This is a genomic window from Streptomyces sp. NRRL F-2664 (assembly GCF_000719345.1).
Lineage (GTDB): Bacteria > Actinomycetota > Actinomycetes > Streptomycetales > Streptomycetaceae > Streptomyces.
In genome coordinates this window covers 170197-225659 of sequence record NZ_JOFX01000003.1, presented here as the reverse complement: position 1 = coordinate 225659, position 55463 = coordinate 170197, and the positions used below count along the sequence as shown (strand labels likewise).

Genomic DNA, 55463 nt, shown 5'->3' with positions numbered 1-55463 from the left:
GCTCGCGGACGCCCCGCCGGCGGACCCAGCGCCCGAGCAGGGACCGGCCGAGCCCGTGGCCGCGCCGACGGACCAGGAGGCGGTGTCCGGTGGGTCGGCGGAGTCGGCCGGGTCGAACGCGCCGGCCGGGTCGAACGAGTGGGCCGCGCCGGCCGACCCCGTCCCGACCGCGGCCCAGCTCGGCGCCGCGGCCGCGCTCTGGCAGGCCGCCGCCGAGGCCCTCGCGGCCGGTGTCACCGCCGGTGGAGCCGTCGTCCAGGCCGAACTGCTGCGCGCCGCGCACACCGCCCGCCTCGCCGGCCTGCCCCGCGCGGAGGCGGCCGCCCTCCGGGTCGTACGAGGCCTGCGCGCGGCCCGCGAACGCCGCACCGCACACCGCCTGGGCGACCTCACCGGGTCCTTCCGCGAACTCCTGCACACCGCAGGGATGCTGGCCGCCGGTACGGCAGACCCGGCACTGAGCGGTACCTCCCGCCGCGCCTACACACCGGGCGGCAGCCTCCAGGTGTACGGCCTGTGCCGGGAACCGGTGCTCTCGGCCACCGGATACGGCGGGGTCGTGACCCACCTCCTGGCCCCGGACGGCTCCCGCTACTCGATCTCGGACGTCCGTCCGGGCGGACTGGCCCGCGCCCGCGGGGCCGGGCGCGCCTCCGTCGCCCTCGGCGGTGCCACCCTCGACCACGCCGGACTCGCCCGGGGCGGCCTGCGCATCGTCGGCGCGACGGTCTCCGCGGAGGGCCGGCTCGGTGCCGGACGCGGGGTGAAGGCGACCCCGCTGCCCGGCGCCCCGTGGACGGACGGGCCCGGGGCCGCACTGTTCGCCCGCCCCGCGGCGGAGGCCGTCGCCGAGCTGCTGGCGCAGCCGGCCGGGACGGCCGAAATCGAAACCGCCCTGATCGGATGCGACGTCACGGTCGTCGGAGCGGCCGGCGACCACGTCCTCGTCCGCGAGGCCCGGCCGGACGGGCCCCTGCTGCGGCTCCTGCCGGCGCACCCGCACCCGGAGCTGCCGCACACCGAGAACCTGCGGCGCATCGCCTCGTACCCGGGACTGCGGATGCGCGTCCTGGGCCGTCCCGATCTCGGCCGGGCCGCCACCCTGCGCCCCGTCGCCGTCGGCCCGGTGCCCGGCGCGCCGTACACGCTGCGGCTGCCCGCGCAATGGACGGGCCGGGCCGATCTCGGCTACGACCGCCTCCAGGGCGAGCACTTCCCGCAGCCCGACGCGGCTCCCCCCGGCCCCGTGCCGGCCGGCGACGCTCCGGACCCCCTGGCCGACGCCCCGCTGTGGCGGGTGCGCCGCCTCCTCGAGACCGGCGTCGCCGGCGGCCGCCGCGCCGTCGCCGAGGCGGCGCGCGGTACGGCGCCCCTGGTCGCGTACGGCCCGCTGCGCCGGGCCGGGCTGACGGCCGCGGCGGACCTGGCCGCCGCCCTCGCCGCCGAGGCCGACCGGCGCCCGCGCGACCCCTTCGGCCGGCTCGCCGACCCCTCGCCCGATGGCTACGCCTGGGCCTGGCTGGCGGCCGCGACCCATCTGGCGGCGGCGGAACGCTCCCTGGTGGCCGCCTCGTGGACGGCTGCACCGATCGGAGCCCCGCCTGCGGTCCAGTGATCGCGTCGGCGGTCGGTCCGGCGCCCGGACCGACGCGGTGCGGCAGGGCCGGGCCCGAGTGGTCGTCGGCCACCCGGGCCCGGTCCGCGCCCCGGCCGGTGAACTGCGCACCGGCGGCGCACGACTCCTCGCACGGGGGGCACGGCCTTCCTCTCCTTCCGGCCCGGGAGGGGACCCCCGTTTGCCCGCCCCGAATGGCGCAGTGGGCGCCTATGCCACTAGATGTAACAAAGCGTGCGCTTCCCGTGACGCACGATGACCGGCGCGCGATTGCCTAGACCCGCGCGTCGGCGAACGGAGCTTTCGATGAATGACCCCACCACTCTCGCGGCGACGCAACATGGAAGCCGCCATGTGCCCCCCGACACCACCGCCCCCCGGCCCCCCGGCGTGCCCGACACCCCGGGAGCCCCGGAGGGCCCCGTACCGGCTGCGCCCGAGGCGCCCCCGGCCTCCGCACCCACCGACGTCTCCGCACCCACCGACGCCGCCGCCGCCGAAGGCTGCGAGGTCGCGGACGAGCAGACCACCCAGCGCATGCGGACCCTCCTGGAAACGGCCGCCACCTGCCGGCCGGTGGAGGAGGTGACCGCCCTGGTGGGTCTTCTCAAGGAGGACGGCCAGCTGCCCGACGCCGGACAGGACGCCCTGCGCACGGCCGCCGTGACCCGGCCCGTGCAGGACGTCCAGCGGATGGTCACCCTGCTGGGTGACGCCCCGCACGAGGTGGGCGAGGCGGACATCACGCTGCGCGCCGCCGCCGTCGGACGGTCCATCGAGGACGTCGCCCTGCTGGTGAACTTCCTCGGCAAGGACCCGACCGGCGAGCCGCAGCAGCCGCCGCAGTCCCACCGGGCCCGGCCCGCGGGAACCGCCCCGGCCCCCGGGGCGGACGCACGGGACGCGAAGCGTCGCCCGGAGCCGCGCGAGCAGGCGTACGGCCTCCCGTACGGGGGCCTGTACGAAGCGCCCCAGCCGGTGCAGCCCCGGCGGCCCGCTCCCGCCGGGCAAGCGGCCCGCACCCCGGCTCTGCGGCACGTCCTGCGCCGGCCGGCGGCGGTCGCCCTGCTGGTCAGCGGCGCCCTCCACCTGCCGCAGGACCTGGCGGCCCTGCCGCCCACGAGCCCGCGGGACCTGCTGCCCCTGCTGGTCACCCTGGTGTGCCTCGGCATCGGTGCGCTGGTGGCGCTGCGCGACACCACGGCGGTGTGGCGGGCCGGCGCGGCCGCGGCCCTCGGCGTGGTCGCCCTGCACGTGGTCGGCGGCTCCCTCGCCTTCGACCCGCTGGCCGGCACGGTGGGCGGCTCGCAGGCCTGGGCCGGAGCCGCCGTCATACTGTGCGCGGCGGCCGGCGCGGTGCTCGCCGGCGTGGCCCTGAGGGGTCGTCAGGACCGCTCGGCCTGACCGGCCGACGCGACCGCCGCGGCGGCACCCTGCGCACCCGCGCGGGGTGCCGCCGCGTTCGCACGGCGGCCTCAGGCGAGCAGGTTGACCGCTCCGGTGAACACGCGGGGCAGCCGCGCGGCGATCGGGACGATCCGGGGCGCGAGATGCTGCCGCCGACGGGCCCACAGCAGCGATTCGGTGAGGGCGCGGTAACTGCGCGACACGTCCCGCCAGGCCTGTTCGTAGGCCTGCGGCCGCCCTGCCCGTACGCAGCGCACCAGCTCGGCCGCGGCCGTCACGGCCAGGGTGAGGCCCTCGCCGGTCAGGGCGTCGACATAGCCGGCAGCGTCCCCCACGAACAGCACCCGCCCCGCGACGCGGACGCGCGCCCCCTGGCGCAGCGGCCCGGCGCCGCGCACCGGCGTGTCGGCGCGGCCGGTGAGCCGGGCCGCCAACCGGGGGAAGCGGGCGAGTTGTTCGTCGAAGGGCGCCTGGTCGGTGGTGAGCACCGCCACGCCGATCCGGTCGGGCGCCAGCGGGGTGACGTACGCCTCGCACCGCGCCGACCAGTGCACCTCGACGAGGTCGCTCCACGGTGCGACGGCGTAGTGGCGGCGCAGCCCGTAGCGGGCCGGCCGGCGGGACGCGGCCGGAGCCGACAGCCCCAGGCCCCGCCGGACGGGGGAGTGCAGGCCGTCCGCCGCGACGAGATAGCGGGCGGTGAGCCCGGCCGCGGTGACGTGGTCGGCGCCCTGCCGTACCTGGTCGACGCGTTGCGGCAGGACCCGTACGCCGAGCCGCGCGGCCCGGTCGGCGAGCGCGGCCTGGAGGTCCGTACGACGGGCGCCCAGCCCCGGCCCGGACCGGAAGAGGCCCTCCGCCTGCCGGCCGCTCGCCTCGTCGACGTAGCGGATGCCCCGGAAGGGCTGCCCCGCCACGGCCACGCCGAGCTCCTCCAGGCGGCGCACCCCGCCGGGCATCAGACCCTCCCCGCAGGCCTTGTCGATGGGGGTGGGCCGCGGTTCCACCACCACGGCCTCCAGGCCGGCCAGGGCGGCGTGGATGGCGGTCGCCAGCCCCGCCGGTCCGCCGCCCGCGATCAGCAGATCGATCATGACGGTGCGCCCGCCGACGGGACGGAGGCGGGCGCCCGCAGGCGTCCGCCGTCCGTCAGAGCCGCTTCCTCGCAGCCGATCCGCACGCGCAGCAGCGCCAGGTTGAGCACGGTGAAGCCGAGCGCGGTCGCCCAGGCGGAGTGCACCAGGGGCAGCGCGGCCCCTTCCGCGACCACCGCCACGTAGTTGGGGTGGCGCAGCAGCCGGTACGGTCCCCGGTCCACCAGCGGCAGGCCGGGAACGACGAGTACCCGGGTGTTCCAGCGCGGACCGAGCGTGGCGATGCACCACCAGCGCAGGCCCTGGGCGGCGACGACGACGGCCAGGGCCGCCCAGCCGAGCAGGGGCACGAACGGCCGCCCGGCCGCCCACGGTTCGACCAGGCAGCCCGCCAGCAGCGCGGTGTGCAGGGCGACCATGGCCGGGTAGTGGCCGCGGCCGTACTCGCGGCCGCCACGCGCCAGGCTCCAGGCGGTGTGGCGCCGGGCGGTGATCAGCTCGGCCAGCCGCTCGGCAGCGACGAGGCAGACGAGCAGCACGTACAGGCTCAGGGAGGTGCTGGAGGTCAGGGAGTGCATCGGGGCCATGGAGTTCACCGGGTCCATCGGGGTCACCAGCGCAGGAGGACGAGTTCGGAGGCGAAGCCGGGACCGAAGCCGAGCATCAGCCCTACGGACCCGGGCGGAGGTCCGGCGCTGCGGACAGCTTCCAGGATGTGCAGGACCGAGGCGGAGGAGAGGTTGCCCACGGCCGCGAGCGAACGCCGGCTCGCCGCGAACGCCGACTCCGGCAGACCCAGCGCGTCCGAGAGCGCGTCGAGGATCTTCGGGCCGCCGGGATGGCAGATCCAGGCGTCGACGTCCGCCGGTTTGAGGTCGTGGGCCGCGAGGAAGCTCTCCACCTCCTCGGCCACGTGCAGGCGGGCCAGGTCCGGAAGTTCCCGGCCGAGCACCATGCGCATGCCCCAGTGGCCGATGTCCCAGCCGAGGAGGTGCTCGGTGCCCGGGTAGAGGCGGCTGCGGCTGGCGACGACCTCGGGGCCGGCGCCCGTCGCGTGGAGGGGGTGGTCGCGGCCCACCGCCACCAGGGCCGCGGCCCCGTCGCCGAAGAGGGCGCCCGCCACCAGGTTCGCCATCGAGGCGTCCGTGGACTGGAGGGTGAGCGAGCACAGTTCCGTGGACAGCAGCACGGCGGCATGACCCGGACGGCCGGAGAGCAGGTCGTGGAGGTGGCCCGCCCCGGCGGCTCCGGCGGCGCACCCGAGGCCGAAGAGCGGTACGCGGCGCACATCGGGACGCAGCCCGGCGCGGGCGGCCAGACGGGCCTCCAGTGAGGGCGTCGCGACCCCGGTCACGGTGGTCGACATGACGAGGTCGACCTCGGAGGCGGTCAGGCCGGCGTCGGAGAGGGCCAGTTCCAGGACGCGGGCACCGAGTGCGAGGGCGCTCTCCACGAACAGGGCGTTCGTCGTGCCGAAGTCGTTCGCGGGCCCGTAGCGCTCCAGGGGCAGCGCGAGATGACGGCTGTCCACGCGCACCGAGGCGTGGACCCGGCGCAGCAGGGCGGTGTCGGAGCCGGGCGGCAGGAGACGGGCGAGCGCCTCCGTGATCTCGGACTGGGGATGGCGGTGGGGCGGGAACACGCTGCGCACTGCCAGAACACGTGTCATTGAGTCACCATAGAAAACAACTGACACTTCGTTACGAATCAGCCGATTCGGGCGCGGCGCCGCATAGCGTGTCGCCGTGCCCGTGCGAACGCAGACCACCGACGGCGGAGGCGGTCCCGCAAGCGGAGCCGCCGCCCGCACCCGACGTACCCTTTCCACCCTGGCCGGGCTGTCGGCGGCGTGTCACCCGCTCCCCGCCGTGGCGGTGACGGCCTTCACCGCCGTCCTGGCGGCCGCCGCGGGACACGGGCCGCCGGGAATCGCCCTCGCCGCGGGGGCCGTGGCCGCCGGACAGCTCTCGGTGGGCTGGTGCAACGACCGCGCCGACCTGCGGCGCGACCTGCTCGCGGGCCGACGGGACAAACCCCTGGTCGCCGGTACGGTCCCGGCCGCCGCCGTGGCCCGGGCGGCCGCGGTGGCCCTCCTGGTCTGCGTGCCGCTGTCCCTGTCGGCCGGCCTCCTCGCCGGCGTCGTACACCTGGCCTGCGTGGCGGCCGCCTGGGCGTACAACCTCCGGTTGAAGGGCACGGCCCTCTCCTGGGCCCCGTACGCCGTCGCCTTCGGCCTGCTGCCCGCCTTCGTCACCCTCGGCCTGCCCGGTGCGCCCTGGCCGCCGCCCTGGCTGATGGCGGCAGCGGCCCTGCTCGGCGCGGGCGCCCATTTCGCCAACGTGCTGCCCGACATCGACGACGACCTGGCCACCGGTGTGGCGGGGCTGCCCCAGCGGCTCGGTGCCCGCCGCTCGGCCGCCGTGGCCGGGGTGCTCGTCCTGGCCTCGGCCGCGGCCCTGGTGGCCGGACCGCCGGGCCGGGTGACGGCGTACGGATGGGCCCTGCTCGCCGCGACCTCCGCGGCCCTGCTGCTGGCGTCCCGCCGTCCCGCGGGCAGGCTCCCCTTCCGCACGGTGATGGCGGTGGCCGGGGCGGACGTGGTCCTCCTGGCCGTCGAACTGCGCCCCTGAGAAGTGCGCCGCGTTCGCGGTGGCGGACGGGGCTACGGTGCGCGGCGGGTGCGGGTCCAGGCGAGGAGGTCGTCGGCCGACCAGGTGTTGACGATCCGGCCGGTCGGGACGCCGCATGCGACGGCGCGTTCGCAGCCGAGGATCTGCCAGTCCAGCTGTCCCGGGGCGTGGGCGTCCGTGTCGATCGCGAAGAAGGTCCCGGCCGTCACGGCCAGCCGCAGCAGCCGCTTCGGCGGGTCCAGCCGCTCCGGCCGGCTGTTGATCTCCACCGCGGTACCGGCCTCCGCGCAGGCCGCGAACACGGCCTCCGCGTCGAACTGCGACTCGGGGCGGCCGCGGCCGGTCACCAGCCGGCCCGTGCAGTGGCCGAGGACGTCCATGAGCGGATTGCGTACGGCCGCCACCATGCGCCGCGTCATCGCGGGAGCGTCCATCCGCAATTTCGAGTGGACGGAGCCGACCACGAGATCGAGCCGTTCCAGCAGCTCCGGCTCCTGGTCGAGGGAGCCGTCGTCGAGGATGTCGCACTCGATCCCGGTGAGCAGCCGGAAGGGTGCCCAGGCGGCATTGAGCCCGGCCACCACGTCGAGCTGCTCGCGCAGCCGCTCGGGGGACAGTCCGCGCGCGACCGTCAGGCGCGGCGAGTGGTCGGTCAGTACCGCCCAGTCGTGGCCGAGATCGGCTGCCGCCCGGCCCATCGCCTCGATCGGGCTGCCGCCGTCCGACCAGTCCGAGTGCAGGTGGCAGTCCCCGCGCAGCGCCGCCCGCAGCGCGGTCGCGGCGGGGGAGGCCGGTGGGCCGTCCGGGTGCGCGGCGGCCTCGTCCTCCAGGGCCTGCAGATAGGACGGCACCGCGCCGGCGAGGGCCTCCTGCACGACCTTGGCCGTCTTGGGGCCGAGGCCCTTGACGGCCTCCAGCGAGCCGGCGGCGGCCCGCCGGGCCACCTCCTCGCCGCCCATGCGGGCGACGGCCGCGGATGCGGTGCGGAACGCCCGCACCCGGTAGGTGGGCGCCAGCGCGCGCTCCAGCAGGAACGCGATCCGGTCCAGCGCGGCGACCGGGTCCATCGGCGGCCTCCTGCCGTTCGGGTCGGTGGCCCCAGTGTCCGTCCCGGACGTCGGCTACGCCTCCCGCGCCGCGCGTGGCTCCTCGCGCGTCTCCCGCGCCTCCTCCACGGGCATGGCGGCGTCCAGTGCGGCGGTGAGCCGGCTCAGCCGGGTCTGGAGGTCGACGACCTCGGCCAGATCGAAGCCGGTGGCCTCCGCGATCCGCCGCGGCACCTCCACCGCGCGGGCGCGCAGCGCCGCACCCTCCGGCGTCAGGCCGGCGCGCACGGAGCGCTCGTCCCGCGTGCTGCGCTCGCGGCGCACCAGTCCGGCCGCTTCCAGCCGCTTGAGCAGCGGCGACAGGGTGCCCGAGTCCAGCCGCAGATGCTGCCCGATCTCCTTGACGGGCATCTCGCCGTGCTCCCACAGCACCAGCATCACCAGGTACTGCGGGTAGGTCAGCCCCAGGTCTTTCAGCACCACGCGGTAGAGGCCCCCGAAGGCCCTGCTCGCGGCGTTCAGCGCGAAGCAGATCTGGCCGTCGAGGCGCAGGAAGTCCTGCTCGGCACGGGTCGCGAGGGGTTGCTCGGTCATGTCGGCCAGTGTACCCGGAGAAGGCGGTACGGCATTGAGTTGTGCACAACTGAATTGCGTGCTCTACTGGTGGAGCGCGGTCGAGCACCGGCCGCCGCACCGGTTCATTTCTGCGAGAGGAACTCTCATGGACGCGCTCTACACCGCTGTCGCCACCGCCAACGGCCGCGAGGGCCGCACCGTCAGCTCCGACGGCCAGCTCGACCTCGCCCTGGCCATGCCCCCGGCGCTGGGCGGCAACGGGCAGGGCACCAACCCCGAGCAGCTCTTCGCCGCGGGCTACGCCGCCTGCTTCGCCAGCGCCCTCGGCCTGGTCGGCCGCCAGGCCAAGGTCGACACCAGCGAGGCCTCGGTCACCGCGGAGGTCTCCATCGGCAAGGACGGCGCCGGCTTCGGCCTCGGCGTCACCCTGCGCGTCGAGCTCCCGGACTCCCTGGCCGGCGAGACGGGCGCGCTGCTGGTCAAGCAGGCCCACGAGGTCTGCCCGTACTCCCGCGCCACCCGCGGCAACATCGAGGTGGACCTCGTCGTCGAGTAACCGGGCCGGCGGAGATGCCGTGCACCCGGCGCACGGCCACCATGGAGTCACAGACTCGGACGGGGGGCCGTACGCCGGGAGGCGCCCGTGGCGCACAACAGCACGACGGACGTCCTGGTCGTGGGCGCCGGCCCGATCGGCCTGACCGCCGCCGCGGAACTCCGCCGGCGCGGCGTCTCCTGCCGGATCGTCGACCGGCTCCCCGCACCGCTGCCGTTCGCGAAGGCCGTGGGCATCCAGCCGCGCACCCTGGAGATCTGGGACCGCATGGGGACGCTCCGCGCCGTCCTGGACGCCGCCGTCCCCCTGCGCGGACAGCTCACCTACGTCAACGGCGCCGAGCAACCCCGCATCGACCTGGCCCTGCCGCCCGAAGTGCCCTACCGCTTCGCCGCGCTCCCGCAGTACGAGACCGAGCGCATCCTCGGCGAACACCTGGCCCGCTGGGGGACCGCCGTCGAACGCGGCACCGAACTGGTGTCCTTCCGCCAGGACGCCGACGGCGTCACCAGCCTGCTGCGCACCCCCTCCGGCGCCGAGGAGGAGCTGCGCACCCGCTACCTGGTCGGCTGCGACGGCGCCCACAGCACCGTCCGCAAGGGGCTCGGGCTCTCCTTCGAGGGCGGGGCCCTCCCCGAGGAGTACATGCTCGCCGACGTCGAGGTCGACTGGGAGCAGCCCTACGGGTACGGTCTGCGCGCCATGCACCTGGACGGCGCTGGCGCCGTCGACGACATCCTCGTGTGCATCCCGCTGCCCGGCCGCGGCCGCTACCGGATGTCCATGAAGGTGCCACCGGAACTGTCCACCGCCCAGCAGGCCCCCGTCGACGCCGACGGGGTCGAACACGGCCTCCGGAGCGCACGGGCCCCGCACCTCGCGGACATCCAGACCGTCCTCGACCGGCTCTCGCCGACCCCCACCACCGCCTCCCGCATCCGCTGGTCATCGGTGTTCCGCATCAGCCACCGCATCGTCGACCGCTACGGAACCGGCCGGGTGTTCGTCGCCGGGGACGCCGCGCACATCCACCCGCCGACGGGCGCCCAGGGCATGAACACTGGCATCCAGGACGCCTGGAACCTGGCCTGGAAGCTCGCCCTGGCCGTCCAGGGCGCCGCCCACCCCGGCCTCCTGCCCAGCTACGACGCCGAACGCCGTCCGGTCGGCGAGGAGGTCGTCGGCCGCACGGTGCGCCACGCCTCCGCCCAGGGCGTCCAGTCCGACCCCGAGGACCCCGCCACCCTGACGCTGCGCGAGGCCCAACTGCTCGTCGGCTACCGGGGAAGTCCCGTCGTCGACCCGCCCGGAGAGGGCCCCGGTCCCCGGCCGGGCGACCGGGCCCCGGACTGCGGCGGCCTCACCTCGCCAGTGGCTGCCGTACCGCTGCGGCTCGCCGACCTGCTGCGCGAGCGCGAACACGTCCTGCTGCTCTACGGGACCGGCCTCGACGAACTGGCCCGCACCGCACGGGAATCCTCGGGCGGCCGGGTCGACACGTGCGTCGTCCTGCCGGCCGGCACCCCGCCCGGCCCGGTCCCCCTGCCGGCCTACCACGACACCGGCGGCGAGTTCGCCCGCATCTACGCCGCCGAGGAGCCGACCGCGTTCCTGGTGCGCCCGGACGGATACCTCGGCGCCCGGCACTGCCCGCCGGACGCGCAGCGACTGACCGCACACCTCTCGACCGTCTTCGCCCCCGCCGCCCGACCCTGACCGGCCGCCCGACCCTGACCGGCCGCCCGACCTGGCGGGACCGCCCGACCCCGACCGGTCGAGGCCCCGCCCCGGTCGCTCCCCACCGCGGTCAGGGCCCGGCCCCGCTCAGTGCCCTGCCCCGGCGCGCGCCGCCTCGCGGCGCTGCCGCTTGCCCAGAGGCGCCAGCGACAGGTCCTGCGCCTGCGACCGCATCTGCTTGAAACCGTAACCGCGCTCCGTCAACCAGCACTCCGCAGCCAGCTCCGCCCGCGCCGTCGCGTCGAGGATGTCCTCCTCCGCCTCGCCCGCATCCAGGAAGCGGAAGGTGAAGAAGGGACGGGCCGCGAGGTCGTACGTCAGGTGCCCCTCGGCGGTGAACTCCGCACGCAGCATGTCGTGCTCCGGCGCGGCCGCGAGCAGCTCGGCCCGCTGGTCGCCGGTCAGCCCGTCGAACGCGCCCCGGACGGTGATACGGAAGGTACGGGTACTCATCCCGGCAGCGTAGGCGGGCGGCGCCGGCGCGCGCATCCGGATATCGGCCGGTCTGCTCCGTCATGTTTTTGGATTGCCGGACGATCCTCAATACGATCCGGCGATGATCACTAGAAAACGGCTTGCGGCCAGGGCGTGCGGCCTGTTCGCGGCCCTGGCCGTCGGGCTCTTCCCGGCGAGCGCCACAGCCGCCGACGAACCGACGGCGAAGGAGCCCCCCAAGGTCGACCTCGTCCTGGACGTCAGCGGCTCCATGCGGGCCGCGGACATCGACGGCCAGTCCCGGATGGCCGCTGCCAAGCAGGCCTTCAACGAGGTCATCGACGCCGTACCCGCCGAAGTCCGCCTCGGTATACGGACCCTGGGCGCCGACTACGCCGGTGACGACCGGACGCTCGGCTGCAAGGACACCAAGCAGCTCTACAAGGTGGGCCCCCTCGACCGGACCGAGGCCAAGGCCGCCGTCGCGACGCTCGCCCCGACCGGCTGGACCCCCATCGGCCCCGCCCTGCTCGGAGCCGCCCAGGACCTGGAGGGCGGCAACGCCACCAAGCGGATCGTGCTCATCACGGACGGCGAGGACACCTGCGCCCCGCTCGACCCGTGCGAAGTGGCCCGCGACATCGCCGCCAAGGGCATCCACCTGGTCATCGACACCCTCGGCCTGGTCCCGGACGCCAAGACCCGGGCCCAGCTGACCTGCATCGCAGAGGCCACCGGCGGCACGTACACCTCCGTGCAGCACAAGGCCGAACTCTCCGGCAGGGTCCGGCAACTCGTCGACCGGGCCGCCGACCCCGTCGTCAACCCCGTGGCGACCGAGGGCGCCCGGCAGTGCGCCGGCGCCCCGCAGCTGAAGCCCGGCCTCTACAGCGACCGCGAGACCTTCGGCGAGCACCGCTGGTACCGGGTGGACGTCCTTCCCGGCCAGGAGCTGCGCGCCTCGGTGAGCATCGGCGCCGACCGGGCGGTCAACAACGACTACGGCGTCCTGCTGCGCGCCACGACCGTCCACGGGCGGGAGATCGTACGCGGCTCCGAGGCGGGCGCCGGCCGTACCGACGTGCTGTCCACCGGCCTGCGCTACCCCAAGGCAGAGACCGACGACGACACGGACGGGGACGCGAAGCCCGCGGCGGAGACCGTCTGCCTCCAGGTCAGCAACTCCTTCTCCGCTCCCGCGTCCGTCAAGACCACCCCCGGCATGCCCGTCGAGCTGACCATCGACGTCGTGGACGGCCCCGGCAGCGACTCCGACGCCGCGGCATTCGGCCTCGGACGCGGCTGGTGGACACTGGCCGTGCTGGTGCTGGCCGGACTGCTCGCCGGCCTGGTGTGGGGATGGGTCTCGCGCTGGCGCATCTCCGTCTGGAGGACCAACTGATGCGTACCGTACGCACACTGACCGCGAGCCTGCTCGCGGCCGCCGCCGCCCTCGCGGTGGCCGGTACGGCCGCGGGCCCGGCCGTCGCGGACACCCCGTCGCCGAGCGCTTCCACCGGCAAGGCCACGGGCGGGGCCGCAGCGGAGTCCGCGCCGACCGAGGCCGGCACGAGCTTCCGCACCGCGACACCGTTCCGGCCCGGCCAGAAGGCCACTGCCGACGCCTCCAGCGGCGACTACCTGTACTGGGTGCTCCCCATCGACGCACAGCAGCGCGTCACCGTCCGGGCCGCCGTCACCCTGCCCGAGTCCGCCGCCCGGCACGGCGCGTCGACCTGGCAGCTCGACGTGTACGACGGACTGCGCCGCCGCCAGGCCTGCACCTACGGGACGCAGAGCCGGGCAGCGGCCAAGGAGGCCGCCTCCGTCGAACTGTCCTGCACCCTGCGCACCGTCCGCGCGGGCGCCGAGCCGTGGGCCAACGACCCGCTGCCCGGCAGCTACTACGTCCGCCTGACGGTCCTCGACCTGCCGGAGGAGGACCTGGGTCTGCCGGTGCGGGCCGCCGTCGAGGCCGACGTGCGGGAGGAGGGCGGCGCCCACGCGGTGGACGGCGCCCTCGCCCGGCCGCTGGTCGCCGGCACCGTGACCGGCACCCTGCGCGAACCGGAGGACGGCTGGTCCGGCGGCTGGTGGTCGGACCGCTGGCTGTGGACCGCGGCGGGCGGAGTGCTCGGGGCGCTCGCGGGCGTCTTCGGGTACGCCCTGACGCGCGGGCGGGGCCGCCCGTCCCGGGTGCCGCCCGGCGCCTGACGGCTCACCCGGCCGGGCGGGGCGGTCACGGCACCGGCGCCGTGTCCGCCCCGCCCGGCCGCTGTGCCCGGTGGAGGCACTGGGCCAAGCGGGGACGCTCCCCTCAAGCCCTCCCGGGGCCCGTCCGAAGGAGAGGGAGGCCGCGCCCGAGCACCGGCGGGGACGCGGCCGTCTCCCGACGACCGCCGGCCACCCGGGGAGCACCTCCATGCGCCTGCTCGTACGTCTGACCGCCGCGGCCCTGCTCGCGGCGGCCCCCGCACCGACCGGCGCCGCCGCGGACGTACCGGAACCCGTACGGGCTCCGCTCCTCGCGTCCGCCGCCGCCGTTCCCGGCAAGTACATCGTCAGCCTCGACGAGGGAGTGGACGCCGCCGCGCTCGCCGAACGGCTCGGGCTCGCGCCCACCTTCGTGTACGGGTCCGCGATGAACGGCTTCGCCGTCACACTGGGCCCGCAACAGCTCGACGCCGTCCGCACCACCCCCGGCGTCCGCTCCGTGGAGGCGGACGCGGAGGTCTCCGCCCCGCCCACCCCGGTCGGTCCCGCGGCCCTGCCCGCCGCCCGCGCCTCCGCCCCCACCTGGGGCCTGGACCGCATCGACCAGCGGACCCTCCCGCTCGACGGCGACTTCACCGCGCCCGGCGACGGCGCCGGGGTGACCGTGTACATCCTGGACACCGGGATCGACTACGACCACCCCGAGTTCGAGGGCCGCGCCGAGCCCGGATTCGACGCCGTCGGCGACGGCGGCGACGGGCGGGACTGCGAGGGCCACGGCACCCATGTGGCGGGCACCGTCGGCGGCCGGACGTACGGCGTCGCGCGCGCCGTTCGCCTGGTCAGCGTCCGCGTCCTCGGCTGCGACGGCCGGGGCGAGTACTCCGCGGTCGTGGCCGGGCTGGACTGGGTCGCGCGGAACGCCAGGCAGCCGGCCGTCCTGAACGTCTCCCTCGGCGGGAGCCGCTCCGACGCCGTGAACGGCGCCGCTACCGCCGTCGCCGCGGCGGGCACCCTCCCGGTGGTGGCTGCCGGCAACTCCGCGGCCGACGCCTGCACGGTCTCCCCGGCCTCGGCGGACGGGGTGCTGACGGTCGCCGCGAGCAACCGGGCCGACGAGCAGTCCGGCTTCTCCAACCACGGCCCTTGCGTCGAGATCCACGCCCCCGGCGAGCAGATCGACTCGGCGCTCCTCGGCGGCGGCACCGTCGCCCTGGACGGCACCTCCATGGCCGCCCCCCACGCCACCGGGGCGGCCGCCCTCCACAAGGCGGCCCACCCGGCGGCCACGCCCGCGCAAGTGGCCGGCCGGCTCGTCGAGAGGTCCACGGAGGACCTCCTGGCCGCAACCGGCCCCGGCACCCCCAACCGACTGCTGTTCACCGACGTCCTGTAGACCGTCCGGGGCGGGGGCGTCTCTTCGGATCATGCCGGGCTCGCGGGGCCCGACATGACCCCCTAGCCCAGGCGGGTGAGCCGGGTGCCGAAGGAGGGTTCGGTCAGGGCGCCTTGAACGGCCACCGGGATGCTCTTGGCCGCCCCGCCCTCACCGGCCGTCAGGACGGCGACCTCCGTGCCGGCCTTCGCGGTGCGCGGCAACGGCGACGCCCCGGCCTTCAGCGACAGCTTGAAGCGCTGGCCGGGCACGCTGACCACGTTCAGGTCCTTGGCGGCCACCAGCGCGGTACGGCCGCCGAGCCCGTCGTCCACGTAGCCGACCGTGTCGCCCTTGCGGATCAGCGGGGCGGACGCGAGGGCCGCGCGCACCGCTTCGACGATCTTCCTGCTGTTCGCCTTCACCAGCGCCAGGCTCTGCAGGGCGTTCTCGTCGGGGGCCGGAGCGCGCTGCTCCATCAGCGAGCCGACGATCAGCGGGGTCTCGTCACCGACGTCCTTGTACGCCGCCCACACGAAGGTCCCGCCGGCCGGAGTGCTGGAGCCGGTCTTGATGCCGCGGATGCTCAGGCCCTTCACCGTGAGCAGGTCGTTGTTGTTGACGAGCTTCTCGTCGAGGCCCTTGATCGGCGCCTCGGGAAGCGCGACGATCGCGCGGAAGGCGTCGTCCTTCATCACCGCCTCGGCGAGCTTCAGCTGGTCGGTGGCGGTGCTGACGGTGCCCGCGTCCAGCCCGCTGGGGTCGGTGTAGGTGGTGTCCTTCATCCCCAGTTCCCGCGCGGCGGCGTTCATCTTCTCGACGAACGCGGCCTCCGAATCCGTGCCCGTGTCCCAACGTGCCAGCAAGCGGGCGACGTTGTTGCCCGAGGGGATCATCAGCATCTTCAGCATGTCCTGCTGGCTGAACTTCGCACCGGCGGTGAGGCCCGTGATCCGCGACTCGTTCTCGGACTTGCCGTCGGCCACGGTCTTCGCGTCGACCGTGATGTCAGGGCCTGCCTCGGTTCCGCGCAGCGGGTGGTTCTTGAGGATCACGTAGGCCGTCATCGCCTTCGCGACGCTGGCCGTCGGGACGGGCTTCTGCTCACCGAAGGTGCCGATGTCGCCGGAGCCGACGACGCGTACGGCGCCCTGGCCCTTGCCCGGCCACGGTACGGAGAACTGCCCGTCGACGGCGTGCTCGGTCTCGCTCGCGACGAGCCGGGGGTCGGGAAGGGGCCGCAGCATCTGGCCGCCGATGCAGGCGCCGGCGAGGAGCAGGAGGATCGGCGTCCACACCTTGACCCGACGCAGAGCGGTCCGGCGCGGGGTCTCCGCAGGGGCGGGCGTGTTGGTGAGTTCGGCGAGCAGGTCCAGCGGGGGGAGGGGCTGCGGCCGCGGGGTCGCCCGGGGGGCGGCCTGCGGCTGCGGCCGGGGGCGGGCGGGGGCGGGCGGCGGGACGTCCACGTCCTTGAGTGCGACGAACCGGCTCGTCCGCTCGGAGTCCGGGTCCGCGGTCCGGGCCCATCCGGGCACCCGCGGTCCGTCGCCCGACGCGTCGGCGCCCTCCTTGTCGGGCCCGCCCCCGGGACGGCCCGTCCGACTGCCGGGATCACCGGCCGGCTCGGCATCCACGGGCTCGGCGGAGGCCGGCGGCGTGGGCCTCTTCAGTACGCGCGTGGCGTCCGCCTCTTCCGCGGACTTGCCCTCGGGGGCGTCGTCCGCGGACCGGGCCCCGCGGGCGGAGTTCTCGGCCCCGGCGGCCTTGGCCGGTGCGGGTGCCTTGAGTACGCGGGTGGCGTCGGCCTCCTCCGGGGCCTTCTCGGGTGCTCCGGAGGAGGCCCGGCCGGTGCGGTCGGCGGGCATCCGGAGCATGCGCGTCGCGTCGGGGTCCCCCTGGGCGTCGTCCTTGTCGCTCGGGGCCGAGGCTCTGCCGGAGCCGGGGGCGGCCGTCCTGGGCGTCCGCCGGGCGTCGGCCTCCTCCCGAGGCGCCTCCTTCGGGCCGTCGGCGGTGGGCCCGGCCTCGGCGGCGGGGGTGCCTGCGTCGCCCCGGGCCGACGGGTCCGCGTCCGTACCGTTGGGGGCGTCGGCAGTGTCCCCGGCCGGGGCAGGCGCGGGCGCCTTCCGTACGCGCGCGGCGTCGGCCTCCTGCGGGGCCTTCTCGGGGGCTCCGCAGGAGGCCCGGCCGGCGGGCAACCGGAGCATGCGCGTCGCGTCGGCGTCGACCTGGGCGCCGTCCTTGTCGCTCGGAGACCCGGCGTCGGCCTTCGGCATCTCCTCCTCCGGGCTGGCCGAGGCCGCCTCGGCCGGGGCCGGCGCGGACGACTCGCTGACGGTGTCGGCTTCCTCCGAGGCCTCGGGGTCGGGGTCGGCATCCCCGTCGCTGCTCGGCGCGACGGGTGTGGCCTGGGTGGGAGGGCCGGTCCGGGCCGCCGGGTCGGCGTCGTCCGGCGTGGGGGTGGGGCGGCCCGGCATCGTGAGCAGGCGCGTCGCGTCGGCGTCCTCCGGCGCCTCTGCCGCAGCGTGCGCGTCCGTGCCCCCGGAGCCGCCGGCCGGGGAACCGGTTCCGGTGGCCTCCGTACGCAACGACGACGGGTCCCCGGACTCCCCGGCGTCCTCGTCCGCCGCCCCGCCCTCGTCCGTCGGCCCGCCCTCGGCCTTGCGCCCGCCCTCGGCCTTGCGCCCGGACTCGGAGCCGGGCCCCGCCTCGGCTTCGGCCACGGGTCCCGCTGCGGCCTCGGCCTCGGGCTCGCGCCCGGTCTCGGAGTCAGGCCCGGCTTCGGACTGGGCCTCGGGCTCGCGCCCTGACTCGGAGTCGGGCCCGGCGTCGGACTCGGGCTCGCGCCCTGACTCGGGGTCGGGCCCGGCATCAGACTCGGACTCGCGCTCGGGGTCGGTTTCCGGCCCCGTCCCGGCCCGCGCGGTTCCGTCGGCTTCGGCCGGTTCCGTCCGGGCCTCGGTGTCCGGTCCCGTGGACGTGTCATCAGGGTCCGCCCCCGCGACGGTGGTTCCCCCGATCTCCGGGTCGTCCGAGGAACCGTCCGTCACCGCTACCGCCTTCATCCCAGCCCCGCCTTGCTGCTCACACTGTGCAGATACCGTGCGGCAGGCCCCGAGAGGCCCCGCCGCCTTGCAAGATGCCGGGGCACCACCCCGCGTTCCCCGAGCCGGATCTTGTGACCGTTCGGTCATATTCGGTGAGTACGGCTACTCATGACCGCGCTGGAACCCCCGCCGACGATGGACCGCAACAGCACCGCACCATCGAACGGGGACGTCCATGCTCAGCCGAATCGCCGCCGCCGTGGTCCCCGCCTTCGGGCGGCTGACCGTCACCGCCGACCCCGGTGCCCGGCCCGCCACCGGTTCCATCCTCGTGGCCAACCACACCTCCCTCGCCGACCCCGCCGTCGTGGTCGCGGCCCTGCGCCGGCTCGGGATCGAACCGGTCATCCTGGCCACCGCCGGACTCTGGCGCGTCCCGCTGCTCGGTCCGGCGCTGCGCCGCGAGGGGCACATCGCCGTCCACCGTGGCACCGCCCGGGCCGCGGACTCACTGGACGCCGCTGCCGTGGCCCTCGCCTCGGGACGCAGCGTGCTGCTGTACGGGGAGGGCGGACTGCCGACGCGCCGCGACGCGGGGGAGCCCGCTCCCGGCCCGTTCCGCAGCGGCCCGGCCCGCCTCGCAGCCGCCACCGGGGCCCCCGTCGTGCCCGTGGGCCAGGCGGGCTCGCGCCGCCTGTGCTCCGGCAGCAGCGCCAAGCAGCTCGCCGGTGTCTTCACGGCGCCGCTGCGCAGGCCGTGCCTGCACGTCCACCTCGGGTCGCCGCTGCACCTCCCCGACCGGGTGCCGGAGGCGACGGACCGTGCCCGCGAGGCCGTCGTCGCGGCGTGGCGCACCGCCGCGTCCGCCGTGGGGGAGTCCTGCGTCGCCGCGTGAGGTGCGTTCACCGGGTGCTGTGCCCGAGCAGGACGTGCGCCGCGGGCGCCCGGTCGGTGTCGGTGTCGACGACGGACACCACCAGCGGGCTGCTGCCCACCGGCCCGCCGGCCGTGGCGCGCAGCCGGTAGCGCTCGACGCGGACGGCGTCCCGCGCGAGCGGCCCGCCGCCCGTGAACAGCGACAGGGGCTTCGCGTCGTTCGCGACGCGCAGTTCGGCCGGCCGCCAGGTGCCGGAGGCCTGGTCGAACCGCTCCAGCAGCAGGCCCGGCCCGCTTGCGGGCACGTCCCCCGGTCCGCCGACGAGGACCTCCATCTGGAACGCCACGAGCAGATGCCGGTGGTCCGCCGCGTTGCCGTTGCGCAGGGTCACGGTGAACTCCTGCGCGGCGCCGCCCCGTACGAGGGCCAGCCGGCCGCCGCGGGTGTCCACCGCGACGGAGAGCCGGGTGGGAGCCGGAGGCCGGCCCGTGGCCAGGGGCGGGGGCGACACGGCCGGAGTACCGGACGCCGGGGGAGTACCGGGAGCGGAAGCCGCGACCGACACGGAAGGGGACGCCGAGGGCGAGGGCGGGTGCCCCGAGGGCGGGGCCGGCGACCCCGACGGCGCGGCCGACCCCGGGGCCGCGGCCGGCCCCCCGCCGCCCTCCTTCGCGCACCCGGAGGAGCCGGCGAGCAGGACGGCGGCGACGGCAGCGGCGCACAGGCCCCGGGCACGGGGAACGCGGGCTACAAGCATGGGATCGGTTCCCCCGGGTCGACGACGCGAGGAACCTAACAAGCCCGTTCCGGGCCGACGAGCCCGATCGGGCCTCGGGGCGGCGACGGTTCGGTCACGGAAGACCGGGCGCGGTCGGCCGGCTCCGCTGTTCAGGACAGCGGCTTCTCGAAGCTGAAGGCCGTCACCGCCATCCGCTCGCGGAAGTAGAAGCGGTGCGCGTCGGTCCGCTGGGTGCCGGAGTCCAGCGTGAGGGCGGTGCATCCGGCGGCCCGGGCGTGCTGCTCCAGGTGCGTGAGCAGCGCACGGCCCACTCCGGTGGACCGGGCCGTGGCGGAGGTGACCAGGTCGTCGACGTAGAGCTTGCGGACCAGGGAGGTGGTGGCGACGAGCCGCCAGCCCGCCGCGCCCACGCACACCCCGTCCGCACCGTAGGCCGCCGTGAAGCGCAACCCCTGCCCCCGACCCTCCGCGAGGACCGTGAGGAAGAGGTCCTCGGTGAGGTGGGGACGCAGCTCCAGCAGTACGGGCAGCAGGTCGGTGGTGAGCCGGGCGTCACCGGGCTCCAGGTCGATGATCTTCATGGCGGCAGGGTACGGGCTCCTCCCGGCGCGGCGTCCTCGCGCGGGGGCGGCCCCCGTGTCGCAATGGGAAGGAAGGCCGTCGGCCTCGCGCGGGAAAGCTCCCCGTCCGGAGCCCGTGACCGGCACAGAAGGAGAGGCACCCCATGAAGTACATGCTGATGGTTCTCGGGAGTCAGGCCGACTACGACGCCATGGGCGGCCGGTCGAGCGGCGGCAGCCCCGCGTGGTCGGAAGCGGATCTGAAGGCCATGTTCGACCACATGTCCGCGCTGAACGAGGACCTCGTCGCGTCGGGAGAGTGGGTCGACGGCCAGGGCCTGACCGAACCCCGCATGGCCCGGCTGGTGACCGCCGCGCCCGACGGCACCCCGGTCGTGTCCGACGGGCCGTACGGCGGGGCGGAGGAGGTGCTCGCCGGGTACTGGATCGTCGACGTCCCCGACTTCGCCCGGGCCGCCGAGATCGCCGCCCGTGCCCACGCCTGTCCCGTGCCGGAGGGGGCGCCGAACCCCCCGGTCGTCGTCCGTCCCGTCGACTCCACCTCGGGCACGGACATGTGACACGGCATTCCGCCCGCGCCGCCGGCCCGCACTCCCGGGCCGTCCGGGCGGCGGGCCGTGTCCACCACGGCGGGACGCGCCGTCCGCATGCCGGACAGCGGCCACGGCTGTCGGACCTCGGCCCTACTCTTGATCACGTGAGCCCGACCCCTGACACCCGCCCGGTCCCCGAACGCTCCCTCGCCGCCATCAACGCCGACATCCGCTGCCTCTTCGCCCGTGCCGAGGGCCGCCTCTCCGACGCGGAACGCATCCGCCACGCCGCCCTGCTCCAGGAGTGGGCCGCGGCCGTGCGCGCCTCGGTGGTCCCGGCCGCATAGGGCCGAGGACGCTCCGGAGCCGGCGTCCCGGGTGAGGGCAGCGCCCGGCGCAGGTGCCGGAGCCGCGTACGGCGGTACCGGATCGCAGCCGCACGGGTCGCCGACCAGGCGCGCCACGCGGGCGCGTCGGACGTCCGGTCACCCGCGCCACGCCTTTCGCCCGGTCCCTGGAGGCGGTGCCGCCCCGCTCGACCGGCATCGTCAGAGCAGCAGTTGCCCGATCGGTACCGGGCCCCGCCCCGGAGCCGTGCGCAGAACCCCGGTCAACCACCGGCTGCCCGGGCGCGGAGGGCCCGTCGGTCCGGCTTGCCCCGGGGGGTCAGCGGGATGTCCGGGATCCAGAAGACGGCCGTCGGGCGGTGGGCAGGGGCCAGAGCGCGTTCCACCAGGGCGCAGGCCTCGGCGGCCGCGTCGGCGGCCGGGGCGGCTCCGGCGGCCGGGACCAGGAAGGCGCACACCTCTTCCCCCGTGAGGTCGCTGTGCCGGCCGACCACCACCGCCTCGGCGACGGCGGGATGCCGGGTGAGCGCCGCTTCGACGGGCAGGCAGTACACGTTGTCCCCGTCGACCATGACCACGTCCGCCGCCCGGTCGTCGAGGTACAGGTAGCCGTCCCCGTCGAAGTGGCCGAGGTCCCCGGTGCGCAGCCAGCCGTCCCGGAGCACCTCGGCCGACAGATCCGGCCGGCCCCAGTAGCCGGACATCATCGCCGCCGACCGGATCCACACCTCGCCCGTGCGGCCGGCCGGCACCGCACCGCCCCGCCCGTCACGGATCTCGGCCTCCACCCCGGCGACGGGCCTGCCGACCGACGCGAGGAGTTCCGGCCGTCCGCCCACCGCCGCATCGTGGTCCGCCGGGGTCAGCCGGCAGATCACCCCCGCCTCGTTCGCGCCGTATCCCTGCCGCCACCGGCCGCCCCAGTGCGTCAACGCCTCCCGCAGCCGCTGCGGATGGATCGGGGAGTCCCCGTACGAGACGGCCTCCAGCCCCGGCACCCCGCGGGCGGTCTCCGGATCGTCCAGCAGCCGGTACACCATCGACGTCGTCAGGTACGTGGAGACCGGCGCCAGCCGCAGGCAGGCAGCCGCGAACTCCCGGGTCCCGAAAGGCTCCAGGATCTCCACCCGTCCGCCGGCCCGGAACTGCTCCAGGCACCGGCCCCCGGACCGCTGCGCCAGCGAGGTCACCGACACGTAGGCCGTCCTCGCCCAACCCGCAGGCCGCACGGAGTTCCGCGCGGCCATCGCGCCGAAGGTCGAGGCCACGCCCTTGGGCCGGCCCGTCGTCCCGCTCGTGTAGGTCACGCGCGCCACGTCGTCGTCCCGCGCCGCCACGGACACGGGGACGGCAGCGCGCCGGCCCGCTTCCCGCACCGCCTCGTCCAGGGCCAGCAGCCGCGTCCCCGTGGCCGGTACCGGTACGTCGTGCACCACCAGGTCCGGCCGGCAGTCCCGCAGGACGAAGTCCAGCCCGTATTGGGCGGGCCCGGCGAGGACCTGCGTCAGCCGCGCGCCCAACAAGTGCGCGGCGATCCGTACCAGCAGCACCTCCGGCCGGTTCGTGCCCGCCACGCAGGCCAGCCCCGAGCCGCGCCCGACCCCCGACTCGGCCAGCACTCCCGCCAGCCGCCACGACGCGTCGAGCACCTCCTGGAACTCCAGGACGACCGGGCCGGCCCCGAGCGCGGGCCGTCCCGCGTGCGCCTCCAACGCCTCGACCAGCTCCGTGACATACCGCGCGGCCACCATCCGCGATTCCCCTCTCCGCCGTCCGTGGTGATCGTACGGTCCCTCCCGGCCACAGTGCCCCCGCCGGGCGGCGTCCCCCTCCACGGGAGGCCGGGCCAGCGGCATCATGGGCGCCATGACGACCGAATCCCGTGCTCGTTCATTCAGCTCCGCGGCCGCGCGCTACGCCGCGAACCGCCCCTCGTATCCGCCCGAGCTCTTCGACGCGCTCACGGAGCTCGCCGGCTTCCCCCTGGCCGGCGCCCGCGTCGCCGATGTGGGCGCGGGTACGGGAATCGCCACCTCCTTGCTGGAGGCCCGCGGCGCGCGCGTCGTAGGGGTGGAGCCGGGGGAGGGCATGGCCGCCGAGTTCCGGCGCCGCAACCCCCGCACACCCCTGGTCCGCGCGGACGGCAACCAGCTGCCGCTGGCCTCCGGCTGCCTGGACCTGCTGACGTACGCGCAGTCCTGGCACTGGACCGACCCGGACCGGGCGGTCCCCGAAGCGCTGCGGGTGCTGCGGCCCGGCGGGGCGCTCGCGGTATGGCACAACGACCCCGACACCGCGGTGCGTTGGATCGCGGAGCAGCAGGCGCGCATCGAGGCCCGCTTCGGCCCAGGCTGGTACATCAACGAACGCGCCAGGCCCCAGGAGGGGTTGAGGTTCACCGACCGGCACCTGCCGTGGTCGCGCAGGGTCCCGGTCGACATGCACCTGGCCAAACTGTCCACCCACTCCCTCTTCCTCGTCGGCGAACCGGGCACGGAGACGTTCCTCACCGACGAACGGGCCCTGCTCATGGACCGCTTCCCCGACGGGTGGGTGGAGGAGCACTACGTGGTGGAGCTGAACGTGGCCGTCCGGGGTGGGTGAGACGGCGATGCCGCCAATCGGGTGAAGCGCCGGAACCCGCCGCCGCCCGGGCCGTTGATCAAGACGCCTCACCCCCTTGCACTCGTGTCACCTAAGGACGACCCCTGATGTTCAAGAAGATCATGGCCACCGCCGCCGCCACCGTCTCCATCGTCGGCGCGGGCGCCGCAGTTGCCGCCCCGGCCATGGCCGTCGGCAACGACAACGGGATCAACACCGTCAACGGCAACGGTGCCGTGCAGGCCTACGGCAACCAGAAGACCCACGGCGACCAGAGCCCGCAGCTCGGCCTCGTCCAGGGCACCCTGAACAAGCCCTGCATCGGCCTGCCGGCCAAGGTCAATGTCCAGTCCGTGCTGGCGCTCATCGCCAACATCGGCGTCCAGGACGTCAACATCCTGTCCAACCCGCAGAACCAGCAGTGCACCAAGAACTCCACCCAGGCCAAGGGCGACGAGCCGCTCTCCCACATCCTGGAGAACATCCCGGTCCTCTCCGGCAACCTCTCGGCCGGCAGCTGACGCAGTCCCCCTGTGCGAGCCGGGGCCTCCGAAGCCTGCGCGAGTGCCCACGGGGCCCCGGCTTGTTCCCCGCGGATCCTCTCGATCCGACCTCGAACGGCGCGCGCCGGCCGCACGGCCGACGACGCGGCCACCGAACTGCACCACCCCAGAGCCTCCCGCCCGACCGGGCCGGAGGCTCTGGCGCGTGCCCTGCGGTGCGGGGGAGCGGAGCGCGGGTCGCCGGGCAGGAGGGTGCCGTGCTCCTCGCGGTGGGCGCGGTGCGGCGCCGCGCCGTGTGAGACCCGGTGTGCGGCGCCCGGTCCGGTAGCTTCGGTTCATGACCCCTGAGCCGCAGAGCTTCGAAATCCTGGTGGTGCCCGAACACATCGAGAACCTCCGCGGGGCCTCCCCGGCCGACCGCGCCCTGCGGTCGGCCGTGGTCGAGGCGACCGGTGAGCAGGGCGCTTCGGGCTATCCGCGCTACCGGGGGGAGGGCATGGAGGCCGACATCGATCCCGCCACCCGCAGCATCGAGGCCCTGCTCGTCGACGGCGCGGAACTGGACTACGGGCTGACCGCCATGATCGCCCCCGATGACCGGGGCCGGGGCCGCGGCCGGGAAGACCGGACGCATGAACGGCCCGCGAACGGGTGATCCGGGGCGTTTCGGTCATACAGATGTTGGCCGGGAGCGGGCCAGCGCGCTCCCGGCGCGCCGCCGTAGCGTCTTCCCATCGGGAAGAACGTGAGTGGCGCGCATCGAGGAGACCGACGGATGACCAAGCCCGTTCCCCAGCAGAGGAGTTCGCGTGCCGCCGTGCAGGAGGTCCTGGACCGGGCGGTGAACGGGGCCGGCCTCCCCGGCATGATCGCCCAGGTGCAGGACCGCCGGGGACGGTGGTTCGCCACTGCGGGGGTGGCCGACACGGCGACCGGCCGTGAGCGGCTGCCCCACGAGCAGTACCGCATCGGCAGCACCACCAAGACCTTCACCGCCACCCTCACCCTGCAACTCGCCGCCGAGCACACGCTCTCCCTGGACGACACCGTCGAGCACTGGCTCCCCGGCCTGGTCGGGGGGAACGGCAACGACGCCGGCGCGATCACCGTCCGGCACCTGCTCGGCATGACCAGCGGGCTCTTCAACTACTCCGTGGACGAGGGGCTGCTCTCCCGGCACTACGGCCCGGCTTTCCTGGAGCACCGCTACGACCGCTTCAGCCCCGAGCAGCTGGTGGAGATCGCCACCGCCCACGCCCCGGACTTCGCCCCGGGTGAGGGCTGGACGTACAGCAACACCGGCTACATCCTGCTCGGCCTGATCATCGAGCAGGCGACGGGCCGGACCTTCGCCCACCAGCTGGAGCAGCGCATCGCCCGCCCGCTGGAACTGACCGGCACCTATGTCCCGGGCGACGACGAGTACGGGCTGCGCGGACCCCACCCCCGGCTCTACAGCAAGAACTTCCTGACGGCGCCCGACGCCGAGGTCCATGACGTGACCGAACTGAACACCAGCTTCGCCTGGTCGGCCGGCGGCATGGTCTCCACCGCCGGTGACCTGAACCGCTTCTTCGCCGAACTGCTCGGGGGCCGGTTGCTGCCCCCCGCCCAGCAGGAGGAGATGTTCGCCGCCCGTCCCACTCCCGAGGGCAAGTGGCTCCCCGGCGCCTCCTACGGCCTGGGCATGTCGGCCATGACGGTGTCCTCGGGCGTGACCGTGTGGGGCATGGGCGGTGCCATCAACGGCTCGTTCTGCTACACCTACGGCACCCGCGACGGCGAGCACGTCGTGGCGCAGAGCGTCAACGGCGACTGGAACGACCCGATCGGCCTGTTCACGCAGGTCCTCGAAGCCGAATTCGCCGGCGAACGCGCCGTGTGAGGCGTCCCCGTCCCGGGCGGGCGGCGTCAGGCCCGCCGGTGGGCGGTCAGCAGCAGGTACTCCCACTCCATGACGCCGTCCGCGGTGTGCTCGGCGGCAAGGGCGTCGAGCGCCGCGTCCAGGGCTGCGACCTTCTCCGGGTCGTCGCCGATCGCGCGGTACACGGCGATGGTCGGCCCGTAGCAGGCCTTGAAGAACTCCCGGAAGTCCGGCGGGTTCTTGAAGAGGGTCACGGGAACCGTCCGGCGGCGGGCGACCACGTCGGTGACCGCGTCGCCGAGGAGCTCATGGACGTACTCCTCGCTGCCCCACAGCGGAGGCGGCTGCACCCCGGGCGGGGGCGGCGGGGCGTATGGCTTCATCGTGGCGAACAGCCGGCCGACGAAGCCCTCGGGGGTCCAGCTGAGCAGCCCGACCGTCCCGCCGGCCCGGCACACGCGCAGCATCTCGTCTGCGGCGGTGCGATGGTGCGGGGCGAACATGATGCCGATGCACGACATCACGACGTCGAACTCGCCGTCCGCGAAAGGCAGTGCCTCGGCGTCCGCCTCCCGCCACTCCAGCTTCGCGCCCTGGACGGCGGCCAGGTGCCGACCGACCTCCAGCAGCTCCGGGGTCAGGTCGGACGCCACGACGTCGGCCCCGGCCAACGCGGCCGGGATCGCGGCGTTGCCCGATCCCGCCGCGATGTCGAGGACCCGGTCGCCGGTCCGGACCCCGCACTCCTTCACCAGCAGGGGACCCAGCGCGGAGACCACATGGGAGGCCACGGACGGGTAGTCGCCCATGGCCCACATCGCACGGTGCTTGGCCTTCAGGGTGCGGTCGGCCTGCCGCGCCTCGCTCGCATCGGTCATGACAGCCGTCCTCCAGCGCTCGAAGCGGTCCTCCCCCGAGCCTAGGGACGTTCCGGCGGACCGGCCCGTCGGCGCGGCCACCCGGGTGGCGGTCCCGGGGCTGCCGGGTCAGTCGCGGGGGGCCGGGCCGCCGAAATCGCGCGCGAAGCCCTCGCGGAAGCCCGGCCGTTCCAGCGCGTGCTCGAAGGCGCGTGCTGCGCGGGCGAGCGCGGTCGCGTTCTCCTGGGCGGCGGCGAGTTCGGCGAGGTACGCGCGCAGGCTCAGTCCGCGATCGGCGGCGAGCACGGCGAGACGGTCGCGCACGTCGGTGTCGACCTCGACGGTGGTGGTGTCGGCCATCCTCCGAGTATGCGCGTCCGGCGGCCGCCCGGGGGCCCGTTCGCCCGGCCGGTACACCGCCTATCCGGCCCAGCGTCCCGTGAGGAAGGTGATGGCAACCGTCGTGCACAGCGGCCCGGCGACGTACAGATAGGCGCTGCGCACCCAGGGGCGGCCGAGGCTCCAGCCGGCCAGGGAGATCCACAGCGGCCACCACAGGAGGGTGGAGCGGGGCAGGGAGGTGTACCAGTAGGAGGTGCCCAGGGCCCACAGGGTGAGCGCGACGTACAGGGCCTCCGGCCAGTGGCGGCGGCGGACCAGCACGGCCAGGAGGACGACGCCGGTCACCATGGCCAGGAGCTCGGCCTGCCACATCAGCGCGTAGCCCGTGGGGTGGGCGTGTCCGAAGGCGGCCGTCCAGGTGTGGGCCCACGCCTCCCACGGCAGGTGGAAGTCCCGGTACCAACCCCGTTCCTGCGAGTGCTTCCAGGCCATCCAGTCCCCGGTCCACGCGTGCAGGTACCAGCTGAACAGCAGCGCCGGGAGGGCGGGCAGGACCAGCCAGGGGGCGCTGCGCCAGGTGGCCCGGGTACGGGCGGTCAGGAGGAAGTGGAGCACGAGCGCGGCCGCGAGGAAGAGGCCCGTCACCCGCACCGAGCAGGCCAGGCAGGCCAGCACCGAGGCGGCGGCCCAGCTCTGGCGCTGCGCCGCGAGCCAGGCGGGCAGGGCCAGGGCCAGGAAGAGGGATTCGGTGTAACCGGCGGCGAGGAACACGGCGCAGGGCGAGACGAGCAGGAACGCCACCGCGCGTCGGGCGCCGTCGTCGCCGCCCGGCCGGGCACGGGCGATCCGGGCGAGGGACAGGACGGCGACGCCCCCGGCGACGAACGAGATCAAGGCGCCGGACGCGGACCAGGACGCGAGCAGCGGCGCGGGCCGGCGGCTCTCGCCGTCGGAGGGGAAGAGCCGGCCGACGGCGGCCGCGGTGGCCCAGATGCCGAGGCGGGTCACCAGGTAGAGCCACAGCACCTCGCGGTCGCCGGGCCGCAGCCACCGCACGACCGGCAGCGGGCGGCGGGGACGGCCCGGGGCGGGCCGACCCGGAGCGGCGGGTGGCGGACGGGGGACCTCGGACGGCCGAGGCAGGGCTGAAACGGACACAGGGGATCTCCAGAGCCGTCTGAGGGCGTGCGGGACCGCCGGTCGGGCTTGCGGGCCGGGTCCGCGGTGGGGGTCGGTGGACGAGGGGGCTCCGGTGTCCTGCGGACCGGGCCCGGCCCGCAGGACACCCCGCTACGGGGGCGGCTGCGTGGTGGCGGCGGACGTACCCGGCTGCGTCGACCCCTGGGGAGGGCGGGCGCGCATCGTCGAGGTGCGGTCGTCGACACCGGCGGTCGCGCTGGGCGGGGTCAGGGAGTTTGCGGTGCGCTGCCCGGAGGAGGGTGCGGAGGTCGGCGCGGACGGGGGAAGGGAGGTCGGCAGGTCGGACGGTGTCACGGGAGAAGGGGTGGTCGCCGGCAGCGTCGGCCGGCCCGGGGCCTGCGGCAGGAACACGGCCAGTGCCGCGCCGGATCCCCCGAGGAGCAGGCAGCAGGCTGCCGCGATGCCCGCGATCCGGCGCCGCCGGAGCCGTTCGCCGTGCCGTTCGACGACGGAGACGGGCGCAAGAGTGGTCGCGGACTGCCCGGCGGAAGCCGCGGCGCGGAAGGCCGACCGCAGCGGGTCGTGGGACTCAGGCATCGGGGGACTCCTCGGTGCGCGGATCCTGCAGGTGGCGTGAGAGCGCGGCCCGGCCGCGGGAGAGGTGCGTCTTGACGTGCTCGCGGACAGCGAGGTCTCGGCGGTGATCTGCTCGACGGTCAGGTCGCAGAGGTAGTGCAGCGCCATCGTGCGCCGCTGCTTCAGCGGGAGCTGCCGCAGCGCCTCGACGAGGGCCACCGCCTCGGGACCGGGCCCCTCCACTTGCGGCGCGGGAGCCGTGCGCCGCCAGGCGTCGGCGCTGCGCCGGCGCACCCGCCAGCGGCTGACCGCGAGGCGCCGGGCGACGGTACGGATCCAGGCCTCCGGGCGGCCGTCGCGGTCCAGCTGACGCCGGCGGCCCCACCCCCGGACGAAGGCCTCCTGCACCACGTCCTGCGCCTCGTGATGATCACCGAGCATCACGTACAGCTGTCCTGTGAGCCTTCCCGCCGCTTGTGCGTAGAACGCTTCGAACTCCTCGACGGTCAAAAATCGCTCCCGGATCCATGTGTCCCTCTCACCGGGCATACGCCCGGCGGGCCGCATCCGGTCGACATCGGACGACGGGAACTTCTGTGACCGCGGTCACATGGAATGCGGTCGGCCCCTCGTCGCGCCGACGGGGTGCGGCCCCGCCGATGCCTCGCGGGCGCGGCCGCCGAAACGGCGGCAGGCCCCGCTCGGCATCCGGGGACTGCTCGCGACGAGTTTTTTCGGGCACGGCCGCCCGGCAAGTCCGTACAAGGGTGAATTCCCGCCGCACAGGCGTGATCATTCCCCCTGGTGACCGTGCGTGCAGGCGTGTACCTTCTCCGGTAGCTGTCGTGGTTCGAAGTGCCGTCCCGCGCCTCTGGTGTGGGCAGTTTTGCTGTGTTGTGCCGTAGGACCAGGGCGATCACCTCCGTCCTCCACGCCGTGTGGAGGGCGTACGTCAACGGGAAGGCATGAACATGGCTACGGGAACCGTGAAGTGGTTCAACTCCGAAAAGGGCTTCGGCTTCATCGCCCAGGACGGCGGCGGCCCGGACGTCTTCGCCCACTACTCGGCGATCAACGCCACGGGCTACCGCGAGCTCCAGGAGGGTCAGGCCGTGACCTTCGACATCACGCAGGGCCAGAAGGGCCCGCAGGCGGAGAACATCACCCCCGCCTGATCCCCGGCGGCCCGGGCAGTGCCACGGGCAACGGAGAACCGTTTCCTCCCCTCGGGTGAACCGGGGGAGCGGACGCTCAGGGCCGTGCGGCACCGCCGCACGGCCCTGATCCGTGCACGGGCCGGGAACACCTCCGGCGGGTGCCCGCGATCCGGACCGCCGCCCCGACGCAGGCGAGCGCGACCGTCGCGATCCCCGACGCCGCCAGCACCCCCCGGGGCCCCATCATCGCGACCAGAGGCCCGCCGAGCGCCGTGCCCACCGGCCCGGCGGTCAGCAGGGCCGCGCTGCGCGCGGCGAGGACCGTCGTCAGCGAGGCGGCCGGAGTGCGCTCCTGGAACAGTGTGTAGGACAGCGCCGTGAACGGGCCGTAGACGAGGCCGCCCAGGGTGAAGCAGGCCAGGGTGACCGGCGGGGACGCGCCGAGACCGAACGGGACGAGCGCCAGCCCCCAGCCCGCGACGATCCCCAGGGTCACCGGCCACAACGGGAACCTCCGCAGCGCACCCGCGGCCAGCCCGCCCAGCACGGCACCCGCGCCGAACAGCGCCCAGTAGAGGCCGAGCAGGCCTGCTCCGGCGTGCAGGTCGTCGGTGACGTGCAGCGGCAGCGCGACCTCCGCCGGCCCGTAGAGGAGGTTGAAGAACCACGTCAGGGCGAGAACGCCGAGGAGTTCGGGCTGCTTGCGCATCAACCGCAGTCCCTCGTACGACCGCTCGGCGCCGGCCGCGGCACCTTCCGCCGGGCCGGGCTCCGGGTCCGCCCCGGCGCTCGCGGCCCGGACCCGGCCGACCTGCACGGCGAGCACCGCGAAGGACAGGGCGTCGAGGCCGATGAGCCAGGCCGGGCCGACCACCGCGGCCAGGAACCCCGCCAGGGCCGGGCCGATCACGATCGAGGCCGAGACGCTCGACGACAGCAGGGCGTTGGCGGCCAGCCGCTGGTCCGGCGCAAGCAATTGCGACACCAGCGCATACCGCCCGGCGTTGCCCCACGCGTGCAGGACGGACGAACCGGCCAGCAGCGCCACGTACAGCACGGGGTGCAGCAGACCGGCGGCCCAGGCCAGGGGTACGCAGCCGAGGAGGACCGCGCGGATCCGACTGTCGGCCGCCAGCAGCCGCCCCGGGGGAAGACGCCGTAGCAGGCGCCCGAAGAGCAGCGCGCCGAGGGCGCCGGGCAGCGCGTAGGCGGCCAGCGCGGCGCCGAGGAGCAGGCCAGAACGGCCGGGCGGCGCGATCTCGATGGCCAACCACGCCACCGCCACCACGCTCATGCCGTCGCCGATGTCGGAGGCCGCCAGGGCCGGCAGCAGCCGTTTGAAGCCGGCGTGGGCGAAGAGCGGACGGTAGGCCTGCGGCAGGAGGCGAGTTGTCAGTGCGGAAGTCACCGGGCCACACTCCTGGTTCAAGCGCACTTGAGGTCAAGGGGAGCGGTCGGTGCGACAACTCGGCATAGGTGAGCTCGCGCGACGGGTGGGCATGCGGCCCTCGGCGCTGCGCTACTACGAGAGCGTCGGCCTGCTGCCGTCCGCCGAGCGGGCCGGCGGCCCCACGGGGCCGCGGGTCTACCCGGTCGCCACCGTGCGCCGGATCGCCCTGATCAAGATGGCGCAACGGGCCGGCTTCACCCTGGCGGAGATCCGCGCCCTGCTGGACGCCGACGCCCAGCGCGGCGCCACCCGGCAGTGGCGCGCCCTCGCCGAGAGCAAGCTGCCCGAGCTGGACCGGTTCATCCGGCAGACCCGGATGCTGCGCGACGCCGTCGCCGACTGCCTCGCCTGCGGGTGCATGAACTTCGACCGGTGCGCGCTGCTCGCCGAGGACGGACCGGGGCCCGACCGGCCGGAACCCGGGCGGCCGGGGGCCGGGCCGCTCCGGGAATGAGGCATGATCGGGGGATGTCAGATCGCATCATTGCCGCCTGTGACGGAGCGGCGAAGGGCAACCCCGGGCCCGCAGGGTGGGGATGGGTCATCGCCGACGCCGAGGGACGCCCGGAGCGCTGGGAGGCCGGTCCGCTGGGGCGGGCCACCAACAACATCGGAGAACTCACCGCACTCCAGCGGCTGCTGGAGGCCCTTGCGCCCGGCACGCCCGTCGAGGTGCGGATGGACTCCCAGTACGCGATGAAGGCCGTCACACAGTGGCTGCCCGGCTGGAAGCGCAACGGCTGGAAGACCTCCTCCGGCCGGCCCGTCGCCAACCGGGAGCTCGTCGAGGAGATCGACCGGCTGCTGGGCGAGCGCGACGTGACCTTCCGCTACGTTCCCGCGCACCGCGAGGACGGCGACCATCTGAACGCGATCGCCGACCAGGCCGCCAGCGACGCGGCCGTGCGGCAGGAGGCCGCGGGCACGGCCCTCGGGAACGCGGACATGCCCGTCCCGGCGGCGCCCGCGGCCGCGCGGAGCACGTCCCGTCCGGCGAAGAAGCGATCGGCGTCCGCCGCTTCCGCGGGTGGCCGCGGGAGCCGGGCCATCAAGGCGAAGTTCCAGGGCAACTGCCCCTGCGGGAAGCCGTACGCGGTGGGCGACATGATCACCAAGCACGGCGCCCGCTGGGGCCACGAAGCCTGCCCGGACACCCCGTGAGGAGTGCGGGGTGGCGTCCTCGTGCTCAGGGGACGCGCCAGAGGTTGGCGAAGGCGGCGTTCTCGATGGAGCGCCGCTGCTGTACGGCTGCGAGCTCCGTCACCGCGTCCTCGACGCCCGCCAGGACGGTCGCCACCGCCTCGTCGGGGTGATCGGGCAGGACCGGGGCCCCGCCGTCGGCCCCGGCATCGCCGTCGGGGGTCCCGATGCCCACGGCGGAGCCCAGGGCTGCGAGGACGGGCTCGCCGTCCGCCCACCTGCCGCGGGCCCGGCGCGGGACGGGCGTATCGGCCGGCTCCAGCCGGTCACTGCCGAAGGGCAGCAGCCCGCGGCGCCCCCGTGTCAGGTGGCCGGCCTCCTCCAGGGCGGCCTGGTACGTCGCCGAAAGGTCCCGCCCCCGGCGCCACAGCCAGTCCTCGACCCGCTCGTACGGCACTTGCCGGGTGAGCGCCGCCGCCGCCTCGGCCAGCAGCGGGTCGTGCGGCTCGGACTGCCCGCCCGGCACGATGCGGTCGCCGTCCAGGCAGGCGGCCCCTGCGCCGAGGAGATCGATCAGCTCGGCGCCCGCGAGCGCGAGCGACAGGTCGCCCTGCCCGACCGCGTGGTCCGGCTCCTGATCCATGGCGATGACGAACAGGTCTTTGGCCGTGCTCATGAACGGCTCCCCTCAAGGTCGGCGGAAGGCGGATCCGCTGGTCACCTTCCCGTAGTGGCACCAACGCCCGCCACGGCGTCCGCGTTCCCCGCCCTCCGCACCCCCCGCATCCCTAGGGGCGGATCACGCGGAGGTAGGCCACCTCGTAGGACATCTCGGAGACGTCCGGGTCGGGGGCCGGGTGGTAGCGGCCGGCGCAGACCGACAGGTTCACGATCAGGTACGCGCGCCAGCGGCGGCCCACGCCTCGCCGGTCGGCGAAGACCTGTTTGCCGTTGACCCACCACACCACCGAGCGGGACCCGAACTGGACCTTGAGGTCGACCCAGCCCCCGGGGCTCACCGCAGGGTCGCGGTGGTAGCGGGAGCCGCCCTTGACGTGGTTCGACAGTTCGAGGAGGTCCGGGTTGTCCGGGTGGTACTCGAAGACGTCGATCTCGTTGTCGCCGTCCAGCCAGGTCCAGATGGCGGGCCAGGCCCCGAGCTCGGTGGGCAGCCGCACCCGGGACTCCAGCACGTCACCGGTCCGGACCATGAAGCCCTCCTCGCTGCCCTCGGTGGTCAGCAGGCCGGCGTTCCAGTTGCCGTCGGTGCGGCGGACGGCCCGGAAGGTGCCGCTGCGGCTGTAGGAGGGGTCCTGCACGAGGTGGTCGAGCTTGTTGTCGCGGGGATTGGTGGGGCCCCCGTTCGGATAGGCCCAGGAGCGGCCCGCCACCCACTGGCGGGTCGATGTGAAGTCCGCGGTGAAGACCGGGGTCCGGGCATGGACCGCGGGGCCGCCGCCTTCGGAGTCGGAGGTGGGGGTGGGGGTGGGGGTGGAGCGTCCGAGGAGTCGTCGGATCCGGTCGAGAACCTGAGTGAGCACATCGCTCCTTCCCGAGAACGCGAGCGCTTGCAGCATGCCCATCCCGCGGCCGATACATACCGGTCCACCGGTTTGTTCGTCGGCCGCCCGGGGGCCAGGGCCCCGTCCAAGGCACCGGGACGGGTCCCACCCCGGCCCGCGCAGGCGTGCTCCAGCCGTCCAACCGGGCTTTCGGATAGTGGAGTTGCCGGTGGGTACGGCGGGGTACCATCCGAGCCGTGGGGGGTACTGTGACACGACGCCATGTCGCGCTGCGCGCCTACGCCTGCGCGGCGGCAGGCCTGTTCTTCATGACCGGGTGCACCACCGGCAAGACGGCCGACGGGGCCGCGACCAGCCGTGCCCCGGCGGCGGCGTCGCAATCATCGGCACCGCAATCGCCCCCACCGCCGTCGTCCGCCGCCCCGCCCGCACCCGGGTCCCTCGTACCGGAACTGGACGAGTCCAAGCAGCCGAAGACCGCCGCCGAGGCCCGGGAACTCCTCGCCCGGATCGTCATCACCGAGGACGCCTTCGGCCCGGACGTCGTGCGCCGCACCCCGTTCGAGGGCCGGCCCGGCCGCTGGCCCGTCCTCGACGAGGGCTGCGTCTGGCAGACCACCGGCCTGCCCGCCGACGTACTGGCCACGAGCACCCGCCACTTCGAGATCCCGGCCGGGAACGGCCACGGCCGCGTACAGATCAACGCCACCGTGACCGTCCACCACGACCGCACGGAGTCCGGCTGGGAGACCGCCCGTGCCATGGAGGAGGTCCTGCGCTGCCCCGACCAGACGCTGCGCGAGGGCGAGAACCTCAAAGGACTGCTGGGCACCGCGATCCACCAGGGCGAGCAGATGAACAACTGGAGCGAGGACGCCTTCAGCGAATTCGGCACGTACGTCGGCCCCCAGGGCGGCGAACCCCAGCGCTACTACTGGTACCAGGCGCAGTTCGGCCCCGTCACCGTGGCCATCGCCGCCATGAACGCCGAAGGGTTCAAGGACGAGACGCTCAGCAACCTCGTCGTGCAGGGCAACAGCCGCATGATCGCGCAGGCCAAGCAGGCCCTCGGAAAGGCGGCCCGCTGATGGAGCAGCTGCACCCCTCCGACCCCTCCCGGATCGGCGGCCACCGCCTCCTGGGACGGCTCGGCGCCGGCGGCATGGGCGTCGTCTACCTCGGCCGCACCGACGACGGCGCCCTCGCCGCCGTGAAGGTCATCCGTGCCGAGTACGCCGAGGAGGCCGACTTCCGGGCCCGCTTCCGCCGCGAGGCCGAGATCGCCGCCGAGGTCGACACCCCGTGGGCCGTGCGCATCACCGGCGCCGACCCCGACGCCCGCGAACCGTGGCTGGCCACCGCCTTCGTCGCCGGCCCCTCCCTGGCCGAGGCCGTCTCCACGCACGGCCCGCTCCCGCTGCGGGCCGTACGGATCCTCGGCAAGGCCCTCGCCAGGGCCCTCCACGTGATGCACGCGCGAGGCCTCGTCCACCGCGACGTCAAACCCGGGAACGTGCTGCTGGGCATGGACCGGCCCCGGCTGATCGACTTCGGCATCGCCCGAGGCGGCGAGCACACCGCGCTGACCTCCGCCGACGCCGTGCTCGGCACCCCCGGCTTCATCCCGCCCGAGCAGGCCGAGGGCCGCCCCGCCGAACCGGCCGGCGACCTCTTCGCCCTCGGCTGCCTCCTCGCGTACGCCGCCACCGGCCGGCTGCCGTTCGGCACCGGCACCGCCGAGGCCGTGCTCTACCGCACCGTGCACGACGAGCCCGACCTCGGACCGGAGCTCCTCGCCGACCCCGAACTCGCCACCCTGCTGCGGGCCTGCCTCGACAAGCACCCCGACCTGCGCCCCACCGCGGCCGGACTCGACGAGGACCTCATCGAGGACACTCCCGGCGAGGGCACCGACTGGCTGCCCGACCCGGTCGTCGCCACCATCGCCGAACGGGCCGCCGCCCTCCTCGCCCTGCCCGGCATCGAGGAGACCGTCGCCGACCCGGAGGCCGCCCCCGCGCCCGGCACCGCCGGCCCGGCGGCGTCCCGCAGGAGGTTCCTCGGCCTCGCCGCCGGCGCCGTACTCGCCGTCGGCGGCGGCACGGCCGCCTGGCTGGCGCTCCGCGACGACGACGACGGCCCCGGCGCCGCACCCGCGGCCCGGCCCTGGGCGATCGGGGTGCAGGCCGACCTCTCCGGCCCGCAGAAGGCCGCTGGACTCGCCCAGGAACGCGGGGTGCGGCTCGCGGCCGACGCCTTCAACGCGCGCAAGGACAAGCCCTTCACCCTGACCGTCGTCACCGCCGACGACGCGGGCGCGGCCGACCGCTCCGCGGCCGCCGCCACCAGCCTCGTCTCCCACCCCGACGTGCTCGCCGTGATCGGCCCGACCGGCAACGCCTCGGTGCCCCCCTGTCTGGAACTGTACGGAGAGGCCGCCCTCCCGCTGCTGACCGTCTCGGCACTGGCGAGCGCCTTCAGCGTCGCCGATCGCCGCAGCTTCTTCCAGGTCAGCCCGATCTCCTTCATCCAGGGCGGGGCGCTCAACGCGGCGCTGGCCCGCCAGCGGGGGGTGAGCCGCCTCGGCGTCCTGTGCGACCGGGACGGCGACACCGAAGGCTGGCAGGCGGTCCTGCACGCCACCCGCACCCTCGCCGGCTACGTTCCCGGAGCCACCGTCTACCCGCGGGTCGTCCCGCGCGGCACCCAGGACCTCGCGCCGGTCGTCACCGACATGCTCGCCCACGGCGTCGACACCATCTTCTACAGCGGCACCCCGCGGGGCGCGGCCAGGACCGCCACCCTGCTGGCCGCCGCCGGCTTCCGGGGGCACCGCGCCGCCGACTACACCGTGATGACCCCGGAGTTCCTCGGCATCGCGGGCCCCGCCGCCGAGGGCTGGCAGTTCGTCGCCCCGTACACCGGACCCGAGGCCCCCGAGACGGCAGAGCTGGCCCGCGCGCACCGGGCCGCCTACGGGACCGCGCCCGACGTGTGGACGGCGGAGGCCTACGACGCTGCCGGCCTGGTCATCGACCGGCTCGTCACGGCGGCCCGCGGCGGCGGCCGCCCGGCCCGCGCCGCACTCCTGAGCGCACTCGCCCAAGGCAGCTACCGCGGCCTGACCAAGGAGTACACCTTCGGCGAGGACCGCACCGTCAAGGAGAACACCTACTTCCTCCACCGGGTGGAAGGCGGCCGGATCCGCTACGTGGGCCCGGCCGCCGCGCCCGCCGCGGGCTAGCGCCGGATGCGTCCCCTCCTGCCCGCCGACCCGGCCGCGATCGGCGGGAACCGGCTGCTGGGCCGACTCGGCTCGGGCGGCATGGGCACCGTCTACCTGGGCCGGTCCCCCGAGGGCGTCCTGGTCGCCGTCAAGGTGATCCGTGCCGACCACGGCGCCGACCCCGCCTTCCGGGAGAGGTTCCGCCGCGAGGCGTACGCTGCCGGAGCCCTGACCGGGCGCTGGGTCGTCCCCGTGGTCGCCGCGGATCCCGGGGCCCGCGAACCGTGGCTGGCCACCCCCTACGTCCCCGGCCCCTCCCTGGCCGAGGCGGTGGGCGGCTACGGGCCGCTGCCCGTCCGGACCGTACGGATCCTCGGCGTGCGCCTCGCCGAGGCCCTGGCCGAGGTGCACGCGGCGGGGCTGGTCCATCGCGACGTCAAACCGGGCAACGTGCTGCTGGCCCCCGACGGGCCCCGCCTGATCGACTTCGGGATCGCGCGGGCGGCCGGGGCGACCACGCTCACGGCCGTCGACGCGGTCGTCGGCACACCCGGCTATCTGGCCCCCGAACTGGCCCGCGCGGACGGCACCGCCGCGGGACCGGCCGGCGACGTCTTCTCCCTGGGCTGCGTCCTCGCGTACGCGGCGACCGGGACCGGTCCCTTCGGCGCCGGGCATGCGGCCGCCGTGGTCTTCCGCACCGTCCACGAGCAGCCTGAACTGGGCTCGCTGCCATCCGAGTTGCACGAGGCGGTCGGCCGCTGCCTGCGCAAGGAGCCTGCCGAGCGGCCCACGCTCACCGAGCTCGCCGCCCTCCTCGGACCCGACTCCGACGGTGCGGGCGACCCGGCCGCCGACTGGCTCCCCGCCCCGCTGCCCCGGATCATCGCCGAGCGCTCCACCCGCGCCCTGGACCTGCCCGCCCCCGAACCCACCCGGATCGACGCGCCCGAGCCCGCCCGGCAGCTCACCCGCCGGCGGCTGCTCGCCGCCGGCGGTGCCCTGGTCGCCGCCGGCGCGCCGATCGCCTGGTTCACCACCCGCGGGCGGGGCGGCCGCGGGACCCCGCCGGCCGGCCCCGACCGCACGCGTCCCGTCCTGACCCTCGCCCTGCAGGCCGACCTGACCGGCCCCGGCCGGGCCGCCGGCCAGGCGCACGAACGGGGCATCCGGCTGGCCGTGGACCGGCACAACGCCCGGTCCGACGCCGCCTTCCGGCTCGCCCTGCGCATCGCCGACGACGCCGGGGACCCGCAGCGCGCAGCCCGGACCGGCAGGGAACTGGCCGCCGACCCGGCCGTGCTAGCGGTGCTCGGTCCCACCTGGGACGCGGCCCTGCCGGAACTGGCCGGCGCCTGCCTCGCCGCTGACCTGGCCCTGGTCGCGGTGTCGGTGAACAGCCCGGAGAACGCCCAGACGCTGTGGCGCACGGCGTGCATCACCCGCCCCGGCGACGAGGGCCTCGGACTGCCGGTCCTGCACTACCTGTCCCAGGTACGGATCTCGCGCCGCACCGCGGTCGTGGAGGACTCGGCGAACGGGCCGCCCCCGTGGCAGGTCACCAGGGTGCTCCAGCAGAGCCCCCCGGCGCAGGGCACCGTCGGCGTCCACCGCGTCCCCGAAGGCACCGGCTTCGCCGCCACCGTGCGCGCCCTGACCGAGGACCGCGCCGAGGCCGTCGTGTACGTCGGCACCTCGCCGCAGCGCGTGGCGGAGCTGGCCCGCGCGCTCGCGGACGCCCGGTTCCAGGGGCCGCGCGTGGCCCTCCAGCACGCCATGGAACCGGCCTTCCTCACCGCGGCCGGACCGGCGGCCGAGGGGTGGGTGTTCAGCGCGCTCTTCACCGACCCCGGAGCTGTCCCGGCCGCCGCCGAGTTCGTCGCGGCCCACCGGGGCGCCCACGGCGCACCGCCCGCCCGCTGGGCAGCCGAGGCGTACGACGCGGTGGGGCTGATCTCCACGGCCCTGGCCGGCCTGGAGGGCGAGGGGCGGGATCGGGCCGGGCTGTCCCGCCGGATCTTCCGCACGACGTACCAGGGCATCGCCAAGACGGTCGCCTTCGACACCCGGACACGCGCCCTGGCCGGGGACTCCCTCGCCCACCTCTACCGCGCCGAAGCGGGCGCCTTGCGGTACCTGGGCCGGTACACGGACGTGCGCACCGACCCGTGAGGCGGCTACTCGAACCGTGAGGTGTCGCCGGCTCCGCGGCGCACGATCTCCGCGTCACCGCCGGAGAAGTCGATCACCGTGGTGGGCTCGGTGCCGCAGTCACCCGAATCCAGCACGGCGTCCACCTCGTGGTCGAGCCGCTCCTTGATCTCCCAGCCCTGCGTCATCGGCTCCGCCTCGTCCGGCAGCAGCAGCGTGCTGGAGAGCAGCGGCTCGCCCAGCTCGGCGAGCAGCGCCTGGGTGACCACGTGGTCGGGGATGCGGACGCCGACGGTCTTCTTCTTCGGGTGCAGCAGCTGGCGGGGCACCTCCGAGGTCGCCGGGAGGATGAAGGTGTAGCTGCCGGGCGTGGCCGCCTTGATGGCACGGAACACGTTGTTGTCGATCTGCACGAACTGCCCCAGCTGGGCGAAGTTCTGGCACACCAGGGTGAAGTGGTGACGGTCGTCCAGATTGCGGATCGACCGGATCCGGTTGATGCCGTCCCGGTTGCCCAGCTGGCATCCCAGTGCGAAGCAGGAGTCCGTCGGGTACGCGACGAGGCTGCCCTGGCGGATCATGCCGACCACGTTGTCGATGGTGCGCCGCTGCGGGTTCTCGGGGTGCACGTCGAAGTATTTCGCCATCCGCCGAGCCTACGCGGTCGCGGCAGGCCCCGGTCACGGCCGCTCGGCACGCTTCCCGGCGGGTTCGGGGGGACGATGAGAGGTAACCGTGCGCCGACGGTGCCGGAAGGGAGCATCGCCGATGGGTGCGATCGACGGGTCGGGGGCCAGCGGGCGGCGGTCCGACGCGGCCGGGCTCGCCCCGCCGAGCGGGCTGCTCGACGTCCTGAACGTGGCCGCCGTCGTGCTCGACGCCGAGGGCCGCGTCGCCCTGTGGAGCCCGCAGGCCGAGCAGCTCTTCGGCTGGACGGCGGCCGAGGCCCTGGGCCGGCCCGCCGCCCGGCTGCTGGCCGCCCCCCAGCACGTGGGCCTCGTCTCGGAACTGTTCGCACGGGTCATGGGCGGCGCCGGCGACTGGGCGGGCGCCTTCCCGGTGCGGCACAAGGACGGCAGCACCCGCCTCGTGGAGTTCCGCAACATGCGGCTCCTCGACGAACGCGGGGACCTGTACGCCCTGGGCATCGCCACCGACCGCACCACCCTGCGGCAGCTGGAGCGGGACCTCGCGCTGTCGGCACGCCTGGTCGCCCAGTCCCCGATCGGGCTCGCGGTCCTGGACACCGAGCTGCGCTACGTCCTGGTCAACCCCACGCTGGAGCGGATCAACGGACTTCCCGCCTCCGAGCACATCGGCCGGGGCGTCCGGGAGGCGCTGTCCTTCCTCGACGACACCGAGGCCGCGGAATCGGCGATGCGCCAGGTCCTCGCCACCGGCACACCGCTGCTGGAGCAGTTCACCGCCGGCCGCACCCACGGGGGGCACCGCGCCGAACACGCCTGGTCGGTGTCCTACTACCGGCTGGAGGACGCCACCGGGCGGGTGCTGGGGCTCGCCACCTCCGTGGTCGACGTCACCCAGAGTCACCAGGCGGCCCTGGAGATCGCCCGCAGCCGCCGCCGCCTCGCCCTGATCGCCGACGCCACCGTCCGCATCGGCACCACCCTCGACCTCGACCAGACCGCCCGCGAGCTCGCCGACGTCGTCGTGCCCGAGCTCGCGGACATCGCCGCCGTCGACATCCTCGACTCGGTCCTGGAGGGCCGGCCGACCCTCCGGTCCTCCGCACACGAGCCCGCCGTGTTCCGCGCCCTCGCCGTCGCCGCCGCCTACCCGAGCGAGGCCGTCCGCGCCGCGGACCCGCCGGGGGACATCGCCCGCTACGCCGCCGACCGACTGGTCACCCGGTCCGTGACGACCGGCCACCCCGTCCTCGTCGCCCACGTGCAGGCCCGGGACATCTCCCGGATCGCCCGCGACAGCAACGCCGCGTCCCTCCTGAGCCGCGCCGGGCTGCGCTCGTACCTGGCCGTGCCGCTCATCGCGCGCGGCGAGGTCCTGGGCGCCCTCGACCTCAAACGCACCCGCAACCCGCTGCCCTTCAACGACGACGACATCGTGCTGGCCGGCGAACTCGCCGCACGAGCCGCCGTCTGCATCGACAACGCCCGCTGGTACCGCAACGCCCACCACACCGCCCTCGCGCTCCAGCACCACCTCCTGCCCCACCACCCGCCACCCACGCCCGGCCTGGAAGTCGCCTCGCGCTACCGGCCCGCCGCGGCCAGCAGCGAGATCGGCGGCGACTGGTTCGACGCCATCGCGGGACCCGACGACACCACCGTCCTCGTCATCGGGGACGTCATGGGCAGCGGCATCAACGCCGCCGCCAGCATGGGGCAGTTGCGTACGGCGACCCGCACCCTCGCGGAACTCGCCCTCGACCCGACCCAGGTGCTCCAGCAGCTGGACCGCACGACGGCCGCCCTGGAGGAAACCATCGCCACCTGCGTCTACGTCGTCCACGACCCGCACCGCGCACAGTGCCGCATCGCCGTCGCCGGGCACCTCCCGCCCGTGCTGATCCGCTCCGGCCGGGCGCCCCGGCTGCTCGACCTGCCCACCGGCGCCCCGCTGGGCGTGGGCGGCATCCCCTTCGAGGCCACCACCGTCGCGATGGCCCCGGGCGACCAACTGGTCCTGTACACCGACGGCCTGGTGGAGACCCGCAACCAGCCCATCGACGAACGCCTCGACCTCCTCCTGGACCTGCTCGCCGACACCGGACGCCCGCTGGAGGAGACCTGCGACCGGCTCTTGGGATCCCTGCGCCGTCCCGACGACCACGACGACGTCGCCCTGGTCATCGCCCGCGCCAGGTCCCTGACGCCCGGCGACGGCTCGCCTCGCGGCCCTGCCGGGACGGGCCTAGGCTGACCGTGTATGCCGTGCCCTGGTCCTCGTACCGCAGGAGGCATTGGTGAAGACGACGCACACACGGCTCCTCCGGGCCTGCGCGGCCACCGCCGCAGCGGGCCTGCTGCTCACCGGGGCCGTCACGGCCCCCGCGTACGGGGCACCCACACCCGAACCGTCCGCCACCGCCGCCCCCTCCCCGGAACCGGGCGGCCGGTTCAAGCAGCTCACCCCGGCCGTCGCGCTCGAACTCGACGCGGCCGTACGGCAGGTCATGCGCGAGGCCCAGGTGCCGGGCGTGATCGTCGGCCTGTGGGCACCCGGCAAGGGCAGCTACGTGAAGGCCTTCGGCGTGGCCGACAAGGCGACCGGCGCCCCCATGCGCACCGACTTCAACACCCGGATCGGCAGCCAGACCAAGACGTTCACGGTCACCGCCCTCCTCCAACTCGTCGACCAGGGCAAGGTCGGCCTGGACGACCCCATCGGCGACTACATCGCCGGCGTGCCGAACGGCGACCGCATCACCCTGCGCGAACTCGCCGGGATGCGCAGCGGGCTGTTCAACTACAGCGAGGACCCGGACTTCGACAAGGCGTTCACCGGCGACCCCGACCGCCGGTTCACCCCGCAGGAGTTGCTGGCGTACTCCTTCAAGCACCCGGTGCAGTTCGCGCCCGATGCCCGGTTCCAGTACTCGAACACCAACCTGATCCTGCTCGGCCTGGTGATCGAGAAGGTCACCGGGCGGCCGCTCGCCGAGGTCATCGACAAGGACGTCGTCGAGCGGGCCGGACTGGGCCGCACCTTCTTCCCGACCGGCGCGGAGTTCCCCCAGCCGCACGCGCAGGGCTACACCGACCAGACCGCGAGCGGCAAGGTCGAGGTGGCCACCGACTGGGACCCGTCCTGGGCCTGGGCGGCCGGAGCGATGATCTCCGACCTGCAGAACCTGCGGAGCTGGGCACGCACCCTCGCCACCGGCACGCTGCTGACACCCGAGACGCAGGCCCAGCGCCTGAAGACCACCTCCGTCGGCATCCCGGGCGCCGGCTACGGCCTCGGCCTGTTCGACGTGCAGGGCTGGATCGGCCACAACGGCTCGCTCCCCGGCTACGAGAGCCTCGGCGTCTTCCTCCCGCAGGCGCAGGCCACCATGGTCGTCATCCTCAACACCGACATCCTGCACGAGGGCCAGGAACCCAGCACGCTCTTCGGCGAGGCGATCACCAGCATCGTCAGCCCCGGCAACGTCTACCCGGGCCACAAGCCGACCGCGCCCAGAACCGGCTGAACGGGTCGGATGATCCGACTGCTAGTGTCCCAGCCATGCCCGAGCTCATCGCCCCCACCGCCCGCCTGCACGGTTCCTGGAAGGCCGCGCAGGCGGAGTGGGGTCCGGACGGCCACATGGACGGCGCCGGGCTCGGCTCCGACGACGACGTCGACAGCCCCGAGGGGTTCGCCGCCTGGACGGCCGGGCTGCGCCGGTACGCCGACCGCTCACTGCCCCTGGACCACGGCCGCGTCCACACCACGTACTGGTGGATCGCCGACGGCGACACCTACCTCGGCGCCATAGACCTGCGCCACTACCTCAACAGCTTCCTCCTCGACGCCGGCGGCCACATCGGCTACGGCGTCCGGCCCTCGGCCCGCCGGCGGGGCCTCGCCACCTGGGCGCTGTCCGCGGTCCTGCACGAGGCGCGGGTCCTCGGGATGGACCGGGTCCTGCTCACCTGCGACCCCGGCAACGAAGGGTCCGTGCGCACCATCGAGCGCGCCGGCGGCGTCCTGGAGGACGTGCGCGAGACCCTGATCGGACCCAAACGGCGCTACTGGATCACCCTCTGACCTCCCCGCGCCCATGTCGTGCGGGTGCCGTCCGGCCCTGAGGGGCCGATAGTGGGGCTGTGAACGAAGAGGGCACCGCCTGGTCCGGTAAGGAAGGCGCGCGGGCGTTCGCGGCCGTCGACGCGGCGACCGACTGGCTCCTCGGCTACCCGTTCGTCCTGCGGACCCTGGCCGACCGCATCAGCCCGGGCCAGGTCCTCGTGGACTACGGATGCGGCCCGGGCAAGGTGGCCGACCACGCGGCCCGCGTCCTGGGCGCCCGGGTCGTGGGCGTGGACACCTCCCCGCAGATGCTGGAGCTGGCCCGCGCCTCGGCGACCGCCGTGGCCGACTTCCACCTGGTCGAGAACGGCCGCGTGACCGGACTGCCCGCCGACTGCGCGGACGCGGTGATGTGCAACCACGTCCTGGCATCCCTGCCGACCGAGGCGGCACTGCTCGGCGTGTTCACCGAGATCCGCCGGCTCCTGCGGCCGGGCGCCCCGCTGGTGCTGCTGACCACGGATCCCGCCTGCAGCGGCACGGAGTACGCCTCGCTGCGGATCGGTGAGCCCGGGGCCGCGTACGCCCCGGGCGACGAGGTGACGGTCCGGCTCCGGCGCACGGACGGCTCCTGGCAGGAGATGCCCAACCACGCGTGGCCCGTGGACCTCCACCCGCGGCTGCTGGAACGCGCCGGCTTCCGCCACGCCGTCCAGCACCGGCCCACGGTGGACGAGGCGCACGGAGTCGCGGCCCCTGACCTCGTCCGGGGTCGGCCCTGGTCGGCGGAGCGGGCCCGCCCGCCGCTCGTGATCACCACGGCAGCGGCGGCGTGACCGCCCGCAGTCCCCGTCCGCGGCACCGCTCACGGAGGAGAGAGGAACGAACCATGGCCACCACCACCGCCACCTCCGCCGCCGGGCAGCGATGAATACCGTCGACGCCCGGCCCGCGACCCCGGCGGAGCGGCACGCCGGCTGGCTGGAGCTGTTCTTCGACCTCGTCTTCGTCGCCTTCGCCGCCCAGCTCGCCCACTCCCTGCACGGGGATCCCGGCGCACGCGACTTCGCCGCCTTCCTGGCGCTCTACTTCCCGCCCTGGTGGATGTGGACCAACCTGACGGTCTCCGCGAACCTCTTCGAGGACGACAGCCCGCGCCGCCGCCTGCTGATGCTCTCCGCGATGTTCTGCCTGGCCGCCATGGCCGCCGCGGTTCCCGCTGCCGACGGCGACGCCGGCCGGGCCGCGGTCTACGCCCTCGGCTACGCCGGGACCCGGCTGGTGCTGCTCGGGCTGTGGTGGCCCGCCACGCGCCTGCCCGGCGCCTTGCGTGTGCCGCCCTGGCGGCCGCTCACCTACTGCCTGGTCTCCGCCCTGCTGTGGGCAGCGTCCGTCGCCGTGCCGCTGCCCTGGAGGTACGCCGTCTGGGCCGTGCTGCTCACCGCAGAGATGGTGCTGCTCCTGACCGCCCGGGGCCGCGGCGTCACCGGCCGGCTGCACACCGGGTACCTGGTCGAGCGGGTCGGACTGTTCGTCATCATCGTGCTCGGCGAGTCGGTCATCGCTCTGGTGACCTCCACCGACCACGCGTGGACGGCACGGGCGGGCGCGGTGGCCGCCCTGGGCTTCGTCCTGCTGGCCGCGCTCTGGTGGTCGTACTTCGACTTCGGCTCGACCACCGCCGAGCTGATGCTCGGGTCGGCGGAGGGGGAGCGCGCCTACCTGCTGGCCCGTGACGTGAGCGGCTTCCTGCACTTCTTCGTCACCGCCGCCGTCCTCGGCATGGCCGCCGGACTGGCCACCGCCGTCGAGGAGTCGGGCCACGCCCACCTGCCCTGCGGCGCGGTCTGGGCGCTCGCGGGCGGCCTCGCCCTGTACCACGCGGCGCACGCCGGCATCGCGCTGCGCTTCGGCCGCCCCCTGCGGTCCGTCGCCGTGTGGGCGGTACCCGGAATCGGCGTTCCCCTGCTCGTCGTCCTCGCCGCCGGCATGCTCGCGCCCTGGCTCGTCGTCCTGCTGCTGGCCGCCGAGGCCGTCGGCCACTTGCTGTACGCGCGCACGCTCGCCCGGCGCCGCGCGCGGTGATTGCGGAGGACGGAGCCTGCGGATTACTGTCGCGTCCATGTCCAAGGCCGAGATCGACCGCGTGACCGCCGAGTTCTTCGGCTCCTTCGACAACCGGGGCGGCAGGGCCGCCGACGTGGACCGGATCCGCCGCCTCGCCCTGCCCGGCGCGGTGATCGTCATGACCGGGCCGCGGTTCACCGCGTACACCGTGGACGAGTTCGTGGAACCCCGCCGCGCACTGCTGTCCGGCGGCCGGCTGGTGGAGTTCTGCGAGTGGGAGACCTCCGAACGCACCGACATCGCCGGCGACATCGCCTCGCGGTTCGGCGCGTACCGCAAGTCGGGGATCCTGGACGGCGAACCGTTCGAGGGAGGCGGTACGAAGACCATCCAGTTCGTCCGCACCTCGGACGGCTGGCGGATCGCGGCGTTCTCCTGGTACGACGACTAGGGTCTGTGGCGAAAGCAGATCAAGGTCGCCTGCGTGGCTCACAGCCAGGGTCCGGCCGGTAGGACCGACCAGGAACGCGGCGGCACCCTCGTACGGCGTGTGGTTCGCCTGGATGAAAGCCCGCACGTCGATGCGCCGCTGCCACTGCCGACCGGTGAATGCGCGTCATGCGGAGTCGGTGGGACGGGTGTCGGCGGAAGTCTGGACGGTCACGGTCATGTCGTCATCTCCAAGGGACGGTGGCCAGCGAGGCGGGCGAGGGCTCGGCCTCACTTCCGATGCTCGTCGCCCGCCTGCCACCAGCCGAGGGCCGCAAAGGGCGCGTGAAGCCGCTGACCGGCCTTGTGGTGCGGGGGTGAAGAGGGCCGATCGTCGCGATGGCACGAGGGGACCTTCCTCCGCCCTCCCTCACAGGCCACGGGGCGGCTTTCGTTGTCGATGAGAGAGGGCGAGGGTGGCCTGGGCGGCTCGGCTGCCTCACCTGACCTGGGCCAATGCGGGACCAGCGGACAGCGCCGGTGTGCGCCGCTGGGTCGGCGGTCCGTTCAGTCGTGCGGTACGACTCCGACCGGCGCCAGGCAGTGGTGCAGGACCGCGTGCGTGACGGCCCCGATGTGGGTGCCGATCCGCGCCCGGCGGACCCTGCGTCCGACGACGACGAGCCGGGCGTCGTGCGACAGCTCGATGAGGTCCTGCGCCGGCCGACCCTGGCGGCAGTCGCGCACCACCACTACGTCCGGGAACTTCTCCGTCCAGGGGGCCAGCGCCTCGTCGAGCGCCCGTCGCGCGTCGTCGGCGATCTCCGTCATGAGCAGCGGCAGCGCGCCGCCCATGTCGGGTCCGTAGAGCGCCGGAACGGCCCAGCTGTGGACCACCCGCAGGCCGCAGCCGTACCGGTCGGCCGCGGCGAAGCCGAAGGCGAGCACCTCGTCGCTGGGGGCGGACACGTCCAGACCGATCACCACGTCGCCCGTAGGGTGCGCCTCGGGCTCCAGGGGGTCGTGCGGGCGGACGAGGACGACAGGTCGCCGCGTGTGGGCGAGGACGGCCAAGGAGACCGACCCTGCGAGGAAGCCGGCCAGGCCGCTCAGACCGCGGGAGCCGAGCACCAGCAGTTCCGCTTCCTCGGCGGCAACGCACAGCTCCTCCACCGGGTCACCGGCCACCCACTTCGTCTCGACGTCCAGGCCCGGGTGGCGGCGCCGCAGCCGCCTTTCGGCGGTGCCGAGCGTGCGCTCGCCCCATCCGCGTGCCGTCGCCGGGTCGACCAGACGCGTGCGCGGGTCATCGTCGCTGCTCCAAGCTCGCAGCAGCCGCAGCGGCGCCCCACGGCGCAGGGCCTCCTGGGCGGCCCACTGCGTGGCGTTGATGCTTTCCTTGGATCCGTCGAGGCCGACGGTGACGGTCTGGGACATGGGGACTCCGTAAGTCTGGCGGCCGGGAGAGCCGGATGCGGCAAACGTGGGCCGGCCTTCACGGGTGTCCAGGGAGTCGGCCGTTCAGCCCTCCAGGGCACCCTGCGCCGGGGCCTGCGCTCACACAGTGGTCGGCCCGGGCGGTTTGCGCAGGGGGCCACAGGTCCCTGTCGTGGGCCAGTGGACCTCGCCGCCGCGCATCACCTGCTGGACGGCCACGACGCCGTGACCGAATGGCCGGGAGACAGGGCCGATGGGCCCTCGATTGAACGCCGCCCCCTCACAGATGCTGGGTCGGGAAAGGGGCGGCCGAAGCGGCCGTGCCCGTCGAACCGTATGGAGGCACCCCCATGACCCGCGCCATCACTGTAGGAGTGGACGGTTCCGCCGAAAGCCTGGCAGCGGCCGACTGGGCGGCACGCGAAGCCGCACTGCGCCGGATGCCGCTGCGTATCGTGCACGCCTGGCTCTGGCAGCCGCTGGACGTCCCCGTCGTCCAGGACAAGGAGACGCAGGCCAAGTCCGCCCATACGGTCCTCCGCGAAGCCGAGACACAGGTTGCCAGCCGGCACCCAGCTCTCGGGGTCACCGCCGAACTGGTGCAGGACACCGCGGTTGCCGCTCTGCTGAGGGAGGCCGAAGCGTCCGAGATGTTGGTACTGGGTTCGCGGGGGCACGGGGCGTTCATGGGCTTCCTCCTCGGTTCTTACGGTCAGCAGGTGATCGCCTCCTCGCAGCGGCCCGTCATCTCCGTGCGCGCCCGAGAGGGGCAGACGCAGGCACAGGGTGGCGAGATCGTCGTGGGCCAGCAGGGCACGTCCGAGGACAGCGACGCAGTGCTCGGTTTCGCCTTCGAAGAGGCGGCCGCACGGGGCGCTACCCTGCGTGCGGTACGGGCGTGGACCTTGCCGCCGATCTTCGCCTACAGCCCCGGCTCGTTGTACCTCGCCGACCAAGCGGGCGGACTGGAGCCGTTCGAGAAGAAGGCGCTGGCTGAAGCGCTCGCCCCGTGGCGGGAGCGGTTCCCCGACGTCCCCGTGACCGAGCACGTCGAGATCGGCAGCGCGGGACAGGTACTCCTGTCGGCCCTGTCGAACGCGCAGCTACTCGTCGTCGGCCGTCGGGCACGCCGCGGCCCCGTGGGGACCCGCATCGGGTCGGTCGCCCATGCCGCACTGCACCACGCCCCCTGCCCTGTAGCGGTCGTGCCGCACGACTGACCACGACGAGCCCGGAGGCGGGTACGGTGGTGCGGCGCACCCGCCACGGAGCCTGCCTTGCGCCGCCGCGGTGCGCACTGACACCGCTGGACGGTCGATACGTGAACACGAGGCCCTGCCCGACTCCGGCGCGGCGACGACCGAGTAGGGCCAACCGGGCACGAAGTGATCCGACGAGCGTCCGCTGCGGCCGTGGATGTGACAGAACAAGCGGTCCGCACTGCACGGAGCGTCCGGCCGCAGCCAGTGGGTCACGTCCACCGCCAGGACCGAGCGACCGTCAGCGGCCTCGGGCTGCGGCAGCCCGGCCAGCACCTGCCGCAACCGCGGCCCCATCTCACGCACCTTCGACGTCGGTCACCAAGATTGTCATCTTGCGAATGAGCCGGTACCAAACCGAACGGGGCGCATGCAACCGGAACCAACCGAGGCGCTCAACCGCGTCGTCCCGTTGGGAGTACTCCCCTGAAGTAGCGCGCCACCGGCCCTCGGAGCCTGCCCGGACGACCCAAGGGACGCCGACACCTCTGCTACCGCCTCGTCCCGCTCTGCCCAGCCGACCCACTCTGGTCGTCCCGGGTGGCCAGGGCCTGGGTGGCGATGACGGCGGCCTGCACCCTGCGTTCCACGCCCAGCTTGGCCAGGAGCCGGGAAACGTTGTTCTTCACCGTCTTCTCCGCCAGGTACAGCCGCTTGCCGATCTCCCGGTTCGTCAGCCCTTCTCCCACCAGAGCGAGGATCTCGCGCTCGCGCTCCGTCAGACCGGGAAGCCCCTGAGGCTGCTCCTCCTGGGGAGATCCGCCACGCAGCCGGGCCATGACCCGTGCCGTGGCGCCGGGATCGAGCATGGACTGGCCGGAAGCGACCGTGCGCACGGCGGCGACCAGGTCCGTGCCGGTGATCTGCTTCAAAACGTAGCCGGACGCGCCGGCCATGATCGCGTCGAGCAGCGCCTCTTCATCGTCGAACGACGTCAACATCAAGCAGGCCAGCTCGGGCATGCGCGAGCGGAGCTCCCGGCATACGCTCACGCCGTCACCGTCCGGCAGACGCACGTCGAGGACGGCGACCTGCGGGCGCAGTGCGGGCACCCGCACGAGTGCCTGCTCGGCCGTGCCGGCTTCCCCGACCACGGTCAGGTCGGGCTCGGCGTCCAGCAGATCGTGCACACCGCGACGCACCACCTCGTGGTCGTCGAGGAGGAAGACCCTGACCGGTTCCTTCTCGGTGAGGCGGCCGCTGCTGTCTGTCATTGCACACTCCGTGTTCGCCGAATTTCTGCCCCGAGGGGCTCCTGTGCATCGTGCCGCGCGAGCGGGACCATCGCCCAGGGCCGGACGGCCCTCATACCCGGCCAGGCCCGCGGGTCCCGTACCCGGTGCCGCAAAGCCCCATGCGCTCCCTGGGGCCGACGATCACGGTCCGCGTGAACGGCGGGCGTCCCTCGGCGCCACCATCGCGTTCGACCATGGTTCCCATGACACGGCGACCATGGCCGCGAGGGCCCCCTTCGGCCCTACGGGTACGGGCCCGCTGGACCTGTTGCCTTCAACCGCCCTCTGGTGGACTTCCTGGCGTCGGCACGGCCGGGGTCATCCAGGGCCCTGGGACGCCGCCTGGATGGAGAAAGCAGGGCTGCCGCCATGACGACGCCCCGGATCAGCCTCACCACGACCCCTCTGGACCACAGCACGACGGCAGTCGCCCTGGCTGGGGAACTCGACGTCTACACCGTCGCCCGTATCGAGGAGAGCCTGACCGATCTCACCCGAGCGACCGAGCGTGAATTGCTGCTCGACCTGGCGGACGTCACCTTCTGCGACAGCTCCGGCGCGGCCCTGTTCCTGCGCATCCATCGCCGATGCAGGGCGGCCGGTGTGCGCTTGAGCCTGTGCCGCATCCAGCGGCTTCCCGCTCGCGTCATCCGCGCTCTGGGGGTGGACCGCGCTGTGCCCTGCTCCTTCGCCCGACCTGCTCGGAGGAATCCGGCCGTGGGCGATGGCGGAACCGCCCGCGGAAAGGACCGTTCGGCCCTACTGAGGCGGCTTGTCAGGGGGAGACGCTGGCCGGAGACAGCGAATGCGCCCAGGACCGAGCTGGAGCGGAAGGTGGGCACGATGAAGGACGAAGCCACGCACCCCATGGTGGACGACGACCGTGAGGGGGCGGCGCCCCGGCGGATGGGACAGCTGGACCGCGCCGAGGCCCTGCGGCTGCTCGGCAGCGTATCCCTCGGGCGCATCGTCTTCACGCAAGGGGCCCTCCCTGCCATCCGCCCGGTCAACCATTTCATGGACGGCGAGGACGTCATCGTCCAGCTGCACGACGGTGGCACGCTCGACTCCATCGTGACGCCTACCCAGGCTTCCGGCGTCGTGGTGGCTTACGAGGCGGATGTCATCGACCCCGAGACGCACGTTGGCTGGAGCGTGGTGGTCACCGGGTACGCGCACCGAGTCACCGACGAGGGCCAGCTCGCGAGCTTCGCCCTACGTCTGCGCCCGTGGGTGCAACGCCCCGACACGAACTCCGCGGTGCGCATCCGGCCGGACTTGGTGACGGGCTTGCAGCTCACCGTATAGGGGCCTGCTTGCAGTCGTACCGGATGACCCGGTCCTGCGACCCCGGACCGTTTCCGCCGTGACCTTGCCCCCCGCCGGCGACCCGGTCAGGACACCGGGTGGGCTCTCAGTTGCGTCGCGCTGGCTGCATGGGCCGGATCGACTGAGCCGGCGGTCACTCAGCGGGGCCGGAGGCGAGAGGCGCGCGCCACACCAGTCGGCTGCCGCCCTCGTCCGGGCACCCGATTTCCAATGCGCCACCCACGCTGCGGGCCCGCTCTTGGAGGTTACCCAGGCCGCTGCGCCTGCCGTCCGCGGGTATGCCCCTGCCGTTGTCCGTCACAGTGAGGACGACTTCGTCGGAGGTGGCTTGCAGAGCGACCTCGACGCGCGTGGCGTGCGCGTGGCGTGCGGCGTTGCTGAGCATCTCGGTCAGGGCCGCCATGACGTGATCGGCCACCGACGGAGGCACATCCGTATCCAGCAGGCCCTCCATGCTCAGGCGGGGCGGGAACCCGAGCGTTGTTGCCGTCTCACCCACGGTGCGGGCCACGCGTGCGCGCAGGCTCGGCCCGATGTCCTCCTCGCGGGCACGCAGTCCGAAGATCGTCGAGCGAATGATCTTGATGGTCTCATCGAGGTCCCCAACGGCGCGCAAGACCCGCTCTGCGGCGCCCTCGTGCTGGACAAGCCGTGCGGCACTTTGCAGCGTCATGCCGGTCGCGAAGAGGCGCTGGATGGCGAGGTCGTGCAAGTCGCGGGCGATGCGGTCGCGGTCCTCCAGGAGCGCGAGCTGCTCGGCGTCCCTGCGGCGCTCGGCCAGCTCAAGGGCGAGCGCGGCCTGTCCGGCGAAGGCCAGCAGCGGTAGCAGCTCTGCTCCGGTGAAGACCGGGTCTCCTTGGTGCCTGGCCAGCAGCAGGACGCCGCGGGTGTCCTTGGCGGCTGTGCCCAGAGGAACGGCGACTGCGGGGCCCAGGCCGTCGAAGCGGCGGGGCCCCGCAGTGTAGCGGTCGTCCTCCGCGAGGCCGGTCGTGGTCACGGATGCACCGGCCTTGTAGGCGGCGCCGGAAAGGGTGCCTTCGACCGGTACCACCAGGCCTCGGCGGGTGTCGTTGTCGGCGCCGATGGCCAGCTCGACGACGAGGTCGTCTGCTCCGGTCACAGGCACGGACACGTCGGCGAGCGCTGCGCCGGTGATCTCCTGGGCGCGGCGGGCGATGAGTTCCAGGACCGCCAATCGCGGGCTGCCCGAGAGCAGGCTGTTGGTGATCTCGGCGCTCGCTTGCAGCCAGCGGTGCTGGCGCTGAGAGGCCTCGTAGAGCCGGGCGTTGTCGATGGCGACGCCGGCGGCCACCGACAGGGTGGAGATCACCGACTCGTCCTCGGCGTCGAAGTCCAGGCCCCCGTGTTTGTCGGTCAGGTAGAGGTTGCCGAACACCTCGTCGCGTACGCGGATGGGCACTCCGAGGAAGGTCCGCATGGGAGGGTGGTGGGCGGGGAAGCCGTAGGAGGCCGCGTGGGCGCCGAGGTCGGTCAGGCGGAGCGGTTCGGGGTTGCGGATGAGTTCGCCGAGGATGCCGTGGCCGGCCGGCAGGGGGCCGATCCTGGCGATCTCTTCCTCGGTCAGTCCGACGGTGAGGAACTGCGACAGGGTCCTGCCGTCGGGGCCGATCACTCCGAGAGCCCCGTACTGGGCGTCGACGAGCAGGGCGGCGGCTTCCACGATGCGCCGCAGCACTTGTGAGAGGTCCAGTTCGCGGCCGACCGAGACGACGGCCTCCAGCAAACTGTGCACCCGGTCCCGGGTGCCGCGCGCGGCGTTGATGCGCGCCTGCAGTTCCTCCAGCAGCTCGTCGAGCCGCATCTGAGGCATCCGCGACAGCGGCTCCTCCACGCCCACCGGTTCTCCTCCGTCGATCACCCGCCCGTACCGTGGACAGCCTATCGGCCGTGCGGGGGTGACCCGAGAGTCGGATCAAGGGCAGTGGCCGGGGACCGGCGTCGTAGGCGGCGCGCATGATGTCCTCCATGTCGGCGAGCATCGGCGTGCGCCGGTTGGCCGGGGGTGCTCCAGCGACACGGCGGAGCCCACGCGGGCCTGGCGCTGGCGGTGGACGAGGAGACTTTCGCGACGGCCCTGGCCGGTCTGCGGCGTGGCGGCAAGCTCGTCATGGTGGCCCTGTCCGCGGACGGCATCGACCACGTACCGGTCTTCTCCACCGTGCTCGGCGGGACAGCCGTCATCGGCTCGATGGTCGGCACCCGGCAAGACCTCGCCGAGGTGTTCCAGCTGCACGCCGCCGGCCGCACCCGCGTCGTCCACGAGTCCCGGCCGCTGTCGTCCGTCAACGAGTGCATCGATGAAGTCCTCCAGGGTCATGTCAAGGCACGCGCGTTGCTGTGAGCGGGGGCCAAGAACTGGGCGAGCAAATGGAGATGAGTAGGCTCGCGGCCGGATCGGGTCAGGCCACGGCCGCGTGCTGCGGGCCCTGAGGCGGGTCGCCCACGCTCACCCCACCACCCCACCTGCCCGGACGGCAGGGGGGTTGATGTCGAGTCCTGCGGTCACCGTGCATCCCGAACAGCGCGTGGTCGACGCAGCGCGCATCATGGAACGCCGCCACATCGACCGGCTGCCCGTGGTGGACGAGGAAGACCGTCTCATCGGCATCACGACACGCCGCGACCTCCTGCGCGTCTTCCTGCGCACCGACCAGGAGATCCGCGAAGACGTGGCCAGCGCCTTCTGCCTCCGCAGTCCCGCGCACGACGCCGCCACACTCCACATCGAAGTCCGGGACGGGATCGTCACCATCGAGGCCGCCGCCCCTCGGATCAACGCCACGGCGTTGATCCGAGCCGCGTGGCAGGTCGACGGTGTCGTCGGCGTGCTCAATCGGCTGACAGCCGACCGGCGAGACGCCTCGTCTGCACGGCCAAGCGCGTTGTAGCAGATGGGCTTTCCGGAATGCTGGGGGAAATGCGCCTGGACTTTGAAGCCCCTGGCCATGGAAGACGGCCCGTTGCCGGTCGGTCATCGCCCACCCAGGAACAGCGCCAGCCCGTCCGCTGCTTCCATGCCACGCCGTGACCACCCACACCCTTGCGATCACCAAAGCTCGTTCTCGGTTCTGGCCGCTGGTGTCGCCCACCACGCCTCAACAGTTGCGCGTCACACCTCATCGGGGGATGCGCCGCTCTCGCCGACCACCGCCCGGCCAGCGCTCGGTGAACGCCGCGCCACCACCGCTTGCTGACAGCCTGGCCTGCCAGGACCACCAGCTGGTCGCCCTCGCATGCGTACTGCATCGGCAGAAGCCCCTGGCGGCTGGTGCGAGGTGCCCGGAACGACAGGGCACAGGGCCAGGTTTGCTGGGCACTACGCAGGCGGGGCGGCGTCACAGTCGCCTGCTCAGTGAGCGTGGGCGTTGCTCCAGGACCAGTCGGTGACTTCGGGCATGTCGGTTCCGTGTTCGCGGATGAAGGTGTGGTGGCGGGTGCGGGCGTCGGCCATGGCCTGCCGTACGCCCACGGCCCGTACGGCAAGTCCCGGCACGCGGTCGATCACGTCCATGACGAGGCGGTAGCGGTCGAGGTCGTTGCGTACGACCATGTCGAAGGGAGTCGTCGTGGTGCCCATCTCCTTGTACCCGCGGACGTGCAGGTGCGGATGGCCGGCGCGGCGGTAGGCCAG

At 74.2% G+C, this 55463-nt stretch carries 52 protein-coding genes and 3 pseudogenes (2 of these 55 only partly in view); 31 read left to right on the top strand and 24 right to left on the bottom strand.

Annotated features, from left to right (window positions below):
- Nucleotides 1-1615 carry the 3' portion of an SWIM zinc finger family protein gene (locus tag IF89_RS0105575; RefSeq protein WP_030762015.1) on the top strand. Its footprint begins 281 nt before the window's first position, so only the last 1615 of its 1896 coding nucleotides appear in the window; the start codon falls outside the window, past its left edge; it ends in the stop codon at nt 1613-1615.
- Between the two features lie 306 nt (nt 1616-1921).
- Nucleotides 1922-3019, top strand: coding sequence for a hypothetical protein (locus IF89_RS45835; protein WP_158717808.1), 1098 nt, complete (start codon nt 1922-1924; stop codon nt 3017-3019).
- Nucleotides 3020-3090: 71 nt separating this feature from the next.
- Here the strand turns inward: IF89_RS45835 and IF89_RS0105565 are convergent, their stop codons facing one another.
- Genes IF89_RS0105565 through IF89_RS0105555 form a run of 3 tightly spaced genes read right to left on the bottom strand, consistent with a single transcriptional unit; the run spans nt 3091 to nt 5785 of the window.
- Nucleotides 3091-4116 (bottom strand): NAD(P)/FAD-dependent oxidoreductase, encoded by a 1026-nt coding sequence (locus IF89_RS0105565; protein WP_030762013.1) that lies wholly within the window; start codon nt 4114-4116, stop codon nt 3091-3093.
- Nucleotides 4113-4694, bottom strand: a complete 582-nt coding sequence (locus tag IF89_RS0105560; protein WP_051806836.1) for an isoprenylcysteine carboxyl methyltransferase family protein — start codon at nt 4692-4694, stop codon at nt 4113-4115. The genes IF89_RS0105565 and IF89_RS0105560 overlap by 4 nt, the downstream gene beginning before the upstream one ends.
- Before the next feature lie 32 nt (nt 4695-4726).
- Nucleotides 4727-5785 carry a type III polyketide synthase gene (locus tag IF89_RS0105555; protein WP_030762008.1) on the bottom strand — a complete coding sequence of 353 codons (1059 nt, stop codon included), beginning with the start codon at nt 5783-5785 and terminating at the stop codon, nt 4727-4729.
- Between the two features lie 76 nt (nt 5786-5861).
- Here IF89_RS0105555 and IF89_RS0105550 point away from each other — a divergent pair, with 76 nt between their 5' ends.
- A complete protein-coding gene (locus tag IF89_RS0105550; protein ID WP_267882090.1) occupies nt 5862-6746 on the top strand; it encodes a UbiA family prenyltransferase in 885 nt (294 codons plus the stop codon).
- A gap of 32 nt (nt 6747-6778) precedes the next feature.
- On the opposite strand, the gene IF89_RS0105545 is transcribed toward IF89_RS0105550, so the two are convergent.
- Both IF89_RS0105545 and IF89_RS0105540 read right to left on the bottom strand, forming a co-directional pair.
- Entirely contained in the window at nt 6779-7813 is a 1035-nt protein-coding gene (locus tag IF89_RS0105545) for a PHP domain-containing protein (protein WP_030762000.1), read from the bottom strand.
- A 54-nt stretch (nt 7814-7867) separates the two neighbouring features.
- Nucleotides 7868-8386, bottom strand: a complete 519-nt coding sequence (locus IF89_RS0105540) for a MarR family winged helix-turn-helix transcriptional regulator (protein ID WP_051806816.1) — start codon at nt 8384-8386, stop codon at nt 7868-7870.
- A gap of 127 nt (nt 8387-8513) precedes the next feature.
- Here IF89_RS0105540 and IF89_RS0105535 point away from each other — a divergent pair, with 127 nt between their 5' ends.
- Nucleotides 8514-8924: an organic hydroperoxide resistance protein gene (locus IF89_RS0105535; protein WP_030761995.1), complete on the top strand. Its 411-nt coding sequence runs from the start codon at nt 8514-8516 to the stop codon at nt 8922-8924.
- A gap of 87 nt (nt 8925-9011) precedes the next feature.
- Entirely contained in the window at nt 9012-10640 is a 1629-nt protein-coding gene (locus IF89_RS0105530) for an FAD-dependent monooxygenase (protein WP_030761993.1), read from the top strand.
- Between the two features lie 108 nt (nt 10641-10748).
- Here IF89_RS0105530 and IF89_RS0105525 read toward each other — a convergent pair whose 3' ends face one another.
- A complete protein-coding gene (locus IF89_RS0105525; protein WP_030761990.1) occupies nt 10749-11114 on the bottom strand; it encodes a DUF6204 family protein in 366 nt (121 codons plus the stop codon).
- Nucleotides 11115-11217: 103 nt separating this feature from the next.
- On the opposite strand from IF89_RS0105525, the gene IF89_RS0105520 reads away from it, so the two are divergent.
- The 3 genes from IF89_RS0105520 to IF89_RS0105510 all read left to right on the top strand — a co-directional run bounded on the left by IF89_RS0105520 (nt 11218) and on the right by IF89_RS0105510 (nt 14706).
- The gene (locus IF89_RS0105520; protein WP_030761987.1) at nt 11218-12498 is read left to right on the top strand and encodes a VWA domain-containing protein; all 1281 of its coding nucleotides are present in this window, start codon (nt 11218-11220) and stop codon (nt 12496-12498) included.
- Nucleotides 12498-13310, top strand: coding sequence for a hypothetical protein (locus IF89_RS0105515; RefSeq protein ID WP_030761985.1), 813 nt, complete (start codon nt 12498-12500; stop codon nt 13308-13310). Before IF89_RS0105520 ends, IF89_RS0105515 begins: the two co-directional genes overlap by 1 nt.
- Before the next feature lie 208 nt (nt 13311-13518).
- Nucleotides 13519-14706 carry a S8 family peptidase gene (locus tag IF89_RS0105510; RefSeq protein ID WP_030761982.1) on the top strand — a complete coding sequence of 396 codons (1188 nt, stop codon included), beginning with the start codon at nt 13519-13521 and terminating at the stop codon, nt 14704-14706.
- 62 nt (nt 14707-14768) lie between these two features.
- Here IF89_RS0105510 and IF89_RS47470 read toward each other — a convergent pair whose 3' ends face one another.
- Nucleotides 14769-17747, bottom strand: coding sequence for a serine hydrolase (locus IF89_RS47470; RefSeq protein ID WP_234327661.1), 2979 nt, complete (start codon nt 17745-17747; stop codon nt 14769-14771).
- Between the two features lie 217 nt (nt 17748-17964).
- On the opposite strand from IF89_RS47470, the gene IF89_RS0105500 reads away from it, so the two are divergent.
- Nucleotides 17965-18624: a lysophospholipid acyltransferase family protein gene (locus IF89_RS0105500; RefSeq protein ID WP_030761976.1), complete on the top strand. Its 660-nt coding sequence runs from the start codon at nt 17965-17967 to the stop codon at nt 18622-18624.
- A 7-nt stretch (nt 18625-18631) separates the two neighbouring features.
- On the opposite strand, the gene IF89_RS0105495 is transcribed toward IF89_RS0105500, so the two are convergent.
- Both IF89_RS0105495 and IF89_RS0105490 read right to left on the bottom strand, forming a co-directional pair.
- A complete protein-coding gene (locus IF89_RS0105495; RefSeq protein ID WP_030761974.1) occupies nt 18632-19117 on the bottom strand; it encodes a hypothetical protein in 486 nt (161 codons plus the stop codon).
- 377 nt (nt 19118-19494) lie between these two features.
- Nucleotides 19495-19926, bottom strand: a complete 432-nt coding sequence (locus tag IF89_RS0105490) for a GNAT family N-acetyltransferase (RefSeq protein WP_030761971.1) — start codon at nt 19924-19926, stop codon at nt 19495-19497.
- Nucleotides 19927-20069: 143 nt separating this feature from the next.
- On the opposite strand from IF89_RS0105490, the gene IF89_RS0105485 reads away from it, so the two are divergent.
- Together IF89_RS0105485 and IF89_RS0105480 are read left to right on the top strand one after the other, a co-directional pair.
- Nucleotides 20070-20486, top strand: coding sequence for a YciI family protein (locus IF89_RS0105485; protein ID WP_030761968.1), 417 nt, complete (start codon nt 20070-20072; stop codon nt 20484-20486).
- A 137-nt stretch (nt 20487-20623) separates the two neighbouring features.
- Nucleotides 20624-20806, top strand: a complete 183-nt coding sequence (locus IF89_RS0105480; RefSeq protein ID WP_030761965.1) for a hypothetical protein — start codon at nt 20624-20626, stop codon at nt 20804-20806.
- 263 nt (nt 20807-21069) lie between these two features.
- Here the strand turns inward: IF89_RS0105480 and IF89_RS0105475 are convergent, their stop codons facing one another.
- Nucleotides 21070-22557, bottom strand: coding sequence for an AMP-binding protein (locus tag IF89_RS0105475; protein ID WP_030761963.1), 1488 nt, complete (start codon nt 22555-22557; stop codon nt 21070-21072).
- A gap of 106 nt (nt 22558-22663) precedes the next feature.
- Here IF89_RS0105475 and IF89_RS0105470 point away from each other — a divergent pair, with 106 nt between their 5' ends.
- From IF89_RS0105470 to IF89_RS0105455, 4 genes are all read left to right on the top strand, one after another.
- Nucleotides 22664-23410: a class I SAM-dependent methyltransferase gene (locus tag IF89_RS0105470; RefSeq protein ID WP_043193031.1), complete on the top strand. Its 747-nt coding sequence runs from the start codon at nt 22664-22666 to the stop codon at nt 23408-23410.
- Nucleotides 23411-23517: 107 nt separating this feature from the next.
- Nucleotides 23518-23931, top strand: a complete 414-nt coding sequence (locus IF89_RS0105465) for a rodlin (RefSeq protein ID WP_030761961.1) — start codon at nt 23518-23520, stop codon at nt 23929-23931.
- A gap of 319 nt (nt 23932-24250) precedes the next feature.
- Nucleotides 24251-24568: a hypothetical protein gene (locus IF89_RS0105460; protein ID WP_030761960.1), complete on the top strand. Its 318-nt coding sequence runs from the start codon at nt 24251-24253 to the stop codon at nt 24566-24568.
- A gap of 120 nt (nt 24569-24688) precedes the next feature.
- On the top strand, nt 24689-25798 hold the full coding sequence (locus tag IF89_RS0105455) for a serine hydrolase domain-containing protein (protein WP_051806815.1): 1110 nt from the start codon (nt 24689-24691) through the stop codon (nt 25796-25798).
- Between the two features lie 26 nt (nt 25799-25824).
- Here the strand turns inward: IF89_RS0105455 and IF89_RS0105450 are convergent, their stop codons facing one another.
- From IF89_RS0105450 to IF89_RS37715, 5 genes and pseudogenes are all read right to left on the bottom strand, one after another.
- Entirely contained in the window at nt 25825-26655 is an 831-nt protein-coding gene (locus tag IF89_RS0105450; RefSeq protein ID WP_030761957.1) for a class I SAM-dependent methyltransferase, read from the bottom strand.
- Between the two features lie 108 nt (nt 26656-26763).
- Complete coding sequence (locus IF89_RS0105445; protein ID WP_030761955.1) at nt 26764-26994, bottom strand: hypothetical protein; 231 nt, start codon at nt 26992-26994, stop codon at nt 26764-26766.
- A gap of 60 nt (nt 26995-27054) precedes the next feature.
- On the bottom strand, nt 27055-28134 hold the full coding sequence (locus IF89_RS0105440; protein ID WP_420706879.1) for a hypothetical protein: 1080 nt from the start codon (nt 28132-28134) through the stop codon (nt 27055-27057).
- Nucleotides 28135-28266: 132 nt separating this feature from the next.
- Entirely contained in the window at nt 28267-28713 is a 447-nt protein-coding gene (locus IF89_RS48995; protein ID WP_030761950.1) for a hypothetical protein, read from the bottom strand.
- A pseudogene (locus IF89_RS37715) lies at nt 28706-29202 on the bottom strand (sigma-70 family RNA polymerase sigma factor). The gene IF89_RS48995 and the pseudogene IF89_RS37715 overlap by 8 nt, the downstream one beginning before the upstream one ends.
- 461 nt (nt 29203-29663) lie before the next feature.
- Here IF89_RS37715 and IF89_RS0105425 point away from each other — a divergent pair.
- Nucleotides 29664-29867: a cold-shock protein gene (locus IF89_RS0105425; RefSeq protein WP_030036890.1), complete on the top strand. Its 204-nt coding sequence runs from the start codon at nt 29664-29666 to the stop codon at nt 29865-29867.
- A 76-nt stretch (nt 29868-29943) separates the two neighbouring features.
- On the opposite strand, the gene IF89_RS0105420 is transcribed toward IF89_RS0105425, so the two are convergent.
- A complete protein-coding gene (locus tag IF89_RS0105420; protein WP_051806814.1) occupies nt 29944-31257 on the bottom strand; it encodes an MFS transporter in 1314 nt (437 codons plus the stop codon).
- A 49-nt stretch (nt 31258-31306) separates the two neighbouring features.
- Between IF89_RS0105420 and IF89_RS0105415 the strand changes: the two genes are divergently transcribed.
- Nucleotides 31307-31753, top strand: a complete 447-nt coding sequence (locus IF89_RS0105415) for a MerR family transcriptional regulator (RefSeq protein WP_030761942.1) — start codon at nt 31307-31309, stop codon at nt 31751-31753.
- A 14-nt stretch (nt 31754-31767) separates the two neighbouring features.
- Complete coding sequence (locus IF89_RS0105410; protein WP_030761939.1) at nt 31768-32460, top strand: ribonuclease H family protein; 693 nt, start codon at nt 31768-31770, stop codon at nt 32458-32460.
- A gap of 25 nt (nt 32461-32485) precedes the next feature.
- Here the strand turns inward: IF89_RS0105410 and IF89_RS0105405 are convergent, their stop codons facing one another.
- Complete coding sequence (locus tag IF89_RS0105405) at nt 32486-33115, bottom strand: GOLPH3/VPS74 family protein (RefSeq protein ID WP_030761936.1); 630 nt, start codon at nt 33113-33115, stop codon at nt 32486-32488.
- Nucleotides 33116-33227: 112 nt separating this feature from the next.
- Nucleotides 33228-33830 (bottom strand): family 16 glycosylhydrolase, encoded by a 603-nt coding sequence (locus IF89_RS0105400; RefSeq protein ID WP_051806834.1) that lies wholly within the window; start codon nt 33828-33830, stop codon nt 33228-33230.
- Nucleotides 33831-34198: 368 nt separating this feature from the next.
- On the opposite strand from IF89_RS0105400, the gene IF89_RS0105395 reads away from it, so the two are divergent.
- Genes IF89_RS0105395 through IF89_RS0105385 form a run of 3 tightly spaced genes read left to right on the top strand, consistent with a single transcriptional unit; the run spans nt 34199 to nt 39360 of the window.
- Complete coding sequence (locus tag IF89_RS0105395) at nt 34199-35050, top strand: hypothetical protein (RefSeq protein WP_158717807.1); 852 nt, start codon at nt 34199-34201, stop codon at nt 35048-35050.
- Nucleotides 35050-37206, top strand: a complete 2157-nt coding sequence (locus IF89_RS0105390) for a protein kinase domain-containing protein (RefSeq protein ID WP_030761925.1) — start codon at nt 35050-35052, stop codon at nt 37204-37206. Before IF89_RS0105395 ends, IF89_RS0105390 begins: the two co-directional genes overlap by 1 nt.
- A gap of 6 nt (nt 37207-37212) precedes the next feature.
- Complete coding sequence (locus IF89_RS0105385; protein ID WP_030761922.1) at nt 37213-39360, top strand: bifunctional serine/threonine-protein kinase/ABC transporter substrate-binding protein; 2148 nt, start codon at nt 37213-37215, stop codon at nt 39358-39360.
- A gap of 5 nt (nt 39361-39365) precedes the next feature.
- Here IF89_RS0105385 and IF89_RS0105380 read toward each other — a convergent pair whose 3' ends face one another.
- A complete protein-coding gene (locus IF89_RS0105380) occupies nt 39366-39986 on the bottom strand; it encodes an L-threonylcarbamoyladenylate synthase (protein ID WP_030761918.1) in 621 nt (206 codons plus the stop codon).
- A gap of 121 nt (nt 39987-40107) precedes the next feature.
- Here IF89_RS0105380 and IF89_RS0105375 point away from each other — a divergent pair, with 121 nt between their 5' ends.
- From IF89_RS0105375 to IF89_RS0105350, 6 genes are all read left to right on the top strand, one after another.
- The gene (locus IF89_RS0105375; RefSeq protein WP_051806812.1) at nt 40108-42240 is read left to right on the top strand and encodes a SpoIIE family protein phosphatase; all 2133 of its coding nucleotides are present in this window, start codon (nt 40108-40110) and stop codon (nt 42238-42240) included.
- Between the two features lie 43 nt (nt 42241-42283).
- Nucleotides 42284-43513 (top strand): serine hydrolase domain-containing protein, encoded by a 1230-nt coding sequence (locus IF89_RS0105370; RefSeq protein WP_234327660.1) that lies wholly within the window; start codon nt 42284-42286, stop codon nt 43511-43513.
- A gap of 35 nt (nt 43514-43548) precedes the next feature.
- Entirely contained in the window at nt 43549-44073 is a 525-nt protein-coding gene (locus IF89_RS0105365; protein WP_030761910.1) for a GNAT family N-acetyltransferase, read from the top strand.
- Nucleotides 44074-44132: 59 nt separating this feature from the next.
- Nucleotides 44133-44891, top strand: a complete 759-nt coding sequence (locus IF89_RS0105360) for a class I SAM-dependent methyltransferase (protein ID WP_030761907.1) — start codon at nt 44133-44135, stop codon at nt 44889-44891.
- A 91-nt stretch (nt 44892-44982) separates the two neighbouring features.
- On the top strand, nt 44983-46140 hold the full coding sequence (locus tag IF89_RS0105355) for a low temperature requirement protein A (RefSeq protein WP_030761905.1): 1158 nt from the start codon (nt 44983-44985) through the stop codon (nt 46138-46140).
- Nucleotides 46141-46177: 37 nt separating this feature from the next.
- Entirely contained in the window at nt 46178-46573 is a 396-nt protein-coding gene (locus tag IF89_RS0105350) for a DUF4440 domain-containing protein (RefSeq protein ID WP_030761902.1), read from the top strand.
- Between the two features lie 545 nt (nt 46574-47118).
- Here IF89_RS0105350 and IF89_RS0105345 read toward each other — a convergent pair.
- The gene (locus IF89_RS0105345; protein ID WP_030761899.1) at nt 47119-47988 is read right to left on the bottom strand and encodes a universal stress protein; all 870 of its coding nucleotides are present in this window, start codon (nt 47986-47988) and stop codon (nt 47119-47121) included.
- A 350-nt stretch (nt 47989-48338) separates the two neighbouring features.
- Here IF89_RS0105345 and IF89_RS0105340 point away from each other — a divergent pair, with 350 nt between their 5' ends.
- Nucleotides 48339-49208, top strand: a complete 870-nt coding sequence (locus IF89_RS0105340; RefSeq protein ID WP_030761897.1) for a universal stress protein — start codon at nt 48339-48341, stop codon at nt 49206-49208.
- Between the two features lie 93 nt (nt 49209-49301).
- Here the strand turns inward: IF89_RS0105340 and IF89_RS41800 are convergent.
- Nucleotides 49302-49538, bottom strand: a pseudogene (locus tag IF89_RS41800) (transposase); the annotation flags it as partial.
- A 200-nt stretch (nt 49539-49738) separates the two neighbouring features.
- Nucleotides 49739-50461 carry a response regulator gene (locus IF89_RS0105335; protein WP_030761894.1) on the bottom strand — a complete coding sequence of 241 codons (723 nt, stop codon included), beginning with the start codon at nt 50459-50461 and terminating at the stop codon, nt 49739-49741.
- Nucleotides 50462-50851: 390 nt separating this feature from the next.
- Between IF89_RS0105335 and IF89_RS49305 the strand changes: the two genes are divergently transcribed.
- A complete protein-coding gene (locus IF89_RS49305) occupies nt 50852-51790 on the top strand; it encodes an anti-sigma factor antagonist (protein WP_078628104.1) in 939 nt (312 codons plus the stop codon).
- Between the two features lie 154 nt (nt 51791-51944).
- On the opposite strand, the gene IF89_RS0105325 is transcribed toward IF89_RS49305, so the two are convergent.
- On the bottom strand, nt 51945-53669 hold the full coding sequence (locus IF89_RS0105325) for a GAF domain-containing sensor histidine kinase (protein WP_030761889.1): 1725 nt from the start codon (nt 53667-53669) through the stop codon (nt 51945-51947).
- A 165-nt stretch (nt 53670-53834) separates the two neighbouring features.
- Between IF89_RS0105325 and IF89_RS0105320 the strand changes: the two are divergent.
- Together IF89_RS0105320 and IF89_RS0105315 are read left to right on the top strand one after the other, a co-directional pair.
- Nucleotides 53835-54173, top strand: a pseudogene (locus IF89_RS0105320) (zinc-binding dehydrogenase); the annotation flags it as partial.
- 145 nt (nt 54174-54318) lie between these two features.
- Complete coding sequence (locus IF89_RS0105315) at nt 54319-54720, top strand: CBS domain-containing protein (protein ID WP_078628103.1); 402 nt, start codon at nt 54319-54321, stop codon at nt 54718-54720.
- Between the two features lie 461 nt (nt 54721-55181).
- Here the strand turns inward: IF89_RS0105315 and IF89_RS0105310 are convergent, their stop codons facing one another.
- Nucleotides 55182-55463: the 3' end of a phosphoketolase gene (locus tag IF89_RS0105310; RefSeq protein WP_030761872.1), read on the bottom strand. 2115 nt of this gene lie beyond the right edge of the window; the window shows 282 of its 2397 coding nt (coding positions 2116-2397); the start codon falls outside the window, past its right edge — the gene reads right to left on this strand; the stop codon is at nt 55182-55184.

Coding starts and splice junctions, on each gene's coding strand:
- IF89_RS45835 (WP_158717808.1), top strand. CDS start 1,922: ATGAATGACCCCACCACTCTCGCGGCGACGCAACATGGAAGCCGCCAT.
- IF89_RS0105565 (WP_030762013.1), bottom strand. CDS start 4,116: ATGATCGATCTGCTGATCGCGGGCGGCGGACCGGCGGGGCTGGCGACC.
- IF89_RS0105560 (WP_051806836.1), bottom strand. CDS start 4,694: ATGCACTCCCTGACCTCCAGCACCTCCCTGAGCCTGTACGTGCTGCTC.
- IF89_RS0105555 (WP_030762008.1), bottom strand. CDS start 5,785: ATGACACGTGTTCTGGCAGTGCGCAGCGTGTTCCCGCCCCACCGCCAT.
- IF89_RS0105545 (WP_030762000.1), bottom strand. CDS start 7,813: ATGGACCCGGTCGCCGCGCTGGACCGGATCGCGTTCCTGCTGGAGCGC.
- IF89_RS0105540 (WP_051806816.1), bottom strand. CDS start 8,386: ATGACCGAGCAACCCCTCGCGACCCGTGCCGAGCAGGACTTCCTGCGC.
- IF89_RS0105535 (WP_030761995.1), top strand. CDS start 8,514: ATGGACGCGCTCTACACCGCTGTCGCCACCGCCAACGGCCGCGAGGGC.
- IF89_RS0105525 (WP_030761990.1), bottom strand. CDS start 11,114: ATGAGTACCCGTACCTTCCGTATCACCGTCCGGGGCGCGTTCGACGGG.
- IF89_RS0105520 (WP_030761987.1), top strand. CDS start 11,218: ATGATCACTAGAAAACGGCTTGCGGCCAGGGCGTGCGGCCTGTTCGCG.
- IF89_RS0105515 (WP_030761985.1), top strand. CDS start 12,498: ATGCGTACCGTACGCACACTGACCGCGAGCCTGCTCGCGGCCGCCGCC.
- IF89_RS0105510 (WP_030761982.1), top strand. CDS start 13,519: ATGCGCCTGCTCGTACGTCTGACCGCCGCGGCCCTGCTCGCGGCGGCC.
- IF89_RS47470 (WP_234327661.1), bottom strand. CDS start 17,747: ATGAAGGCGGTAGCGGTGACGGACGGTTCCTCGGACGACCCGGAGATC.
- IF89_RS0105500 (WP_030761976.1), top strand. CDS start 17,965: ATGCTCAGCCGAATCGCCGCCGCCGTGGTCCCCGCCTTCGGGCGGCTG.
- IF89_RS0105490 (WP_030761971.1), bottom strand. CDS start 19,926: ATGAAGATCATCGACCTGGAGCCCGGTGACGCCCGGCTCACCACCGAC.
- IF89_RS0105485 (WP_030761968.1), top strand. CDS start 20,070: ATGAAGTACATGCTGATGGTTCTCGGGAGTCAGGCCGACTACGACGCC.
- IF89_RS0105475 (WP_030761963.1), bottom strand. CDS start 22,557: ATGGTGGCCGCGCGGTATGTCACGGAGCTGGTCGAGGCGTTGGAGGCG.
- IF89_RS0105470 (WP_043193031.1), top strand. CDS start 22,664: ATGGGCGCCATGACGACCGAATCCCGTGCTCGTTCATTCAGCTCCGCG.
- IF89_RS0105465 (WP_030761961.1), top strand. CDS start 23,518: ATGTTCAAGAAGATCATGGCCACCGCCGCCGCCACCGTCTCCATCGTC.
- IF89_RS0105460 (WP_030761960.1), top strand. CDS start 24,251: ATGACCCCTGAGCCGCAGAGCTTCGAAATCCTGGTGGTGCCCGAACAC.
- IF89_RS0105455 (WP_051806815.1), top strand. CDS start 24,689: ATGACCAAGCCCGTTCCCCAGCAGAGGAGTTCGCGTGCCGCCGTGCAG.
- IF89_RS0105450 (WP_030761957.1), bottom strand. CDS start 26,655: ATGACCGATGCGAGCGAGGCGCGGCAGGCCGACCGCACCCTGAAGGCC.
- IF89_RS0105445 (WP_030761955.1), bottom strand. CDS start 26,994: ATGGCCGACACCACCACCGTCGAGGTCGACACCGACGTGCGCGACCGT.
- IF89_RS48995 (WP_030761950.1), bottom strand. CDS start 28,713: ATGCCTGAGTCCCACGACCCGCTGCGGTCGGCCTTCCGCGCCGCGGCT.
- IF89_RS0105425 (WP_030036890.1), top strand. CDS start 29,664: ATGGCTACGGGAACCGTGAAGTGGTTCAACTCCGAAAAGGGCTTCGGC.
- IF89_RS0105410 (WP_030761939.1), top strand. CDS start 31,768: ATGTCAGATCGCATCATTGCCGCCTGTGACGGAGCGGCGAAGGGCAAC.
- IF89_RS0105405 (WP_030761936.1), bottom strand. CDS start 33,115: ATGAGCACGGCCAAAGACCTGTTCGTCATCGCCATGGATCAGGAGCCG.
- IF89_RS0105390 (WP_030761925.1), top strand. CDS start 35,050: ATGGAGCAGCTGCACCCCTCCGACCCCTCCCGGATCGGCGGCCACCGC.
- IF89_RS0105385 (WP_030761922.1), top strand. CDS start 37,213: ATGCGTCCCCTCCTGCCCGCCGACCCGGCCGCGATCGGCGGGAACCGG.
- IF89_RS0105380 (WP_030761918.1), bottom strand. CDS start 39,986: ATGGCGAAATACTTCGACGTGCACCCCGAGAACCCGCAGCGGCGCACC.
- IF89_RS0105375 (WP_051806812.1), top strand. CDS start 40,108: ATGGGTGCGATCGACGGGTCGGGGGCCAGCGGGCGGCGGTCCGACGCG.
- IF89_RS0105365 (WP_030761910.1), top strand. CDS start 43,549: ATGCCCGAGCTCATCGCCCCCACCGCCCGCCTGCACGGTTCCTGGAAG.
- IF89_RS0105355 (WP_030761905.1), top strand. CDS start 44,983: ATGAATACCGTCGACGCCCGGCCCGCGACCCCGGCGGAGCGGCACGCC.
- IF89_RS0105350 (WP_030761902.1), top strand. CDS start 46,178: ATGTCCAAGGCCGAGATCGACCGCGTGACCGCCGAGTTCTTCGGCTCC.
- IF89_RS0105345 (WP_030761899.1), bottom strand. CDS start 47,988: ATGTCCCAGACCGTCACCGTCGGCCTCGACGGATCCAAGGAAAGCATC.
- IF89_RS0105340 (WP_030761897.1), top strand. CDS start 48,339: ATGACCCGCGCCATCACTGTAGGAGTGGACGGTTCCGCCGAAAGCCTG.
- IF89_RS0105335 (WP_030761894.1), bottom strand. CDS start 50,461: ATGACAGACAGCAGCGGCCGCCTCACCGAGAAGGAACCGGTCAGGGTC.
- IF89_RS49305 (WP_078628104.1), top strand. CDS start 50,852: ATGACGACGCCCCGGATCAGCCTCACCACGACCCCTCTGGACCACAGC.
- IF89_RS0105315 (WP_078628103.1), top strand. CDS start 54,319: ATGTCGAGTCCTGCGGTCACCGTGCATCCCGAACAGCGCGTGGTCGAC.